Here is a 41,693-nt window from a genome sequence, read left to right on the forward strand (position 1 = left end):
TCCTACGACGCCGACGGCAGCGGCCTGGCCTCGGCCGCGGTGCAGTTCGCCACCATCGACACCAAGGCCGCCCTCACGCACCTCGACTTTTTCATCGTGTGACGGGCGGGGTCACCCGACCCTCCGCGCGCTCGCCCGAGCGCAAGGAGCGGATCGGGTGCGACCGCGTCGCGACCGGCACCGCCAGCCCGGGCATCCGGACGCTCCCAAGCGTCCGGATGCCCGTCTCGGCTGTCACCGCCCCGCGGAACCCGGCCGGTGACGGTTCGAGGAGCGCGTCCATCTCTCATGCGATGACAGAGCGCGATCTCGAGGCTTGGTTGCCGCCTGCCAATCCGGCGATACCGAATTTCAGAACTTCAGGACGGCTGCCGTTCTCATTGATCGATGCCGGTGGCGTCGGCCTGATACACTGGCTAGTCGTGCGAAACGTGACCGACACGCAGCGACGGTTCAGTCCGAATAGCGCCCCGCCGGCCCGTTATGGCGCGCACGAATGAGCTGGTCGAACACGATCTTCGCGCCGGATGGCTTGTATCGGACGCCCATGGCGCGCCGGCCGATGTTCAGGCTCTTGCCGGTGTCGATCAGGGCCTTGAAACCTGCCGGCGACACCGCGGCCGCGGTCAGGACCCACACGACCTCGGTGCCATTGGCGCGGTCGTTGGGCGGTGGCCGGCCGGTGCACGCGAACTGGCGCGCATCCTCGGCGCTGTAGACCGCCCAGCCGAGATAACCGACCATGCGCCCGTCGTCGATCGCGAACAACGCATGTCTGCGCCGGATTTGACCGTCGAGCGTATTGACGAAGTCGCCGAAGCGGAACCCGGAGAAGGGCGCCCGCCGCGCCAGGAAATGCGTCGCGATGCCGAGGGCGGGATACGGTGCCTCGATGGGTTGGATCGTCAGCGCCATGGAATCACGACTGCGTTGGGCCGCTTTCCTACCACGACCGAGCCGGTGCCGCATCTCCTCGGTCCTCAGACACTGCAATGCCTTGAAAGTGATCGCGCCGTTCGGTGATCCGTATGCGCGATCCTGCCGCGTGCCCCTGAATCACCAAATCGTCCGCGGTTGCATGAAATCGATCGACGCCCTTCCGGAGGCCGCGCAGAGACGACGACCCACGGCAATGGCAGGTGAAGGCCAGTTTTCATCGATCCATGGGTTTCGCGCTTGATTTCGGCGCCTGCAATTTACTGCATTCGGATATGATGCGACGCTTTCACATTGATTTTGAATCGTGTATCCAATCCTCGACCAAAAAAATCCCGCTTGAAGTGGGTGAGATCGCCGCGAGATGCGGTCGTGTCGTGCAATCTGCACGCGGCCACGCACCATCATGTGACCGAAAACCGTCAGGGATCACTCCCGAGGAGGTACCATGGCCGGACAAGTTGGCGATTCCGCCGTCACCGACGCCAGCGGCAATACGATCGTCGACGCCCTCCTTTGGGACCGGCACTGGGCAAATCGGAACCTCACCTTCCAGATCCCGACGACGGCGACCGGCTATGGCTACGGTGTCTCCGGGTTCGGCGCCCTGCTCGCGCAGCAAAACACCGCCGTCAGGGAGGTCCTCGCCAGCTACTCGGCCGTCTCGCTCCTGACCTTCCAGGAGGTCACGACGAACGACGCGAGACTCAAGTTCGCCCGCGCCGATGCCGTGGACCGGAACGTCAACGGCACCTACGAGTCTACGAGCGCTTATAATGAGACCGTCGGCACGGCCTACGGCATCCCGCCCGACCCGGACAGCTACGATCGTCGCGAATGGGGCGACATGTGGTTCAACGACAATCCCGCCGGCGGCACCAACGACATGACCGACCCCGTGAAGGGGACCTACGCCTATCACACGATCATCCACGAGATCGGCCACGTACTCGGAATGGACCATCCCCACGGGGATGCCGGTATCGGCGACAACTTCGGGAACCTGCCCTCCAACTGGGACTCGATGGAGTTCTCGGTGATGACGTACCGGTCCTTCGTCGGGGACACGGCGGGAGGGGGCTATGGCAATGAGGGCAACAGCTACGCCCAGAGCCTGATGGCCGTCGACATTGCGGCGATCCAGAACGTCTACGGCGCCAACTACGGTTCGAATGCCACCGACACGGTCTACAAATGGCGTCCCACGACGGGCAACATGGAGATCAACGGCGTCGCCCAGGACGCGGCGACGGCACCGGACGGCAACCGCATCTTCCGCACCATCTGGGACGGCGGCGGCGTCGATACCTACGATTTCTCGAGCTACGGTACGAACCTCGGCGTCGACCTGCGGCCGGGTACCTCCGACGACCCCAACGTCGGCTGGACCACCACCAGTACGGTGCAACTCGCCCGGCTGGGGACGGATGCCGCCGGCCAGGCCGTGTTTGCCCGGGGCAACATCGCCAATGCCTGGCTCGTCATCGACGACACAAGTTCGAGCAACTACCTGCGTCCCCTGATCGAGAACGCGGTCGGCGGCACGGGGAACGACACCATCCGGGGCAACAACGCCAACAACCGACTCGATGGCGGACAAGGCAACGACACCCTCTTCGGCGGCCTGGGCTTCGATACGCTCATCGGCGGCGGCGGCATCGACCGGCTTTTTGGCGAGCAGGACCGCGACTTCCTCGTCTCGGGCGCGGGCGCGACCTACCTCGACGGCGGCGACGGCCTCGATTTCGCCGACTACAGCGCCTCGACCACCGACGTCTATGTCGACTTCTCGATCGGGAAGGTGCTCGGAGGCTTCGCTCAGGACGACACGCTGGTCAGCATCGAAGGGCTGGTCGGCTCCCGGTTCGACGATTCCCTCGGCGGAAACGACAGCCAGAACGAACTGCGCGGCGGTGGCGGCGACGACACCCTGCAGGGCTACGGCGGCAGCGATACCCTGCAGGGCGACGACGGCTCCGATATCCTGATCGGCGGCGCCGGGTTCGATACCCTCGACGGCGGCATCGGCTTCGACACGGCGTCCTACGAGGGCTCGGTGGCGGTCACGATCGATGTCGACGCGCGCACCTACGGCGGCGCCGCGGCCAACGATACCCTGATCTCGATCGAACGGATCGCCGGGTCGTCTGTGGCGGACTCGATCGCGGGCTCTGCAGCCTCGGAGAGCTTCGCCGGACGGGCCGGGGCCGATGCGCTCTACGGACGCGGCGGTTCGGACACGCTGGAGGGCGGCGCCGGCGGCGATACCCTCGACGGCGGCGACGGCTCCGATTGGATCAGCTATGCCGGCTCGACGGCGGGCGTCTACGTCGATTTCTCGTTCCAGGGCGGCAAGGTCCTGTACGGCGACGCGCAGGGCGACACGCTGGTCTCGATCGAGAACATCGAGGGCTCCGGCTACGACGATACCCTCGTCGGCGGCACCGCCGCGGACCAGATCTGGGGCCAGGGCGGCGCCGATCAGGTATCGGGCAACGACGCCAACGATCAGCTGGCCGGGCATGGCGGCGACGATACCCTCGTCGGCGGCGCCGGGGCCGACTACATGGACGGCGGCGACGGGTCCGACTGGGCGTACTACTCGGATTCGAATGCCGGCGTGACGATCGACATCAGTGCGGGCAAGATCGCCGGCATCGGCGGAACCGCCGAAGGCGATGCACTCGTCGATTTCGAGAACATCCGCGGATCGATCTACAGCGACCGAATCACCGGCAGCGCGGCCTCGAACTGGCTGGTCGGGCTCGACGGCAACGACACGCTCTTCGGGCTCGGGGCGAGCGACACCCTCGACGGCGGTGCCGGCGAGGACAGCCTCGACGGTGGGGCCGGCGACGATCTCGTGCAACTCATCGCCAGTGCCGGCGATCGGGTGGCGGGCGGCGGCGGGGTCGATCGCCTCGTCCTGACCCGGGCCGCCGGCGCAGCGGCGTGGTCGTTCGACTACGCCACCGGCCGTGGATCGGACGGCTTTGCGGCGGACGGCTTCACGAAGATCGACGTCTATGGGGGAGATGCCAGCGAAACGATCACCGGCGGTGCCACGGCCGACGTCATGAGCGGTGGCGCCGGGATCGACCGGCTGCTCGGCGGCCTGCAGAACGATACCCTCGAAGGGGGCGCTGGCGCCGACACGATCGATGGCGGCGCCGGCATCGATTGGGCCGATTACGCGACGGCGCCAGCGGGCGTCACCGTCAACCTGTCGACCGGCGTCCATACCGGCGTCGCCGCGGGCGATACGCTCATCGCCATCGAGAACCTCGGCGGCTCGGCCTTCGGGGACGTGCTCACAGGAAACGCGGCCGGCAACGCCCTGTCCGGGCGGGGCGGCACCGACCGACTGGTCGGGCTGGGCGGAGCCGACACCCTCGACGGCGGCGACGGGAGCGACACCGCCGATTACTCCGGGTCGAATGCGGCCGTCGTCGTCGACCTGACGACCGGCCTCGGCACCGGAGGGACTGCGCAGGGCGATCGCCTGGTTTTCATCGAGCGCCTGATCGGCTCCGCCTTCGGCGACCGGCTGACCGGAAACGGGGACGCGAACGTCCTGACAGGCGGTCTCGGTCAGGACACGATGGCGGGCGGTGCCGGCATCGACTGGTACTACGTCGACAGTTCTGGAGATCAGGTCGTCGAAACCGCCGGAGGCGGCAGCGACAGGGTCTTCACGAGCGTGAACCATACCCTGGCGTCGGGCCAGGAGATCGAGCGGCTCGACACCACCGACGAAGCCGGCACCGGGTCGATCAACCTCTCGGGCAACGCCTTCGCCAACACGCTGGTCGGTAACGCCGGTATCAACATCCTCAACGGCGGTCTGGGCGCCGACCTGCTCTACGGCCGGGGCGGCAACGACGTCTATTACATCGACAGTTCGGGCGACCGGGTGTTCGAGGCAGTGGCCGGCGGCAGCGACCGGGTCCTGACGAGCATCAGCCACACCCTGGCGGCGGGCCAGGAGATCGAGCGGCTCGACACCACAAACGAATCCGGCACGGGATCGATCAACCTGTCCGGCAACGCCTTCGCCAACACGCTGGTCGGCAACGCCGGCGTCAACATCATCGACGGCGGGGCCGGCGCCGACCTGCTCTACGGCCGTGGTGGCAGCGATTTCTACTTCGTCGACAACGGCAACGACCGGGTCTTCGAGGCGGTGGGCGGCGGCAGCGACAAGGTCCTGACGAGCGTGAGCTTTACCCTGACGGCGGGCCAGGAGATCGAACGGCTGGACACCACCAGCGAAGCCGGCACGGGGTCGATCAACCTGTCCGGCAACGCCTTCGCCAACACGCTGGTCGGCAACGCCGGCGTCAACATCCTCAACGGCGGTGGCGGCGCCGACCTGCTCTACGGCCGCGGCGGCGGCGACTTCTATTTCGTCGACAATGCAGACGACCGGGTGTTCGAGGCGGCGGGCGGCGGCAGCGACAAGGTCCTGGCGAGCGTGAGCTATGTCTTGGCGGTGGGTCAGGAGATCGAGCGGCTGGACACCACCAGCGAGGCCGGAACGGGGTCGATCGATCTGACCGGCAACGCCTTCGCCAACACGCTGGTCGGAAACGCCGGCGCCAACATCCTCAATGGCGGTGGTGGGGCCGACGTCCTCTACGGTCGCGGCGGGGGCGATACCTTCGCCTTCAGCACCGGGCTGGGCGCCGGCAACGTCGACCGAATTTCGGATTTCTCGGTTCCCGACGACACCATCCAGCTCGCGCGCAGCGTCTTCGCGGCGCTCGGAGCCGGTCCCCTGGCCGCGACGGCATTCAAGGACCTCTCCACCGGCGCGACCGATGCGAACGACCGCGTCCTCTACGACAAGGCGACGGGAGGCTTGTCCTACGATGCCGACGGGAACGGCACCGCCTCGGCCGCGATGCAATTTGCCATTCTCGACAACAAAGCCTCCCTCACGCACGCCGACTTTTCGGTGGTTTGAGCCGAGCGACAGATCGCCGGCCTGCACGATTGCGCGGGGCACGGCTTCGGACCCGGTCGGTGCCGATTGGCGCCAGCCCATGCCGAAAGACGCCCGTGCCGGAGCGGCGGCTTAGGCTGTCGCCGGAGAAACCGACACCGCCGGGATCGGTCCCGACCCTTCTTCGCCATCCGGGGCTTGGATCCGGGAAGCCCCCGCTTCACGGACTGCGGATTTCGGATAGACACCTGCTTCGTCGGCACAGGGCCGGCGGTGGAGGACCGAGGACGTGTCGGCTTGGGCTTGGATCCGGCTCGCCCTGGTGGCGGCGCTTCTCGGCTCCGGCGGCGCCGGGGCCGCGCCGTTGCGATTGCTGCCGCCCGACCCCGTCTACGCCCGTGCCGCAGGCTGCCCGGCCGTCAGGATCGACGTGCCGGCCGCCACCCATGCCCTGCCCGGCGGCGTGAAACTGTCGCCGCGTCCCACCGATATCCCGGTGGGCCAGGGCGACAGCGCGATCTGCTATGCCTATGCCACCGCCGACATGATTTCGCAGCGTGTGGGGGTGGCGGTCTCGCCCCTCGACGTCGCCACCAAGTTCTATTTCGCCGATCCGGCCCGCCTCGCCGCGATTCCCGACCCGGCGCTACAGGCGCACCTGCGTGCCCATCCCGGCTACCTCGCCGACATCGCCTGGGCCCGGAACGCGGCGGAAGTCTCGAGGGATCGCAACCCGCGGGCCGAACCGTATTTCGACAAGCTCGAGGGTGGCGAGGAGGATGCCTCCGCGCTCCTCTACAACATCGACGGCCTGTGCGAGGAGCGGGACCTGCCGAGCCACGAGGGCTACGCGCATTTCACCGCGCGGTTCGCGGCGCTGCGTTTCAGCAGCGAGGTGCGCGCACCTCGGCAGTGCCTGCGTGCGGTCGGCGCCACCGTGGCGCAGTTGCGCAGCCGGCGTGCGGATGCCTTCAACGCCGGCTGGCTCGCGCTCGTCGGGCAACGTTGCCGCCGTCGCCCCCTGCCGGTGCCATTGCTGCCGGTCTCCTACCGGGTCGCCTCGAACCAGCTCGACTTCATGGAGCGGGTGGAAGCCGGCCGCGCCCCGCATCCGCGCCAGGTGACCCGCATGCTGGCGATGGTGGATTACGCCCTCGACCGCGGCCGCGCCCCGACCATCGGCTACAGCTGGTACGAACTCCAGGAGCGCGACCCCAAGGACCCGGATCTCGCCGCCGACCATTCGAGCACCGTCATCGCCCGCAGGCGCGAGGGCGGCCAGTGCCGCTACCTCGTGCAGGACAACACCGGCGAGTATTGCTCGCGGATGCGCGCAGGAGTCCGTGAACGCTGCGAGGACGGTCGCGTCTGGCTTCTCGAGAGCGAGCTGCGCCGTACCCTCTACAGCGTGATCTACCTGCGCTGAAGGCCGGTTCAGGCCGGCTGGTCGAACAGGAAGCCGTCGACGGCCGGGATCGTCACCGAGGGGCCGTCGCCCGTGGCATGGGACGCCTTCGAGACGCGCCAGGGCCGCTCGGTGCGGGCGCGGATCGCCTCCGACGGACGCAGCCGGCGAAAGGTGCCCGCGTCCGTCACCTCCTCGACCACGAGGAATCCGTAGACCTGGAGCCGCGAGGCGATCAGCTTGGTCTCGCGGTCGCCGGCCGCCACGGCCAGAGTGCCGGTGGCATAGACCGCATCCATCAAGGCGCGCTGGTCGCCGCGCCGGGCGGCCAGGGCCGAGGGCGCCGGCGTGGCGCCAGGAGGCGGTGACCCCAGCCGGCGGAACGGCACAACATTGTCGTCCCGCTGCAACGCAACGCTACCCATACGCCTCGACCCTCGTGAACCGTCCGGTGGCGCCCCGCCCTGCGTGCCGCGCGCCGTCCGGCTTTCGGTCAAGGTCTACGAGTCCGCTTAACGCTGGCTTAGCCGTGTCGCCCCCGGCCGGGAGCGGATCGTCCCGAAACGATCCCGCTGGCCTTCAGGTCAAGGCGACGGCGAAGCTCGCCTCCGTCTTGGCACGGACCTCGTCCTCGCTCACGCCCTCGGCGAGTTCGACCAGGGTCATGCCGCCGTCGCCCTTCTTGTCGATGGTGAAGACGCCCAGATCGGTGATCACCATGTCGACGACGGCGGTGCCGGTGAGCGGCAGGTCGCAAGCCTTGAGGAGCTTGGGCGATTCGGACCCGTCCTTGCCCTTGGCGGTGTGCTCCATCACCACCACCACCTTCTTGACGCCGGCCACGAGGTCCATGGCGCCGCCCATGCCCTTCACCATCTTGCCGGGGATCATCCAATTGGCGAGGTCGCCGTTCTGCGCCACCTGCATCGCGCCCAGGATCGACAGGTTGATGTGGCCGCCGCGGACCATCCCGAACGAATCGGACGACGAGAAGTAGCTCGTGGTCGGCAGCGCCGTGATGGTCTGCTTGCCGGCGTTGATGAGGTCGGGGTCCTCCTCGCCCTCGAAGGGGAACGGCCCCATGCCGAGCATGCCGTTCTCCGACTGCAGCTGCACCGACATGCCGTCGGGAATGTAGTTCGAGACGAGGGTCGGGATGCCGATGCCGAGGTTCACGTAGTAGCCGTCCTGCAGCTCCTTCGCGGCGCGCTCGGCCATCTGTTCGCGGGTCCAGGCCATGGTTTGGAAGCTCCCTCAGACGACGCCGGCGGCGGCGGCCGGATTGGCCGGCTCGCCGCGTTTGCGGGTGGTGCGCTGCTCGATGCGCTTTTCACGGATCGCCACGTGGACGATGCGCTTGACGAAGATGCCGGGGGTGATGATCGCGTCCGGGTCGAGCTCGCCCGGCTCGACGAGGTGCTCCACCTGCGCCACGGTCATCGTCGCGGCGGTGGCCATCATCGGGTTGAAGTTGCGCGCCGTCCTCCGGTAGACGAGGTTGCCCTCGGTATCGCCCTTCCAGGCGTGGACGATGGCGAGGTCGGCGAACAGGCCGCGTTCCATCACGTAGTCCTCGCCGTCGAAGGTGCGGACGTCCTTGCCCTCCGCGATCAGAGTGCCGACCCCGGTCTTGGTGAAGAAGGCCGGGATACCGGCGCCGCCGGCGCGGATGCGCTCGGCCAGCGTGCCCTGCGGATTGAACTCGATGGCGAGCTCACCGCCGAGGTACTGCCGGGCGAACTCCTTGTTCTCGCCGACGTAGGACGAGATCATCTTCGCGACCTGGCGGGTCTGCAGGAGCTTGCCGAGACCGACGTTGTCGATGCCGGCGTTGTTCGAGATCACGGTGAGATCCTTGACGCCCGAGGCCTGGATGGCGTCGATCAGCTCGTCCGGGATGCCGCACAGGCCGAACCCGCCGGCCATGATCGTCATGCCGTCCTTGAGGACACCGGCCAGCGCCGCCGTCGCATCCGGATAAACCTTCTTCATCGATGCCGTCCCTCTCCACCCGTTCTGCCGTCACGTCCCGCACGGGCGAGGGGGACGACCGTCCCCGATGCATGCGGAGGGCCAGGCCCCCCGCGCCATGCCCTGCCGGTCACCGTGCCGGTCCGGCTCGCCGCCTCGCTGCAAAGCCGCCGTTCAGCCGCCCGTGTTTGAGCCAGGCGACCGACGAGGACAAGCCTCGCCTCGGGGAGAAACTCTGTTCGGGCCCGCGATACCGCAAGAGGCCCGCTCGTGCCGGCGCCGACGCGGGCTTTCTTTCGCGTCGAAGGGCACCCATCGTCACGGGGCTGGTTCGTCGTCGCCAATCCGGTTAGCGTCGTCGCGACCTAAACTTCGCCGACCAGCGGCCTTTGAGCACGAGATACCGATTGCCATGACGTTGAGAATGAGCGCGCGCGAAGCGGAGTTGTTCAAGAATTTCGTGACGCAGTCGAAATGCTACTTCGAGTTCGGACTCGGCGGAAGTACACTTTTCGCGGCCGGCGTCGTGGACGGCCCGCTCGTCGCGATCGACTCGGACGTGGCCTGGATCGAAAAAATCTCCCAGCAAATCGCGCCGTCGGGTCACGAGCGTCGATTGATCCACGTCGACATCGGCCCCACGGGAAATTGGGGCGTTCCCATATCCAGCGACCACCGTCCGCAGTATCCGAAGTATCACGAGACCATTCTCAACGCGTCCGGCGACTTCGACCTCTGTCTGGTCGATGGACGCTTTCGCGTGGCGTGCTTTCTGCAGGCTCTGCGGCGATTGGATCGAAATGCCATCATCGGCGTGCACGACTATCGAAGCCGGTCATACTATCATGCCATCGAAGAATTCGCCCGGCCCATAGCAGAGGCGGAAGATCTGACGTTTTTCGTATCGAAGACCGGCGCGAAGTCTTGGGCGATCGAAAGCGCGCTGGAAGCCTATCGGTACGACCAACGGTAAGCCGGAAGGCTGGGTTGTGGCGGCATCGATCGCGCCTCGCGCGCGACCGATGCCGCGTTTTCGAACCGACGTCCCGCCTCATGGAGCGCACGCAGGCGTCCCGACCCTGAGAGCGCGACGGCGCGTTGCCCTGCGGCTCGCCTGCGCGACCGGCGTGAGCGAATCCCCGTCGTCTTCGCCGACATGCCCCTGCATGTCCTCCCCCTGCATGTCCTCCCCCTGCATGTCCTCGCGCCGCCGAAGCCGGCCAAGCGGCGGGCCTCTTCGAAAAATCGAAGCGAAATTCCGTCGACGGTGCTGTACACGATAGCCGGGTCGTGCGCTCGGCATGATCGGTACTGAATCGGCGATGGCGGTCATGCGGGGTCGCGAATCCGTTCCATCGGCTCGTTCGTTCGGTGGATGGACAGTCGATGACCTTGGGCGGCGGCGGGACCACCGAGATCGTATCCGCGTTCTTGACGTGGATATTGCAGTGCAATATATTTCTGCCGTGATGCAGCATGATTCGCTGTGTCGGATCGACAGGAGAACACCCATGAACGCCCCCACCTTCGAAATCCCGGCCGAGATGCGCGATTTCGCGGAAAAGAGCGTCGACCAGGCGCGCAACGCCGTGGGCACGCTGATCGGCACCGCCGTGAAGGCCAGCGAGCAGACGCAGACGCTCCAGAGTTCGATGCAGGGCGTCGTCGCGAAGGGTCTCGACCACGTTCAGACGAACGCCAATGCGACCTTCGATTTCGCCCAGAAGCTGGTCCGCACCCGTGACCTGCGCGAGGCCTTCACGCTCCAGGCCGAGTTCCTGAAGAGCCAGATGGCGGCACTGCAAGCCCAGGCAAAGGACCTTGGAGTGCTGGCCCAGACCGCCGTCAAACCGGCCGTCTGATACGGTTTCCGCTTAAATCAAGCGGGAACCGCACAACCGAGCCCGCGCGGCGCCTGAGCGAAGCCCATTTCCGCATCACGAAGTGATCAACCGGAAAATGGTATGAAGCGACGAAGGGCAGCGACCGGCCGACGGTGAGGTCGCCGCCGGTGACGTGAGGGACGGAGACGCGGCATCGTCTTCTTTGCCGGGTATCATCGGGACGGATCGCGCGAGACGATCCGTCCATCCCGTGACCGGCGCAAAGCCGGGTCGGGTCGCGGGTAGGGAGAATGGACCATGGTGAAGCGGATGCCCGTGCGGCCCTCGAAGCGCGGACCGCTTCCGCCCAAGTTGTCCACCGACACGATGCCCGTTCCCGTCGTCACGCTTCCGGGCGCGGCCACGGATACGGAGCCGGGCCCCATTCCCGACCTCGCCGAGGTCGTGCCCGAGACGCCGCCGACCGATTTCGTCATGGCGTTGCGGTCCGATCCGACACCGGAGAGTGACGGGGCATCGCGGGCTCCGGTCGACCTCGACACCACCCCTGCCGACGCACCGGCGAAGCCAGCGTCGTCCGCCGCCGATCCGGAATCGCTCGTTCCGCCGTTTCCCCTTCCCGCGGTCGGCCTCGCCCTGGTGGCACTCGAGCCGCCGGAAGAGCCACCCGAATCTCCTTTCGTGGTTCCGACCGAGGCGGTGACACGCCCGCACACCGTCCCGAGCGATCTCGTCTCGGCCGGCGCGACCCTGCAGGCGTTCCTGTTGAACGAAGGACTGGCAGCCGTCGCGCATTGGCAGTCCCTGGCGGCGGCGCGATCCCCCGCCGAAGCGGTCCGCCTCCACGTCACCGAGGTCCAGCGCGCCGCCGAGGCGTCCATCACCTGCATGGGCCGGATCGCGAACCACCTCGGGCGGGTCGTCACGACGCCCTCCCCCGACGCCGAGGCGGCATCGCCCGTCCGGCCGCGGAAGGCGAACGCTTAACCCCCTCGCGCCGGCCGGGCGACGGGGCTAGACATCCGCGAACGACGCGGGACCGCGTGCAGACCGTCAAGGCGGCGCATGCACGGTCCCCGATCGATTCCGGAGAGTCCGATGCCGCCTCGTACCGCCTTGCTCGCCTCGCTGCTCGTCGTCGGCCTCGGCGCGGGTCCCGCCGCCGCGCAGATCATGAAGACACCGGAGGTGGCGCCCGAGAAGGTGGCGCCGCAGGGCAAGGGGCAGGTGCAGTTGTCCTTCGCTCCGGTCGTGAAGCGGGCCGCACCGGCGGTGGTCAACGTTTACGCGTCCCATGTCGAGAAGCGCGGCACCAGTCGCAGCGCGATGGACGAGTTCATGCGCCGGTTCTTCGGCGAGGAGGGGTCCGGTCGGCGCGGGGCCCCGGGCGAGCGGGCGCAACGTTCCCTCGGCTCGGGCGTGATCGTCGACGAGAGCGGGCTCATCATCACCAACAACCACGTCATCGACAACATGAACGAGGTTCGCATCGCGCTGGCCGACCGGCGCGAGTTCGAGGCCACCGTGGTGCTGCGCGATCCGCGCACCGATCTCGCCGTCATCAAGATCAAGGCGCCGTCCGGCGGCCTCGTGCCGATGCCCTTCGGCGATTCCGATACGCTCGAGGTCGGCGACTTCGTGATGGCGATCGGCAACCCCTTCGGCGTCGGCCAGACGGTGACGCAGGGCATCGTCTCGGCGCTGGCGCGCAACCAGGTCGGCTCGTCCGACTACCAGTTCTTCATCCAGACCGATGCGGCGATCAACCCGGGCAATTCCGGAGGGGCGCTGGTCGACCTGCAGGGGCGCCTGGTGGGCATCAACACCGCGATCTACTCGCAGTCGGGCGGCAGCCACGGCATCGGTTTCGCCATCCCCGCCAGCATGGTCCACGCGGTGGTGGAGACCGCCAAGGCGGGCGCCTCCACCGTGCGCCGGCCCTGGCTCGGGGCGCGAGTGCAGAGCGTCACCCCCGACATCGCCGAGAGCATGGAGCTCGACCATCCCACCGGCGTGCTGGTGGCGAGCCTGCAGCCCAAGAGCCCGGCCGAGGAAGCCGGCCTGAAGCGCGGCGACCTCATCCTGACGGTGGACGGCAAGGCGGTCGACGACCCCGAGGCCTTCGGCTACCGCTTCGCCCTCAAGGGCCTGAGCGGCCACACCAAGTTCGGCATCCAGCGCGGCACCACCCGCTCCACCATCGCGATCAAGCTCGGCGCCGCGCCGGAGACGCGCCCGCGCGACCTCCTCAAGGTCAAGACCCGCTCGCCGTTCATGGGGGCCACCCTCGTGAACACCTCGCCGGCGATCGCCGAGGAACTGCAGGTGGATTTCTCGAGCGAGGGCGTCGCGGTTGCCAGCGTCGACGAGGGCTCCTTCGCCAACCGGGCCGGCTTGCAGAAGGGCGACGTCATCGTCGCGATCAACGGCACCCCGGTCTCGACCACCAAGGACCTGGAGCGCATGACCCGCACCGCCTTCAACGCCTGGGAGGTCTCGATCAACCGCGGCGGCACGGTGCTGACGTCGGTGTTCGGGGGGTGAGCGTCAGCCCCTGCCGGCCTCGACCACGATGTTGAGGTCGGCGACGTATCCGCTTCCCTCCGGCCTCATGGCGCAGAAGCCGAGACGCCGGGGATCTTCGGAGCGGGCGAAGACGTCGGTGGCGTTGAGGGTGTCGCGCGCCAGCCGCCGCCCACCATAGGCGGCGGTGCGGTAGATCGTTGCGTTGACCGCGTCGGGAAAGTACATCTGGCCGGTGACCAGGGTGCGCGGACCGACGAACACCTTGAAATGGACATGGGTCGCACGGCCCGGATACCACCCGGGATGGATGGTCTCGAAGGTGACCGCGCCGGCCTCGTCGCTGAACTGCGTGCCACGCAGGAACGTCTGTCCCACCGTCGAGAGGCGCCGCCCGTCGCCCTGGCCCTCGTAGCCCGAATACACCCCCTGCGCGTCCGCATGCCAGACGTCGACCCGCGCCCCCGAAAGCGGCGTGCAGCCTCCGGCCGCGATGACCCGCAGGTCCAGTCGCAGCGGCACACCCGGGCGACCCTCGGCCAGGACCGGCCGTACGAGACGCGGATCGAGATAGAACGGGCCCTCGATCGATCGCGGCGTGAGGAGGCAGGAACCCGGTGCAAGTCGCGCCGGTGCAGGCGCCGCCCGCGCCGGCCGGATCAGCGAGGGCACCGCCGTCAAGCCGATCAGCGCCGCGCGTCGGGAAAGGTCGAATGCGTTCGTCATCGACATAAGGACACCCTCGCCATCGATCGGGAGGCACATCCTACAGCCATGCGCGATCGAGCGTGACGCGACACATCCAGCGAGCCCCCCAGCGCGACGCTTTCCCGAAAGCTCAAGGGGACGTCGCCGTTTTCACGGTTGCGGTCCTGCGCCGCCCGCGTCTTCATGCGCGCCATGTCCGATCTCTTCGCCGCCGCCGGCCTTCAGTCCACCGCCCCCCGCCCGCTCGCGGATCGCCTTCGCCCGGCCAGCCTCGCCGAGGTGGTGGGCCAGGAGCATCTGACCGGGCCGGACGGGGCCCTGACCCGGCTGCTGGCCGGCAAGGCGTTCGGCTCGCTGGTGTTCTGGGGGCCGCCGGGCACCGGCAAGACCACGGTGGCGCGGCTGCTCGCGCACGAGACCGACATGGCCTTCGAGCAGATCTCGGCGATCTTCTCGGGCATCGCCGACCTCAAGAAGGTGTTCGAGGCCGCCCGCCGGCGTCGGACCACCGGCCAGGGGACGTTGCTGTTCGTCGACGAGATCCACCGTTTCAACCGCGCCCAGCTCGACGCCTTCCTGCCGGTGATGGAGGACGGCACCGTGACGCTGGTCGGTGCGACCACCGAGAACCCCTCGTTCGAGCTCAACGCGGCGCTTCTGTCGCGGGCCCGCGTGCTGCTGTTCCGTGCCCTCGACGAGGCGGCCATCGACAAGCTGCTGGTGCGGGCCGAAGCGATGACCGGCCGGCCCCTGCCGCTGGACGAGCAGGCCCGCGGCGTCCTCGTGCGCATGGCCGACGGCGACGGGCGCGCCTCGCTGACCCTGGCCGAGGAGCTCTGGCGTTCGGCCAAGGAGGGCGAGATCTTCGATGCCGAGGCGTTGCAGGCGATCGTCCAGCGCCGGGCGCCGATCTACGACAAGTCCCAGGAGGGGCACTACAACCTGATCAGCGCCCTGCATAAGACCGTGCGCGGCTCGGACCCGGACGCGGCGCTGTACTACCTGTGCCGGATGCTCGACGGGGGCGAGGACCGGCTGTTCATCGCCAGGCGCCTCGTGCGGATGGCGGTGGAGGACATCGGGCTGGCCGACCCGCAGGCCCTGGTGGTGGCGACTGCCGCCAAGGACGCCTTCGACTTCCTCGGCTCGCCGGAGGGCGAACTCGCCCTGGCGCAGGTGACCGTCTATCTCGCCTGCGCACCGAAATCGAACGCGGTCTATTCCGCCTACAAGGCGGCCACCAGGATCGCCAAGGAGCACGGCTCGCTTCCGCCGCCGCGCACCATCCTCAACGGCTCGACGAAGCTGATGCGCAAGATCGGCTACGGCGAGGGCTACCGTTACGACCACGACGAGCCGGACGCGTTCTCGGGACAGGACTACTGGCCGGAGGCGCTGGGGCGACAGCGGTTCTACGATCCGACAGACCGGGGCGTGGAGAGCCGTTACCGTGATCGCCTCGCCCATTGGGAGCGCCTGCGGACCGAGCGCCGCGACGAGGCCGAGCGCTGATGGACGTGCTGTGGAAAGGCGTCGTGGGCGGCCTCGTCACCATGGCGATCGTGCTGGCGTCGAGACGCGGCAACGTGCTTCCCGGCATCCTGCCGCTGGCCCCGACCTTCGCCATCATCGCGCTGCTGGCGGTGGGCGCCAAGGGCGACGCCGAGGGCTTCCGGCAGGCGTGCCTGGCCGGCGCCAAGACGATCCCCGCCTATCTGGTCTTCCTCGGCGTCGCCTACGCGCTCGGAGGATCGCTCGACCATCGTCTCGCCATCCTCGGAGGGCTCGCCGCCTGGCTGGTGGTGGCGTTCGCGATCTTCCTCGCGCCACGCTGGTTCTGAACGGTGCCCGATCGCTCTGAAGGAGATGGCTGATGCCGGTCCTGCTTTTCGTCCTCGTGATCGGCGGTATCGCCGTCTTCCTGTCGCTGCGCACGCAGCGCACGGCGCAGGACCCGCGTGCATCGAGCGAGGACGCCGGGCCGCTGCCGCAACGGGGCAAGCCCACTCTGCTGAGCGTCGCCGCAACGCCCCTGGAGGGCGTGCGCGACGTGAGGCTCGCCGCCGTGATCCTCATGATCCAACTCGTCCGCACCGGCGATTCCGTCTCCGCCGCCGAAACGGCGCGGATTCTCGCGCTGATGCGGGCACCCCTGGAGATCGAGGCCGTCGCCGACACCTACGAGCGGGCGTTCGGCTACACCGACCCCCACCGCCCGTTCTCGCTCGTCGCCGATCCGCTGCTGCCCCTGTTCCGAGAGGCGCTGACCGAGGCCGAGCGGCTGCAGTTCGTCGAGATGCTCGCATCCGTGGCCGAGGCCGAGGCACCGGCCAACGACTTGCAACGGGAGGCCCTGGTCCGCCTGAAGCGCCGCCTCCTCGCCTCGCTCGCCCTGATCGGGACGAACCGCGCCGGCGACGCCTGAAGGCGGTGGACCGGACGCGACCGAGCCTGTAGGCCGGCCGGCCCCCTTCACCGGAGACCCTCATGGCGGCTTGCGGCCTCGATTTCGGCACGTCCAACACGACCCTGGGCCTCGTCGCCGGGCCGCATCCGGCCCTGGTGCCGCTGGAGGGCGACCATCTCACGATTCCGAGCGCGATCTTCTTCGAGCCCGGACGCGATGCCCTCGTCGGCCGGGCCGCCATGGCGGCTTACGTCGAGGGGACGCCCGGTCGCCTGATGCGCAGCCTCAAGTCCGTGCTCGGCTCCTCTCTCCTGGAGGAGACCACGCCGGTGGGACGCGAGCGCATCCGCTTCCGCGACGTGATCGGGCGCTATCTCGCCGCCGTGAAGGCGCGGGCCGAGGCCGCCACCGGCCGGCCCCTCGACACCGTCGTCCACGGCCGCCCGGTGCACTTCGTCGACGGCGACCCGGAGGGCGACGCCCGCGCCGAGGACGCCCTGCGGGAGATCGCCAGAAGCATCGGCTTCGCGCACGTCTCGTTCCAGTTCGAGCCGATCGCCGCCGCCCTCGACTACGAACGCCAGGTCGCCCGCGAAGAGGTCGCGCTGATCGCCGACATCGGCGGGGGCACCTCGGACTTCTCCATCGTGCGGCTCTCGCCGGAGCGGCACGCCAAGGCGGACCGCGGCGGCGACATCCTGGCCAACGACGGCGTGCGCATCGGCGGCACCGATTTCGACCGCCGGCTCAGTCTCGGCACGGTGATGCCGCTGTTCGGCCTCGGCACACCGATGAAGCGCGGCGACCTCGACGTGCCGAGCTCATACTTCCACGATCTCGCCACCTGGTCGAGCATCAACCGGCTCTACAATGCCAAGACCCTGCGCGAGGTCGAGGAGGTCCGGCGCGACGCGCAGCGCCCCGAACTGCTGGACCGGCTCTACACCGTGATCGAGGCCGAGCGCGGCCATTCCCTGGCGATGGAGGTGGAGGGCGCCAAGATCGCCACCTCGGAAGCGGGTGCGGGCGGGGTCGACCTCGACTGGGTGGAGCGGGGCCTCTCGGCCGACCTCGACCGGGCCGGCCTCGTCACCCACACGGACGAACTCAGCCGCCGCATCGCCGAGCGGATCGACCGCTGCCTGTCGCAGGCCGGGCTGAGGGCGGACGCCATCGACGCCCTGTTCCTGACGGGCGGCTCCACCGGCCTGCCCCACGTCCGCGCCGCCCTGGTGGCCGGGGTGCCCAACGCCCGCGTGGTCGACGGCGACACCTTCGGCTCGGTGGGGACCGGGCTGACGATCGAGGCGGCACGGCGGGCCGCCTGAGCGGGCGGGGGGTCACGAACCCGGAGTGGGCGTCCGGCCCCGGCTCGTGATGTCCTGCGTCGGCAGCGTCACCTGCGCCCGCAGGCCGGCCCCGTCGCGGTCCAGGAGCCTGATGGTGCCGCCGTGCGCGCGGATGGCGGAACGCGCGATGGCGAGGCCCAGCCCGGTCCCTCCGGTCTCAGCGCTGCGCGAGTCCTCCAGCCGCGCGAAGGGCGCGAACATCTCCTCGATCCGGTCCGGCGAAATGCCGGGGCCGTCGTCGTCGATGGCGATCAGGATCGCCCCGTCCGAGCGGTCCAGGCCGATCCGGGCGCAGCCGCCGTAGCGCACCGCGTTCTCGACGAGGTTGTCGAGGGCGCGGCGCAGGGCGATCGACCGCCCGTGGAAGGGAAGCGGATCGGGCCCGGAGACGGTGACGTCGCGCCCGAGCACCGTGTGCTCGTCGACGAGGGATCGGATCAGGACGGCGAGGTCGAGGGGGCCGCTGTCCTGCGCCATCGCATCGTCGCGCGCGAAGGCCAGGGTCGCATCGACCATCCGCCCCATCCGCGCGATCGTCGTGACCATCGCCTCGCGCAAGGCCACGTCCTCGACCATCTCCGCCCGCAGCCACAGCGAGGCGATGGGGGTGCGCAGGTCGTGGCTGATGGCGGCCAGCATCCGGGTCCGGTCGGTGACGAAGGCCCGGGACCGGGTGTGCATCTCGTTGAACGCCGCCGTCATCGTGCGCAGTTCGTCCGGGCCGCGCTCTGGCAAGGGATCGACCGCGATGCCCCGCCCGGCCCGTTCGGCCGCCTGGGCGAGGGCCGTCACCGGCCCCACGACGCCACGCATGGCGATTGCCACGACGGCGAGCACGGCCACGACGCTCACGGCGGTCTGGAGCAGGCCGATGCGGATCCAGGGAGGCGGATGCAGCGCCAGCGGCGCCTCGCCGTTCAGCCAGCGTCCGTCGTCGAGGCGGACGGAGACGCGCAGGGCCTGCGGCCTGGCCGACGCGCGATCCGCCGACGCGTCCGCATCGCGGTCCACCAGCAGCAGCCGGGCCTGGCTCGCACCGTCCCGCACCCGGCGGTCGAGGCGGCGGGCGAACCGGGCCTCGTCCGCATCCATCTCCTCCTCGGCGACGCGGCTGGCGGCGTCGATGGTGAAGCGGTGCCGGGAAGAGCCATAGGCCTCGATGACGCCCGGTACGGCGTCCGCAGGCACCGTATCGAGCAGGCGCACCAGCGTGGCGACGCGGTCGACGACCTGGGTCCGGGCCGCGGCACGGCCGACCAGGGACGATTCCCGCGCGAACAGGGCGAAGGCGACCGCCTGCGCGCCCACCACCGCGATCACCAAGAGAAGCGCCAGCCGCCCGCCGAGGGAGCGCGGCACCAGCGCCATGGCCGCTCGCTTCACGACACGGTCCTCACGTCAGACGCCAGCACGTAGCCGCCGCCCCAGACCGTCTTGAGGAGTTCGGGATTGGCCGGGTCGCGTTCCAGCTTGCGCCGCAGGCGGCTGACCTGGTTGTCGATGCTGCGGTCGAACCCGTCGGCGGCGCGGCCACGGGTCAGGTCGAGGAGCTGGTCGCGCGAGAGCACGATCCGGGGGTGGCGCGTCAGGGCGGCAAGCAACCGGAACTCCCCGGTGCTGAGGGCCACCGTAGCCCCGGCCTCGTCGACGAGCTGGCGCCGGTCCGTGTCCAACGTCCAGCGGTCGAAGGCGAGCCGGCGCCCGTGGGCCTCGTCGCGGGAGCGGGGGAGCGACCGGGCACGGCGGAGCAGGTTCTTCACGCGCGCCAGCAGCTCGCGTGGGTCGAACGGCTTCGTGACGTAGTCGTCCGCTCCGATCTCGAGGCCGACGATCCGGTCGGTCTGCTCGCCGAGGGCGGTCAGCAGAATTACCGGCGTGTCATGGACCTCTCGGATGTGGCGGCAGAGGGAGAGCCCGTCCTCGCCCGGCATCATCACGTCGAGGATGACGAGGTCGATGGCCGCCCCCGACAGCACGGCGCGCGCGGCGCCGGCGTCCGAGGCGACGCTCACGCGCAGGGCGTGCCGCTTCAGATAGGCCGCCAGCGGGTCGCGGATTTCGCGGTGGTCGTCGACCACCAGGACGTGTGCACTGTCCATGTCTCGGGTTTCCATCACGCGGTCCTAGACCACCGCGCGCATCCTTCGGCGGTGAAGTCGTCGCGATTCGTTTCGGCGCGCTCGGGTCTGCGACAGACCGCGACACAATCGCGGCTTCTCGACAAATCTCCGCGACGGCCCCGGAGCATGATCCCCCCATCGGCAAACACCGATCGGAAAAGGGAATGACGATGACAGTCTCGTTCGCATCTTCGACACTGAAACGGCTGCTGCCGGCGGCGGTGCTGGCGGCCGGCCTCGCGGCTCCGCTGGCCATGTCCGCCCCGGCCGAGGCCCGGGACGGCTGCGGCCCCGGCTTCCACCGCGGCGTCTACGGTTGGTGCCGCCCCAACCTCCGGCCGAGGGCCGTGTTTGTCCCCTACGCCTATCGCCCGGCGTTCTACGGCCCTCGCCGGTTCTATGGGGGCGGGCCGCGCTGGCGCCGCTGGGGTGTGGTCCATCGCCCCGTCGGCTGGCACCGCGGGTGGCATCGCCGCTGGTGACGTGAGGCGATGACACCGGGATCGCGGCAAAGGCCGCGATCCCGCCCGATCCTCCGGCAACCCGATCCTCCGGCAAGGAGCGTTCCTCCATGACAAGACGCCGTTCCATGGCCGACCTCGCCTCGACGGCGAGACTGACGGCCTGCCTGTCCCTCGCGGCGCTCGTCGCGGCCTCCCCCGCTTCGGCCGCGCCTCCCACGGCGACATCGCCCGCGCCGGGCACGCACGTCGGCGTCGATCTCGCGACGTTTCTCGCACGACACCGGACGCGCCTGATGAAGGCCGATGCCGATGGCGACGGTCGCATCTCGCAGGCCGAATGGTCCGCCTGGTGGGCGGCACACCCCGGCAAAGGTCCGTCCGATCCCGAACGGCGCTTCCGCCGCATCGACGCGAACGGGGACGGCGCGCTGACGGTCGAGGAGATCGATGCGGTCTTCGCGAAGCGTTTCGCGCGTCTCGACGTCGACCGCGACGGGCGGGTCACCCGCGCCGAACGGCCGTGCCGCGTCGAGTGATCGGGAGGGCAAGGCCTCGGCACTTGCAAGGCCTCGGCATCGGAATGACGGCGGCTTCCGGGGTCACGACGAACGTGCGCTCGGAAGATCTGTCTGCCCGGGTCGGTACCGGAAAACGGTGCCGACCCGGGGTCGTTCACGCGGGCTTACTTCGGTTGCTGAGCCGCTGCGGGCTGGTTCGGCGGGGTCGCTCCACCGGCCGGCTGGTTCGACAGCTGCTGACGGATGTCGGCCAGCTTGGCCTGTGTGGCACTGAGGTCCTGCCGGGCCGTGGCGAGTTGCTCGTCGACGGTAGCCGCCTCCTTGTTGCGCGTCGCCAGGGTCTCGGTGAGCGTCGCCAGCTCGGCCTGGGCGTCGGCCTGGCGCTTCTTGAGGGCCTCCAGGGCCGCGGTTCCGGCGTCCCGGTCGGTGGACAGTTTCTGGAGCGTCTGCTCGAGCTGGTTGCGCTCGGACGTCACTCTGTCCCGCTCGGCCTGGGCCTGGGCGAGGTCCTTGCGGGTGGTGGTGAGCGTGTCGCGCGCCTGCTGCGCCTCCCGGTTGGCCTGCTCGATCTCCGCCGCCAGCTTCTCGCGCTGAACGGTCAGCGTGGCAACGGCCTGCTCCATGTCCGTGCGCTGCTTGGTGGCCTGCTCGGCGGCGGCGCGGGCCTCGGCGAGTTCCTTCTGTGCCACGGCCGCACCTTCGCGGGCGTTCTGCTGGCGCTCCTCGGCCTTGGCGAGGTCGTTCGTCTTGTTGGACGCTTCCTGTGTCATCGCCGCCAGATCGGTGCGCAGCTTGACCTCCTGCACCCGCACTTCCTCCAGCCTGCGACCGACGTCGGCGAGTTCCTGAGTCCGCTCGACGGCGGAGGCCTCGGCGGCGGTGGCGGCCTCGCGCAGCGGCGCGAGCTTCTGCTCGGCCTGCGCGACCTGCGCCTTCAGGTCGTCCAGGCGCTTCGTCTCGGCATCCGCCGTCTTCTTGGCCTCGGCCGCCTTGGCCTCGGCCGCCTGTTGCTCCTGGCTCAGCGTCGCGAGGCGGGACTTCGCCTGTTCGGCGGCCTGCGTCGCCTGGCGGTCCTGCTGCTCGGCCGTGCCGATCTTCGCCTGCAGCGACGCCAGGGTGCCGGCGGTGGCGATCTGCCGGTCGAGGTCGGATTGAAGGGCGGTCTGCTTGGTCTCGACCTCGCGGATGCGGTTGTCGCGGGCGCTGCGCTGCTTCCCGGCGGCGATGGAGGCGACCACGAGCCAGATCAGCAGCACCGTGGCCACCACGGCGAGACTGAACGGAACGGGTCTGCGAAGTTCGGAGCGATAATCGATGGCCATGGTGCTCTCGCGATGTCGGTCAGGGGGTCGATCGAACTTCGGCGGGTGCCGTCGGGGTCGCTGCGGCCGGGCGTCGGAGCGGCCGCAGCGACGGTCTAGCGCAATTCGACCCGGCTGGCGCCCGTCGGCGTCAGGCCGGGTGGCGCCCGTCGGCGGCGTAGCGGTCGATGGCCGAGGGAAGTTCGCGCGAGAGGCGCGACAGGAGGGCGGCGCGGCTCAGGCCGGTCTGCTGCGTCAGGTGATCGAGGGTCTCGGGACCGATCGCCCGCTCCAACTCGGCCTCCGCGATGCTGCGGCCGGGGCCCTGGTTGACCCAGGATTTCGCCGTCTCGGCGTGACCGCTCTTGGTGAAATGATCGACGAGTTCGCTCAGCCCGCTGGCGATCAGCCCACCGACGCCCGCCGTACCGACACCGCCGAGCAGGCCCGCCAATCCGGGAAGCCCGCCTCCCGTGGCGGTAGGCCCGGTGTTCGGAATCGGCTGGACGGGGATCCGTGGCGGCTCGGCGCCGCCATGGCCCTTCAGAAGTTCGGCTATCTTGTCGCGGTTCTGGTAGCCCGCCACGGCCAGAAGGCCGAGAAGCGCGGTCATCGAGGGATAGCCCTTGCTCATGGTCGATCCTGATTGGTGGTGTGGAAAGGCCGGACAGTCACCTGCCCGGTGTGGAGACGTCGACCGGCGGCGGGCTCGGGCCACGCCGCCGGAGCTGGACGAACGCGAAGCAGGCTCGCGTTGGCAGGCCAATGCTTCATCCTGCCTCGGTTTCTGGTGTGGCGCAGATTTTCGACTGAGAACCGGCGACCGTTTTTACGAAACCTGCTTACGGGCAGGCGTGGCGGGCGCCGTCGTTGCCGAGGTAGGTCCCGCTCGCTGCGTCATAGGAGCGGAAGCGGCGGGCACAGGCGGCCACGGCCTCGGGATCGGCCCCACCCCGGACGATCACCGGGGCCGCCTGGGCCTGGGAGTTGGCGATGGCCCCACCGATGATGGCGCCGGCGGCCAGACCGGCGACGCCCGCACCGACGGCGGCACCCACGCCGGGGCCGCGGCGATAGCCGTAACCGCGACCGTAGCCGCGGTGGCCGAACCGGCGGGGGCCGTAACCGCGAGATCCGAAGCGGCGATACTGCACGTACTCGGTGGGAAGGGCGCCCTCGGTGAGGGCCTGGATCGGGCCGGGGCCGATCGGGGAAGCCTGGGCCGGCAGCCCGATGAGGGTGGCGGCGACGGTGGCGGCGAGGGCGAGGGTCAACTTCATCGTGTGTGGGTTCCCATTCTGGAGATGCGAGATCGGGATATTCGAGAGTGATCGGCTGACCGACAGACCGAGCCGGGTCAGGTGACGCCGGCCCGACGTGGCCGCGGCAGGACCGCGAGCGGCGCCCGGTCGGCGGAACGTCAGCAAACGGGAAGACCGTCCGACGCTCACGCTAGCGTTTCCACCGGTGGCCGACCCGTCGTGGTTCACGATCAGGGCGGCGGGCCGTCTCGTCCCGGCTGATAGTCCGGGACCGGGGGGATGGCCGCGATCCCTTCAGATCCTGAAGCGAAGCGAGCGCCTGGAATTCAGGGCTTGGGACGGACGAACCAGCCGACCGCGAAGGCGACGGCGGCGAGACCGAACAGGGCGGAGGCCCGGTTGTCGTCGGCGTAGCGCACGGCGCGCTGTCCGTAGGCCGCTCCGCGCTCGCGGGCGTCGTGGGCCAGATGGCGGCCGCCTTCGATCAGGTTGCCGGCACGGTCCCGCACCTCGTGCGCGAGATGACGGCCGTCCTCGGCGAGATCCCCGGCGCGTTCGCGCACACGGCCGTAGGCGTATTGCGCGCCGCCGGCCACCTGGTTGACGGCGCCGCGGACCTGCCGGGCGGGATCGCCGGTGATACCGCCGAGCGCCGTCTGGGCACGGCCCTTCAGGTGGCGCGAGGCGCCATGGAATTGGTCGCGATTCATGCAACTCTCCTCGTGTTCGTTCTCGCTCGCGGCGGGTGGCGGGGGCGCGATCCGCGCTCCCGCCGCCGCGGCGCGGTCAGTGTTTGCCGGTCACCTTGTCGACGACCGATTTCATGCCGTCCTTGGCTTCGCCGACGGTGCGTTGGGCCTCGCCCTTGAGTTCCTGGGCCTTGCCCTCGACGACGAGCTTGTCGTTTCCGGTGACCTTGCCGGCCACCTGCTTGACGTTGCCGGCGGCCTCGTTGGCGAGGCCCTTCAGCTTGTCCGTGGTGCTGCTCATGGCTGTGCTCCTGTGTGAGGGATCAGGGAAAGTCGGCCGGTCTGGACGACCGGCCGAAGCGGTCTGTCAGACGCGGCGGGCGTCGTAGCCGGCGACCAGGGTGGCGGGCTTGGGGGCGCCGAGGCGACCGCCGAAGAAGCCGGCGAGGGCGCCGAGGATGAGCGCGAGCGCGCCGTAGAAGGCACCCTGGCTGGCCGCGCTCCGGGTTGCCTCGGCGGCGGCGACGGCCTTCTGCTTGGCGTCGGCGACGGCGGTTTCGTACTGCTTCTGGTAGGACTGGATCTGCGTCTTGGCCTGATCGACCGGGATACCCTGCGCCTTGGCGAGGGCATCGGCGGCGCGGTTCTCGGCTTCCTGCTTCTTGGCCGGATCACCCGACAGAAGAGCCCGCACCGCGGCGGCGGCGGCGTCACGCAGGGCCTCGGGGTCCTGGCCGGACGCCTGCTGGCGGACCGACTTCTCGATGCCGTCGAGCGGGTTCGAGATCTGGGCGAGGGAGGGGGCAGCGGCCTGGGCTGCGGTCTTCACGGTGCCGCCGACGAGGGAGCCGGCCCCGCCCAGCGTGCTGGTCACCCCCGAGAACGCGCCGCCGATGAGGCCGCCCGCCGCGGAGGTGAGCAGGTACAGCACGACGAGGGTGGTGACCGCCCAGGACACGAGGCCGTGCAGACCGGCCGCAGCGGTGACGGGCTTGCCCGAGAGCCGGCCGGCGATGAACCCGCCGGCGAGCGCGGCGACGATGCCCGAGACGATGAACCAGACGCCGGCGCCCATCGACAGGGTCGAGGCGGCCGGGTTGTCGGCGGCGTTGGTTCCGACGCTGGACAGGCCGATGCCGACGCCGACCATGTTGAGGACGACCTGGGACACCAGGGCGGTGACGGCACCGGCGAAGATGGCACCCCAGGACACTTCGTTCAGCAGGACGGTGCGGGTGTCGTTCGCCGCGGCGATGGACGTCGATGGCACGATGGGGGATGTGGACACGTGGTGAAACTCCGGGTCGTTGACCGTCCGGGACGGTCGGTCGGGAAGGCGGCTCGCGAGACCTTCGCGCGAGACGCCGACGTGGGGTTGCGGTCGAGACCTCAGTCGCGGCCGTGGATGAGCAGGCCGAGGCCGTAACCGAGGAGGCCAGCCACGAGCAGCGCGGCGATCGGATGTTCGGCGACCTGATGCGTCACCTCGCGACCACCCTGGCGCACGGCGCGGCTGCCGTTCTCGTAGGCGTCCTCGGCGTAGTCGTAGGCCTCGCGGGCACCATGGCGCACGGCGCGCTCGGCCCGGTCGTAGTCGGCTTCGGCCTTGCCCTGGACCCGGCGGCCGCGATCCTCGACGTCGTGCGACCCGACGAGGTTGCCGACCGCATCGCGGACCTTGCCGCCGATGTCGCGGGCGGTGTCGGCGACCGTGTCCGCGGCGTCGCGGACGGTGTCCTTGGCCTGACCGTAGAGGTTCTCGGCGGCGCCCTGCGCCTCGCGGGCACGGCCCTCGACCGAGTCGCGCTTCGAACCGGTCAGGTCGCCGACGGCGCCCTGAACCTTGCCGCCGATCTCCTTGGCAGCACCCGTGATACGATCCGTATCGACCATGATGACTCTCCGTTTTGAATGTCGCGTGACATGGGGGTTGTGTTTCGACGGACGGGCGAAGCTACGGCTTCGACGTCGTCTTCGGCTTTGCATCGGCCTTGGCCGAGATCTGCTCGGCCTTGCCTTCGGCTTCGATCTTTCCGTCGCCGATCAGCTTGCCGATCGCTTCCTTCACCGAGCCCTTGAGCTGTTCGGCCGAGTCGGTCGTCTTCGGCTTGCTCACGATCGTCTCCAAACTGCTCGAACGGCTGGCGTCGGTCAGTCAGGTGGCCCGTCGGAGCCATGGATCAATGATGCAGATGTACCGGTAGACCGGTTTTTTCAGCTCGAACTCACGGCCGGAAAACCGTTGTTGCGTCCCCAGACGATCGCTTCGGAACGCTTGTGGACATCGAGCTTCCGGTAGAGCGCCGCGGAATGGTTGCGGACGGTGTTCCGGGAGAGGGACAGGCGTCGGGCGATAGCCTCGTCGTTCTGCCCCTGGCAGATGAGGTCGAGGATCTGGCGTTCCCGCACGGTGAGGTTGGGAGCGATCCCGTCCTTCCGCTCGTTGCCGGGCTGGCGCAGGTTGGCGAGCTTTTCGATGAGGCCGCGGCTGAACCAGGAGGTGTCGGCCATCACGGCTTCGATCGCCTCGAACAGATCCCGCTCGGTGCGTTTCCGTTCGGTGATGTCCTGCAGGACCATGAGGGCGAAGATCTCGTCTCCGATCTCGACCCTCTCCGCGGACACGAGACAATCGAGGTCTGTGCCGTCCTCGTGGCGCAGGCAGACCTCGAGGCCGAGCACGTAGCCGGTGCGGGTGAGCGCGCTCTCGAAGGTGGATCTCGCCGGCTCGGAGACCCACAGCCCGATCTCGGCGGGGGCGCGCCCGGTGATCCTGTCGGCGCCGTAGCCGAACACCCGGCTGAAGGCGTCGTTGACGCCGGTGATGGTGAAGCTGTCGGCGCGGGCCAGCACGGTCGGCACCGGCGTTAGGCGGAACGCCTTGGCGAACCGCTCCTCGCTCTGGCGCAGGGCGGTCTCGGCTTTGCGCCGCAGTTCGAGGTCGGCGAAGGTAAAGAGCATGCAGGGCTCGTCGCCCAGGTCCATCGGCTGACCGGCCACGATGACGAAGCGGGTGTCGCCGTTGGGCAGGTCGAGGCAGGCCTCCATCTGCGGGATGGTCCCGCCCTCGTTGAGCCGGGAGATCGCCAGATCGCGGCTGCGGGCGCCCGCCAGCACGTCGACCTCGTAGACGCTGCGACCGATGACGGCGTCGCGGGTGTAGCCGGTCATCTCCAGGAAACCGAGATTGACCTTGACGTGGCGCAGGTCCGAAAGCCGACAGATCACCGCCGGGGCGGGGTTGGCGTTGAAGGTGGTCTCGAACCGCTCCTCGGCCTCGAACTGGTCTGACACGTCCTTGAGGATGAGGGCGAGGCAGCTCGGATTGCCGTCGCGGTCGGTGGCCACCAGGCTGCGCAGGCAATGGACGAACTCGATGTCCGGCCTGTCGGTGCGGGTGACCTCGACGATGACGTCCTGGAAGCTTTCCCCGGAGACGACACGTTCGATCGGGTACTGGTTGGGGGTGCGGTTGTTGCGGTAGCGCAGCGAGAACCGCGCCCGATACGCATCCACGGTCTGCCCGAGTTCGTCGATGGTCTCGACCCCGTGCATCGCGAGGGCGGCCGCATTGGCGTAGGCGATGGTCTGGTCGGGCTCCACCAGGATCACGCCTTCGCTGAGACCCGCGATGATCTGCCGGAGTTCATGCCTGTCGACGCCCGTCGTCACCGCGCACCACCCTCCGAGGTCGCCCGTCGCGACCGGGGTTGCAACAGGTGCGTGCGTCCCCGGGTTCCAGAGGCGTTGCGGAAAGGTTGGTACAGCCACACCATCGATGTGACCGTGATCGATCAGAATACGTGAGGGATCCCGCCGTGTCCCGCGTGCAGACGATCACCGAAAGTGAGAATGGAAACGATGGGTTTCGATCGTTTCTGTTTCGGGTCTGCCGGGCCTGCTGCACAGTGTCGTCGTCGCAGGCACGCTGCGCCTCATGGACCGGAGATCACGATGACCAAGCCCTACACGCGCCTCGACCTGGACCAGGCGGTGGTCCTCCTGGTGGACCACCAGGCCGGGCTGCTCTCCCTGGTGCGGGATATCGATCCGGACCGCTTCAAGAACAACGTCCTCGCCGTGGCGGACCTCGCCGCCTACTTCGGGCTGCCCACCATCCTGACCACGAGTTTCGAGGACGGACCGAACGGCCCGATCATGCCCGAGCTGAAGGCGAAGTTCCCGAACGCACCGTTCATCGCGAGGCCCGGCCAGATCAACGCCTGGGACAATCCGGACTTCGTCGCGGCGATCCGAGCGACCGGCCGTAGGCAGCTCGTCATCGCGGGCGTGGTCACGGAGGTCTGCGTCGCCTTCCCGGCCCTGTCGGCCATCGCGGAGGGGTTCGAGGTCTTCGCCGTCACCGACGCCTCGGGCACCTTCAACGACGTGGTGCGCGACGCCGCCTGGAACCGGATGTCGGCGGCCGGCGTGCAGCTGATGACCTGGTTCGGCGTCGCCTGCGAACTGCATCGCGACTGGCGGCGAGACGTCGAAGGGCTCGCGACCCTGCTGTCGGACCACATTCCCGACTACCGCAACCTGATGACCAGCCACAGCGCGCTGAAGGGCGCGACACCGCAGGCAGCGACGGCGTCTTGAACCGAGGGCGCCCGGCCCCGGCCATCAGGACGTCGGCAGGCCGACGTCGGCCACGGGGCGGATGCGCGGGGCCACGCGCCAGCGGTCGAGTTCGCGGTCGATGGCGTCCTGCGTGGCGCTCATGAAGCCGGCCGAGGATAGGCCGGGCGCCAGGGCATCGAGGTAGCGCACGATGACCTTGCCCGGCCGCTTGGCGCCCCCGCTCGGCCAGTACAGGCCCGAGTTCACCGCAACCGGCAGAACCGGCAGGCCGAGCCTCGCGTAGAGCAGTTCGACGCCGCGCTTGAACTGGACCGGCTCACCGATCTCGCCGCGGGTTCCTTCGGGGAACATCAGCACCGAGCGGCCCTGCGCGATCGCCTCGCGGCTCTGGTCGATCATGGTGCGCAGGGCCTGCGAACCGTTCGCCCGGTCGATGATGATCATCGGCGAGCGCTTCAGGAACCAGCCGACCACCGGGATCGCCACGAGTTCGCGCTTGGCGACGATGGCCACGTCCGGGATCAGCACGAGGAACGCCAGCGTCTCCCAGGCCGATTGGTGGTTGGCGACGATCAGGCAGGGTTCGGACGGGATGTGCTCGCGCCCCTCCTCGACATAGGTCAGCCCGACGATGCGGCGCAGGCCGTACAGGATGCCGCGGGCCCACAGCCGCGTGGCGGCCCGGATCGGCCGCTCGGGTGACCCGCACAGGGCGAGCACCACGAGGGGCACCAGGAAGAGCGCCGTCCAGGCGGCCCAGTACAAGTTGAACGTCACGGAGCGAAGGCGCGGCACGGCAGGAGCGTCCTCTGGGGTTGCGAAGGGCTGAGGCTGGGACCGAGGGCGCAATCAGGCCGTTGGCGAAGCCGCTTTCACAGCGACGATCGACGCGATCCGGTCTATCGGTGACATCCGCCTCATCGATACCGCATACCACGAGCCAGAGCCGTTGCGCCTCACCGTCTCAACCTGGAACATCAATTCCGTTCGCCTGCGTATCGATCAGGTGCTGCGCTTCCTAGCCGAGACGCAGCCGGATGTCCTCTGCTTGCAGGAAACCAAGTGCCCCGACGACGCCTTTCCGCTGAAGGCTCTGCGCGGCTCGGGCTACGAGCACGTCGTCTTCGCGGGCCAGAAGGGCTACAACGGCGTCGCCATCCTCTCGCGGTTTCCGCTGCTGTCCCGTGACGTGATGGGCTTTTGCGAACGGGCCGATGCCCGCCACCTCTCGGCCGTGCTCGGACCGGAAGCGGGACGCGCGGCGGGGCTCGCGATCCACGACTTCTACGTCCCGGCCGGCGGCGACATCCCCGACGCGGGCCTCAATCCGAAGTTCGCGCACAAGCTCGCCTTCCTCGACGACCTGCGCGCCTGGGGGGCCCGGCGACCGACCGGCCCGGCGATCCTGGTGGGCGATCTCAACGTGGCGCCGCTGGAACACGACGTCTGGTCGCACAAGCGGCTCCTCGACGTCGTCAGCCACACCCCCATCGAGACCGAGCGCCTGGAAACCCTGCGCGGCGAGGCCGGGTGGATCGACACCGCCCGGTTGCTGAGGCCCGAGCCCGAGAAGATCTACACGTGGTGGAGCTACCGCTCGCCCGATTGGGCGGCGGCCGACAAGGGACGGCGCCTCGACCACGCCTGGGTCTCGCCCGACCTCGCCGGGTGCGTGCGCGCGGTGACCGTGACGCGTGAAACACGCGGTTGGGACCGGCCGTCCGATCACGTACCGGTGACCCTGACCCTCGACCTCTGACGCGGTTTCCGTTCGATTCGAGGTGGAACCGTATCACGAAGCCCGCGCGGCCCCTGAGCGAAGCGGCAGACCGCGTCGTGAAGCCTTCGAATGGCGTTCGCATCGGCGGTCCGTGCACCGTTCGTCGCATCCCTGCGGCGATTGTCCCTTGCCAAATCCACGCACGGATCGGTAATGATACGGTCCCCTTCCCGGTGCCGTGCGGTTCGATCCGCGGCCCGCGGGCGCGTCCTGGTCTTTTTGGCCTCGTCGCCTTCGCAGTCGGTCCACCGCGTTCGTTCCCTCGGCGTCTTCAAGACCGGGCAGGTGTCGGTAGAGGTGGCGATCCTTTCGCGGTCGCCGCACCGTTCTTGAAATCACCGGCCGGCGGCTAGCCCGGTCGCATGTCTTCGCGAGGTCAGGGAGAGGATGGTCGGACGCACAGCACCGGTTGCCGTTGCTCGTGTTTCAAGCGCCCGCATCGTGCGTGGCGCCGGTTCGCCGTCTGCCCTGGCCAGGATCAACCCCACGCGCGCCGCCCACAGGCGCCCAGCGGCGGTTGGCGACAATCCCTCATCCCTGGCCCCCACCACCCGATCGATCGGGTCGGCGCGAGCGTTCCCCGTCGAGGCTTTCCGCTTCGGACCGGTCGGCGCTCCACCGGGACCGCCCGGTCACAGGAGAACGGCGTCGGCCGCCATGTCGAAAGATCGTCATGGCCAACAACAAGATGCTCATCGATGCGATGCACCCGGAGGAGACCCGGGTCGTCACGGTCCACGGCTCTAGGGTCGAGGAATTCGATTTCGAAGCCGCCAACCGGCGCCAGCTGCGCGGCAACATCTACCTCGCCAAGGTGACGCGGGTCGAACCCTCGCTGCAGGCCGCCTTCATCGAGTACGGCGGCAATCGCCACGGCTTCCTCGCGTTCAGCGAGATCCACCCCGACTACTACCAGATCCCCCTGGCCGACAGGCAGGCGCTGCTCGAGGACGAGGCTCGCGACGCCGAGGAGCACCGCGAGCGCGAGGAACGCAAGCCGCGCCGCCGCACCCGCGGCCGCCGCTCGGAGGCCAAGTCGGCCAAGACCGCAGAGACGGTGACCGCCGAGGACGAGGCCGGCTCCGTCGACGTCGGCTCGCCGTCGTTCGAGACCGCCATCGCCGCCGAAGCCGACGGCGTCGAGGTCCAGGCGGTCGATGCGGCGGATTCCGCGATTCCGCCGCTGGCCGACGAGCAGGCCGCGCAGGCGGGTGACACCGGGGCCGACGAAGCCGACGTCGTCGCGGCGCCGCCCCCCGCGAGCGCGTCGGACGCCGCCGACGAAGGGACCCAGCCGGCAGGCGAGACCTCCGACGAGCCCGTTGCCGCCGCCGGCCCGATGCTCGCCGCTGAGGGCGAGACCGCGTCCGTCAAGAGCGACGATCGCGCCGAGCCGGAGACCGACGATAATTCCGACGAAGATTCCGACGAGGACGATGACGACGACTCCGAGGACGACGAGGAGGATGGCGACGAAGACGAAGACGGCGACGACGAGGAGGATGGCGAAGAGGACGGCGAAGACGCCGAGCCGAAGATCGCCCAGGTCGGCGGCGACGCGCTCGCCGAGATTCCCGAGCGTCCCCGCACTTATCGCCGTCACTACAAGATCCAGGAGGTGATCAAGCGCCGTCAGATCATCCTGGTGCAGGTCGTCAAGGAAGAGCGCGGCACCAAGGGCGCGGCGCTCACCACCTACCTGTCGCTGGCCGGCCGCTACTCCGTTCTGATGCCCAACACCGGCCGCGGTGGCGGAATCTCGCGCAAGATCACATCGGCCGCCGACCGCAAGCGCCTCAAGGAGGTCGCGCAGGACCTGGAGGTGCCGGACGGCATGGGCGTGATCCTGCGCACCGCCGGCGCATCGCGCACCAAGCCCGAGATCAAGCGCGACTTCGAATACCTGATGCGCCTGTGGGAGAGCGTGCGCGAGCTGACGCTGTCGTCCTCGGCCCCGGCCCTGGTCTACGAGGAGGGTTCGCTGATCAAGCGCGCCATCCGCGACCTCTACAACAAGGACCTCGACGAGGTACTGGTGGCGGGCGACGAGGCCTACCGCGAGGCCCGCGACTTCATGCGGATGCTGATGCCAGGCCAGTCCAAGGTCGTGCAGCCCTACCGCGACGCAACGCCGATCTTCGCCCGCTACGGCGTCGAGCAGCAGCTCGACGCGATGTTCTCGACCCACGTGACCCTGAAGTCCGGCGGCTACCTCGTCATCAACCCGACGGAGGCCCTGGTCTCCATCGACGTGAACTCGGGCCGCTCCACCCGCGAGCACGACATCGAGGACACGGCGCTGCGCACCAACCTGGAGGCGGCCGAGGAGGTCGCCCGCCAGCTGCGCCTGCGCGATCTCGCCGGGCTCGTCGTCATCGACTTCATCGACATGGAGGAGAAGCGCAACAACCGCGCCGTCGAGAAGAAGCTCAACGAGTGCCTGAAAGACGACCGCGCCCGTATCCAGGTCGGCCGCATCTCGCCGTTCGGGCTCCTGGAGATGAGTCGCCAGCGCATCCGCACCGGCATGCTGGAAAGCTCGTCGCTTCCCTGCATCCATTGCGGAGGCTCGGGTTACGTGCGCGCCACCGCGTCGGTGGCCCTGCAGATCCTGCGCTCCATCGAGGAATCGCTCCTCAAGAGCACCAGCCACAACCTCGTGCTGCGCACCCGCACCGAAGTCGCGCTGTACATCCTCAACCAGAAGCGGGCTCACCTGCGTGAGCTCGAGGTCCGCTTCGGCGTCTCCGTGACCATCGCCGCCGACGAGCGCCTGGCCGCCACCTCGGCGTTCCAGCTCGACCGCGGCGAGCCGGCGGTGAGGACGGAAGGACCGGTGACCGGCATCCGCGCCACTGCCGTGATGCCGGAGCTCGAAGAGGACGAGGAGGAGTTCGAGCCCGAGGCCGAAGAGGCCGAGGGCATCGAGGCCGCCTCGGAATCGGCCGATGCGCCCGCACCGCGCGGCGACGGCGAGGAGACCGCCGAAGGTCGCAGCCGCCGTCGCCGGCGGCGGCGTCGGCGCGGCGGTCGTCACGAGACCGGCGAGCAGGACGCCGGCGACCAGGACGCCGGCGAGAACGAGACGGCCGGCGACGACGAGCATCAGGCCGGTTCGGAGTCCGATGAGGATGCCGAAGGCGCCGACGCGGCCGTCGCAGAGCCCAGGGCCGAATCGGTCGCGGCGGGCGAGACCAGCGAAGACGAGGGTGCGGGTCGCCGCCGGCGCCGCGGACGTCGCGGCGGTCGTGGTCGCGAGCGCGGTGAAGGTCGCGAGCGCGGGGCTTCGGTCGGCGAGGCCGATGGTGCGGGGTCGGAGGGCGCCGGATCGGATGAGGACGCCCACCCGTCCGAGGAGATCGCGACGGTCCTGCAGGCCGAGCAGCCCGTGTCCGCCGATCTCGTGGAAGCGGTGAGCGCACCCGGCGAGGGCCCGGACACCGGCGAGACGACGCCTCCTCCGGTGGAGACGGTGGCGATCGACCTGCCGATCTCCGTCGTGCCTGAACCGGTCTCGCCGACCGAGGCCCCTGCCCCATCGGCGAAGATCGGAGACACCGTGCAGGAGCCGGCGAAGTTCGAGCCGCGGCCGGAGCCGGTCGCCGTCGTGCTGACGCCTGTGGATCCCGATCGTCCCAAGCGGGCCGGCTGGTGGTCCCGCACCAAGGCCGCGCTCACGGGCGAATAGGCCCCACGGACATTCGTCGAACGAAGAACGGCGGAGGCGCGACAAGCGCCTCCGCCGTTCTGTTTTCCAGGGGTGAGCGTCGTGATCCGCCGGCCGTCGCCCCACCCGCGGTCAGTAGCCCAGCGCGCTGCCGTCCTTGCGCGGGTCCGAACCGGCCACCAGGGTCCCGTCCTCGCCGATCCAGATGATCTGCCCGCCGCCGATGGCCTGGGGCGCACGGACCGCCCTGTGGCCGCGGGCCTCCAGGGCGGCCGGGAGATCGGGCGAGAACCCCGCTTCCAACTCGAGCTCGCCGCCGTAGGCGAAGCTGCGCGGGGCATCGAGGGCCTCCTGCACGTCGAGGCCGCGGTCGATGATGCCGGTGAGCAACTGGACGTGGCCCATGGCCTGGTAGTGGCCGCCCATGACCCCGAACGGCGCCACCGTGCGCCCCTCCTTCATCAGCATGCCGGGGATGATGGTGTGCATCGGCCGCTTGTTCGGGGCGATCGTATTGGGGTGGCCCGGCTCGACCCGGAAGGAGAGTCCGCGGTTGTGCAGGAGCACGCCGCTCTCCGGCCCCATGATGCCGGTGCCGAAGCCCTGGAACAGCGAGTTGATGAAGGAAATCGCGTTGCCGTCCTTGTCGACGATGCAGAGGTAGATCGTGTCCTTGTGCTGCCGCTCAGCCTCCACCTCCGGCCAGATCACCGGTGGCGTGGCACGGGTCATATCCACGGCGCCCCTGGCGCTCGCGAGCCAGGCGTCCGAGAGCAGGTGCTCGACCGGCACCGCGTTCAGCACCGGGTCCGAGAACAGCGCGTCGCGATGGTGATAGGCCTGTTTGCAGGCCTCAGCGTAAAGGTGGACCCGGTCGAGTTCGCCCATGCCACCGATGTCGTAGTGCGTGAGCACGTTCAGCATCATCAAGGCAGCCAGTCCCTGGCCGTTGGGCGGGCATTCGTAGACGTCGTAGCCGCGATAGCGGGTGGTGATCGGCGTCACGTACTCGGGAGCGGCGGCCGCGAAATCCTCCAGCGTGTGCAGGCCGCCGAGGCTCTGGAGCTTGGCGACCAGATCCTGCGCCACCGGCCCCTCGTAGAATCCCTTGGCACCGTGCTCGGCGATGCGCCGCAGGGTGGCGGCGAGCTTGGGGAGCTTGACGATCGTCCCCGCCTCGGGCGCCTGGCCGCCGACGAGGTAGCTCGCCGCCGCATCCACATCCTGCGCCACCCGCGTCGCCGACCGCTCCCAATCCCAGGCAACGCGGGGCTGGACCGGAAAACCGCCCTCGGCATAGGCGATGGCCGGCTGGAGCACATAGCCGAGGCTACGCGTACCGTGGTCGCGCAGCAGCGTCTCCCAGGCAGCGATGGCGCCGGGCACTGTGACCGCGTGCGGCGAGGTCGGCTCGATGGTGATGCCCCGTTCGAGGTACCAGGCGTCCCTGGCGGCAGCGGGCGACCGGCCCGACCCGTTGAGGGCGACCGGCTTTCCGGCGCCCTTGGGCGTGTAGAGCGCGAAGCAATCCCCGCCGATGCCCGACATCAGCGGATCGACCACGCATTGCACGGCGCAGGCCGTGATGGCCGCATCGACCGCGTTGCCACCGCTGCGCAGGGCCTCGATCGCCGCCAGGGTCGCGAGGGGATGCGACGTCGCCACCGCCGCATTGGCGGCATAGACGGGCGAGCGGCCGGGCAGGGAGAAGTCTCTCACGGGATGGCTCCTGGATTCTTTCAACGGTTGGGCTCGGCGGAGCCGGGCATCGTCGGGCAGAGGTTGTCGGGTCGGCGCAGGACCCGTGAGGGATGTCCCTTCGGGCGCTTCCGTGGGGATCACCGTCGGCGGCAGCATAGGGATACCCCCGGTGTCGTCCACCGGCCGCGTCGCCCGCAAATCTCCGGCCACGACGGACCGTACGTCCGCTTAATTGCGGATCGGCCCGCGTCCCGCGCCGGCGTGGCAGTCCGACCCGCCAGCGCGTGAAAAGAACGGGCAATTTGGGCTCAGGGACGCCCGAGCAGGCGATCGAACAGCTTCCTCACTTCGCTGCGCTCCGCGGCGAGCTGTGCCGTCAGGCTGCGGGCGTCCGGCGCGCCCATCGCCTTGGCGAGCCGCGCCAGGGTCACCGTCGAGGTACTGGTCGGATCGCCCTGCACCATCAGGCGCTGCCACTGATGCACGGCCTCGAACAGGCGGTGGGCGGCGGACAGTCTCGCGGCGGATTCTTCCGGCACCAGCCCCACCTCGGCGGCATGCGCGAAGAGATCCGGTCCGTGGAGCCCGGTCAGGCCGGGATGTGCCCGGGCGTGGCCCAACACAAGGGCCTGGCCGAGGAAATCGAGGTCGAGAAGCCCACCCGGACTCAGCTTGAGGTCGAGGGCGCCGCGCGACGGCTTCTCCTTCTCCACCAGCGCGCGCATGGCGCGGACGGCGGCATTCACGGCCGCCGGCTCGCGCGGACGCAGGAGCGTCGCGCGGATCGCGGCCTCGATCTCGGCTCCGAGCCCGGCGTCGCCGGCGATGAGACGGGCGCGGGTCAGCGCCATGTGCTCCCATAGCTCGGCTTCGTCGGCCTGATAGGCGAGGAAGCTGCGCCATTGCGTGGCGATGGCACCCTGGCCGCCGCCGGGCCTCAGGCGCAGGTCGACCTCGTAGAGGCCGCCGCGCCGGGTCGGAACGGTGAGGCTCGCCACCAGTCGCTGGGTCAGCCGGTTGTAGGCGACCGCGGCATCCAGCGGCCGTGGACCGGAGCTACGCCGGTCGTCCGGGTCGAAGTCGTAGACGACCATCAGGTCGAGATCGGATTCCGCCGTGAGCTGGTGCGAACCGAGCCGCCCGAGGCCGATCACCGCGACGCGACCACCGGGAACCGGTCCGTGCTCCGCCTCGAACAGGGCCGAGACGGCGGCCAGACTCCGGCCGACCACGACATCGGCGATTGCCGCATAGGAGCGTCCGGCCATCTCGGGCGACAGGATCCCGCAGATCAGCCGTGCGCCTGTGGCGAAGCGCATCTGCCGGGCCGCGTCGCGGCTGCGGTCGAGGAAATCCTCGTGGTCGGCCGGCCGGCCGAGAAGGTCGCGGAACTGCCGGTCGATGTCGGCGGGATCGTCGCTGGGCGCCACGAAAGCCGGATCGATCACGCCATCGAGCACATGCGGACTGAAGGCGACGGTCTCGGCCAGTCGCGGCGCCGATCCGAGCAGGTCGGCGAAGAGTTGGCGCAGGCGATCGTTGGAACGCAGGATGGTGAGGAGTTCGAGGGCCGCCGGCATCCGGGCGAAGGCCCTGTCGAGGGTATCGAGGGCGGCATCGGGCTGAGCGGTGCTGCCGATCGCCTGCATCAGGGCCGGCACGAGTTCGGTCAGCACCTCGCGGGCCCGGGCCGTGCGGACTGCGGGCCGACGCCCGAAATGCCAGCCGCGCACGGTCTCGGTCGCACGCTCGGGCTCGCGGAACCCGAGCTTCCTCAGGGTGGCGAGGGTGGCGGGGTCGTCGTCCGTCCCGCTGAACACGAGGCTGCCGCCCGCCGCCGAAAGATCCGGTTCGGCCTCGAACAACAGCGCGTAATGCGCCTGGACGCGGCGGGCGTGATGGAGCAGCGCCGCCTCGAACGCGCGCTTGGTGGGAAAGCCGGCGAATTTCGCGAAGGCCGTGAGTTCCTTCGGATCGGTCGGCAGGCGCTGGGTCTGCTCGTCGCGCAGCATCTGCAGGCGATGCTCGATGGTGCGCAAGAAGACGTAGGCCGCCGTCAATTCGTCCCGCGCCGTGGCGTCGATCCAGCCCTCCTCGGTGAGGCCGGCCAGCATCCCGACGGTGGTGCGGCCGCGCAAGGTCGCCCTACGGCCGCCGAACACGAGCTGCTGCGTCTGCACGAAGAACTCGATTTCCCGGATGCCGCCGCGCCCGAGCTTGATGTCGTGGCCGGCCACCGCGATGGTGTCGTGGCCGCGCACCGCGTGGATCTGGCGCTTCATCGCATGGACGTCGGCGATGGACGCGAAATCGAAGTACTTGCGCCAGACGAACGGCGTCAGGCCCGCCAGGAACCGTTCGCCTGCAGCGATGTCCCCGGCGATGGCGCGGGCCTTGATGAAGGCAGCCCTTTCCCAGTTCTGGCCGACGGTCTCGTAATAGACATAGGCCGAGTCCAGCGAGAGCGCGGTCGGCGTCGAGCCGGGATCGGGCCTGAGCCGGTAATCGACCCGGTGCACGTAGCCGTCTCCGGTGCGCTCCTGCAGCAGCTTGGCGATCCCCTGCGCCAGCTTGATGAAGAAGGGTGCGGGTTCGATCCCGGCCTTGAGGGGCGCCGTCTCGGGATCGAAGAACACGATCAGGTCGATATCGCTCGAATAGTTGAGTTCCCGCGCCCCGTGCTTACCCAGGCCGAGGATGACGAGGCCGGACCCGGCCTGCGGATCGGTGGGATCCCGCGGCAGGAACCGGCCGGCCGCCGTGGCCTCGAAAAACAGCGCCTCGGCGGCGGCGGCCACCGAGGCATCGGCGAAATCCGACAGCGCCGCGGTGACCGTCTCCAGCGTCCAGAGGCCACCGATATCGGCGAGCGCCACGAGGAGGGCGTGCTCGATGCGGGTTCTGCGCAAGCGGCGCGCGACCTCGTCGAGGGAGACATTCCCGCCTCCGGCAGCCCGCCGCTGCCTCTCGCAGAGTTCGCGTCCAACGACGTCCGGCGACCGGTCGCAGAGGGCCACGAGACGGGCGGGGTCCCGCAGGACCGCCTGCCACAGGAACGGCGAATGATCGGCGAGCCCAAGGAGCAGGGCACGCAGGGGCGGCGTCAACAGATCGGGCGGCAGGCCGGGCTCGATCTCGGCCAAGCGCGCTGCCGCCGCTCGCGCATCGCTCAACGGCGGCGCGGCCACGATCCCGTCACGCAACGTCCCCTCGCCCGTCATGCCCCCTCCCCGTCCTGCGCCAGGGGAAGGGTTATCACGACGCGAAGGCCGGGCGCATTGTCCTGCAGTGCGACGGCGCCCTCGTGCAGGCGAACCACCGCCCCGACGAGGCTGAGGCCGAGGCCGAACCCTGGGCGCGACCGCGCGTCCTCCAGGCGCACGAACCGGTCGAACACACGCTCGCGCGCCTCCTCCGGGATACCCGGCCCCGTGTCGGCCACGACGAGGCGGATGGCCCCGGTGTCCCGGGTCACGGCGATGCGTATCGTACCCGGAACATCGTTGGGAGCATATTTCAGGGCGTTGTCGAGGAGGTTGGCCAACGCCTGCCCGATGAGCTCTCGGTTGCCCCGCAGCATCAGGTCCGGTTCGGCCTCGACCTGGAGGTCGAGGCCCCGGTCGGCGGCGACGGCCTCGTAGAGATCGGCCAGTTCGCGAACCGCGGCAGACAGGTCGAAGGCGGTCATCGCCTTGCGGATGCTGCCGGCTTCCAGGCGGGCGATCATCAGCAGTGCGTCGAAGACCCGAATGAGGCCGTCGCTCTCCTCGATCACCCCCTCCATCGCCTCCCGCAACGCCTCGGGTGTCCGCGCGGTGCGCAGCGCATCGTCGGCCCGGTTGCGCAGGCGTGTCAGGGGTGTCTTGAGGTCGTGGGCGATGTTGTCGGATACCTCGCGCAGGCCCTGCATCAGCGCGCCCATGCGCGCCAACATGGCGTTGAGGTTCTCGGCGAGGCGGTCGAGTTCGTCCCCGTTGCCGGCGACGCCGAGCCGGCCGTCGAGATCGCCGGCCATGATCCGGCGGGCGTTCTCGGTCATGTCGTCGACGCGCTTGAGAACCCGGCTCGCCACGAACCAGCCGCCGGCCACGCCCAGCACCACCACGAGGGCGAGGGAGGAGGCGAAGGTCCGGCCGATCACCCCGCGCAGGCGGTCGCGCTCGACCACGTCACGCCCGACGAGAAGGCGAAAACCGCCCGGCAGCGTGAAGACGCGCATGATCGCCTCGTGGTCGAGGCTGTCCGATTCACCACGGCGGGAATAGGAGCCCTCCGTCTGGCCGGGCTGGGACAGAAGCCCCGGCGACAGGGAGCCGACGTTTCCCACGATGTGCTCGCCGGCCGGCGTGGTCACGAGGTAGAGCGAGGCCCCCGGCTCGCCCGCCCGTCGTTCCACCGTGGCGATGAGACGGCGCAAGCCACCGGCGCCGTATTGCTCGGCCAACCCGTTGATCTCGGCATCGAGGGTGGACACGATCTGGTCGTCGAGGACGCGGGCCGCGTTCCAGGCGACGTAGCCGAGGGCCAAAAAGGCGACGGTGGCGAAGATCGCCAGGTACGCGAAGGACAGCTTGAACGCGGTCGTCCGAAACAGCTTGCCGAGGCCGCGGGGAAACCTCAACCGCGGCAGCCTCATGATGCCCCCGCCGCATCCGTGCCCGCGTCACGCATGACATAACCGGTGCCGCGGATGGTATGGAGGAGCGGTCGCTCGAAATCCTTGTCGATCTTGGCACGCAGGCGCGAGATATGGACGTCGATCACGTTGGTCTGCGGATCGAAGTGATAGTCCCAGACGTGTTCGAGCAGCATGGTGCGGGTCACCACCTGCCCGGCATGCTGCATCATGTACTCCAACAACCGGAACTCGCGAGGCTGCAGGGCGATGTCGCGCCCGGCGCGAGCGACGCGGTGCGACAGCCGGTCGAGTTCGAGATCGCCGATCCGGTAAGCCGTGGCGACGGCCGCGCCAGGGCCGGACGTCCGCCGCCGCGCCAGGACTTCGACCCGGGCGAGCAGTTCTGAGAAGGCATAGGGCTTGGGCAGGTAGTCGTCGCCACCCGCGCGCAGCCCCTTCACCCGGTCGTCGACCTGCCCGAGGGCTGAGAGGATCAGGATCGGCGTGGTGACGGCCTGCTCCCGGAGAGCGCGGATGAGGGACAGCCCATCGAGCTTGGGCAGCATCCGGTCGACGACGAGGACGTCGTAGTCCCCGCCCTGCGCCAGCGCATAGCCGTCGAGACCGTCCGTGGCGCCATCGGCGACATGGCCGGCCTCGCGAAACGCTTTGGCGAGATAGGCCAGTGCCTCGGGGTCGTCTTCGATCAGGAGAAGGCGCATCGCGTGCCTATAGCGTCGGCACGCCAACGCAGAAAGGGCCAACTCCGTGAGGAGATGGCCCTTTCTGCGTGTGATCGTTTTGTATGAGGGCGTGTTTTGTTCTGTGCAGGTCTGGCGGCGACCGACTCTCCCGTGTCTTGAGACACAGTACCATGGGCGCTGGTGCGTTTAACGGCCGA

The 41,693-nt window shown here is 69.2% G+C and carries 36 protein-coding genes; 15 read left to right on the top strand and 21 right to left on the bottom strand.

The annotated features are described in order from the left end of the window. Positions 1 to 453: 453 nt before the first annotated feature. Entirely contained in the window at positions 454 to 915 is a 462-nt protein-coding gene (locus ASG40_RS10295; protein ID WP_055884787.1) for a hypothetical protein, read from the bottom strand. 469 nt (positions 916 to 1,384) lie between these two features. Between ASG40_RS10295 and ASG40_RS22380 the strand changes: the two genes are divergently transcribed. Both ASG40_RS22380 and ASG40_RS10305 read left to right on the top strand, forming a co-directional pair. Continuing rightward, positions 1,385 to 5,902 (top strand): M10 family metallopeptidase, encoded by a 4,518-nt coding sequence (locus ASG40_RS22380; protein WP_055884791.1) that lies wholly within the window; start codon positions 1,385 to 1,387, stop codon positions 5,900 to 5,902. Between the two features lie 268 nt (positions 5,903 to 6,170). Next, positions 6,171 to 7,307, top strand: coding sequence for a hypothetical protein (locus ASG40_RS10305; RefSeq protein WP_055884794.1), 1,137 nt, complete (start codon positions 6,171 to 6,173; stop codon positions 7,305 to 7,307). A gap of 8 nt (positions 7,308 to 7,315) precedes the next feature. Here ASG40_RS10305 and ASG40_RS10310 read toward each other — a convergent pair whose 3' ends face one another. The 3 genes from ASG40_RS10310 to ASG40_RS10320 form a co-directional block, all read right to left on the bottom strand. Further along, complete coding sequence (locus tag ASG40_RS10310; protein WP_055884797.1) at positions 7,316 to 7,711, bottom strand: hypothetical protein; 396 nt, start codon at positions 7,709 to 7,711, stop codon at positions 7,316 to 7,318. 154 nt (positions 7,712 to 7,865) lie between these two features. Beyond that, the gene (locus tag ASG40_RS10315) at positions 7,866 to 8,525 is read right to left on the bottom strand and encodes a 3-oxoacid CoA-transferase subunit B (RefSeq protein WP_055884800.1); all 660 of its coding nucleotides are present in this window, start codon (positions 8,523 to 8,525) and stop codon (positions 7,866 to 7,868) included. Positions 8,526 to 8,540: 15 nt separating this feature from the next. Further along, positions 8,541 to 9,278, bottom strand: a complete 738-nt coding sequence (locus tag ASG40_RS10320; protein WP_055884803.1) for a CoA transferase subunit A — start codon at positions 9,276 to 9,278, stop codon at positions 8,541 to 8,543. Positions 9,279 to 9,681: 403 nt separating this feature from the next. Here ASG40_RS10320 and ASG40_RS10325 point away from each other — a divergent pair, with 403 nt between their 5' ends. The 4 genes from ASG40_RS10325 to ASG40_RS10340 all read left to right on the top strand — a co-directional run bounded on the left by ASG40_RS10325 (position 9,682) and on the right by ASG40_RS10340 (position 13,645). Beyond that, positions 9,682 to 10,230, top strand: a complete 549-nt coding sequence (locus tag ASG40_RS10325; protein ID WP_156387660.1) for a hypothetical protein — start codon at positions 9,682 to 9,684, stop codon at positions 10,228 to 10,230. Between the two features lie 538 nt (positions 10,231 to 10,768). Next, positions 10,769 to 11,119 (top strand): phasin, encoded by a 351-nt coding sequence (locus ASG40_RS10330; protein WP_055884809.1) that lies wholly within the window; start codon positions 10,769 to 10,771, stop codon positions 11,117 to 11,119. Positions 11,120 to 11,545: 426 nt separating this feature from the next. Continuing rightward, a complete protein-coding gene (locus tag ASG40_RS10335; RefSeq protein WP_156387661.1) occupies positions 11,546 to 12,088 on the top strand; it encodes a hypothetical protein in 543 nt (180 codons plus the stop codon). A 111-nt stretch (positions 12,089 to 12,199) separates the two neighbouring features. Further along, positions 12,200 to 13,645, top strand: a complete 1,446-nt coding sequence (locus ASG40_RS10340; protein ID WP_055884815.1) for a DegQ family serine endoprotease — start codon at positions 12,200 to 12,202, stop codon at positions 13,643 to 13,645. Between the two features lie 3 nt (positions 13,646 to 13,648). Here ASG40_RS10340 and ASG40_RS10345 read toward each other — a convergent pair whose 3' ends face one another. Beyond that, a complete protein-coding gene (locus ASG40_RS10345; protein WP_082523998.1) occupies positions 13,649 to 14,350 on the bottom strand; it encodes an intradiol ring-cleavage dioxygenase in 702 nt (233 codons plus the stop codon). 174 nt (positions 14,351 to 14,524) lie between these two features. Between ASG40_RS10345 and ASG40_RS10350 the strand changes: the two genes are divergently transcribed. The 4 genes from ASG40_RS10350 (at position 14,525) to ASG40_RS10365 (ending at position 18,067) form a co-directional block, all read left to right on the top strand. Next, positions 14,525 to 15,844 carry a replication-associated recombination protein A gene (locus tag ASG40_RS10350; protein ID WP_055884884.1) on the top strand — a complete coding sequence of 440 codons (1,320 nt, stop codon included), beginning with the start codon at positions 14,525 to 14,527 and terminating at the stop codon, positions 15,842 to 15,844. Beyond that, a complete protein-coding gene (locus tag ASG40_RS10355) occupies positions 15,844 to 16,173 on the top strand; it encodes a GlpM family protein (RefSeq protein ID WP_055884822.1) in 330 nt (109 codons plus the stop codon). The genes ASG40_RS10350 and ASG40_RS10355 overlap by 1 nt, the downstream gene beginning before the upstream one ends. A gap of 32 nt (positions 16,174 to 16,205) precedes the next feature. Next, positions 16,206 to 16,757 carry a hypothetical protein gene (locus tag ASG40_RS10360; protein WP_055884824.1) on the top strand — a complete coding sequence of 184 codons (552 nt, stop codon included), beginning with the start codon at positions 16,206 to 16,208 and terminating at the stop codon, positions 16,755 to 16,757. A gap of 62 nt (positions 16,758 to 16,819) precedes the next feature. Next, positions 16,820 to 18,067 carry an Hsp70 family protein gene (locus ASG40_RS10365; protein WP_055884827.1) on the top strand — a complete coding sequence of 416 codons (1,248 nt, stop codon included), beginning with the start codon at positions 16,820 to 16,822 and terminating at the stop codon, positions 18,065 to 18,067. A 12-nt stretch (positions 18,068 to 18,079) separates the two neighbouring features. Here the strand turns inward: ASG40_RS10365 and ASG40_RS10370 are convergent, their stop codons facing one another. Beyond that, the gene (locus tag ASG40_RS10370) at positions 18,080 to 19,471 is read right to left on the bottom strand and encodes an ATP-binding protein (protein ID WP_156387662.1); all 1,392 of its coding nucleotides are present in this window, start codon (positions 19,469 to 19,471) and stop codon (positions 18,080 to 18,082) included. Further along, positions 19,468 to 20,202 (bottom strand): response regulator, encoded by a 735-nt coding sequence (locus tag ASG40_RS10375; protein ID WP_274533826.1) that lies wholly within the window; start codon positions 20,200 to 20,202, stop codon positions 19,468 to 19,470. Before ASG40_RS10375 ends, ASG40_RS10370 begins: the two co-directional genes overlap by 4 nt. 176 nt (positions 20,203 to 20,378) lie before the next feature. Here ASG40_RS10375 and ASG40_RS10380 point away from each other — a divergent pair, with 176 nt between their 5' ends. Together ASG40_RS10380 and ASG40_RS10385 are read left to right on the top strand one after the other, a co-directional pair. Next, entirely contained in the window at positions 20,379 to 20,690 is a 312-nt protein-coding gene (locus tag ASG40_RS10380; RefSeq protein WP_055884888.1) for a GCG_CRPN prefix-to-repeats domain-containing protein, read from the top strand. Positions 20,691 to 20,779: 89 nt separating this feature from the next. After that, complete coding sequence (locus tag ASG40_RS10385; RefSeq protein ID WP_082523997.1) at positions 20,780 to 21,208, top strand: EF-hand domain-containing protein; 429 nt, start codon at positions 20,780 to 20,782, stop codon at positions 21,206 to 21,208. 146 nt (positions 21,209 to 21,354) lie between these two features. Here ASG40_RS10385 and ASG40_RS10390 read toward each other — a convergent pair whose 3' ends face one another. The 9 genes from ASG40_RS10390 to ASG40_RS10425 form a co-directional block, all read right to left on the bottom strand. Next, on the bottom strand, positions 21,355 to 22,512 hold the full coding sequence (locus ASG40_RS10390) for a hypothetical protein (protein ID WP_055884839.1): 1,158 nt from the start codon (positions 22,510 to 22,512) through the stop codon (positions 21,355 to 21,357). A 130-nt stretch (positions 22,513 to 22,642) separates the two neighbouring features. Next, positions 22,643 to 23,125: a YidB family protein gene (locus tag ASG40_RS10395; protein ID WP_055884842.1), complete on the bottom strand. Its 483-nt coding sequence runs from the start codon at positions 23,123 to 23,125 to the stop codon at positions 22,643 to 22,645. A 208-nt stretch (positions 23,126 to 23,333) separates the two neighbouring features. Continuing rightward, positions 23,334 to 23,771: a BA14K family protein gene (locus tag ASG40_RS10400; RefSeq protein WP_055884845.1), complete on the bottom strand. Its 438-nt coding sequence runs from the start codon at positions 23,769 to 23,771 to the stop codon at positions 23,334 to 23,336. A 308-nt stretch (positions 23,772 to 24,079) separates the two neighbouring features. Next, positions 24,080 to 24,463 (bottom strand): CsbD family protein, encoded by a 384-nt coding sequence (locus ASG40_RS10405; RefSeq protein WP_055884847.1) that lies wholly within the window; start codon positions 24,461 to 24,463, stop codon positions 24,080 to 24,082. A gap of 76 nt (positions 24,464 to 24,539) precedes the next feature. Then, positions 24,540 to 24,743 carry a CsbD family protein gene (locus ASG40_RS10410; RefSeq protein ID WP_055884850.1) on the bottom strand — a complete coding sequence of 68 codons (204 nt, stop codon included), beginning with the start codon at positions 24,741 to 24,743 and terminating at the stop codon, positions 24,540 to 24,542. A gap of 66 nt (positions 24,744 to 24,809) precedes the next feature. Then, positions 24,810 to 25,730, bottom strand: coding sequence for a hypothetical protein (locus tag ASG40_RS10415; protein ID WP_055884853.1), 921 nt, complete (start codon positions 25,728 to 25,730; stop codon positions 24,810 to 24,812). Positions 25,731 to 25,831: 101 nt separating this feature from the next. Continuing rightward, the gene (locus ASG40_RS10420) at positions 25,832 to 26,335 is read right to left on the bottom strand and encodes a CsbD family protein (RefSeq protein WP_055884857.1); all 504 of its coding nucleotides are present in this window, start codon (positions 26,333 to 26,335) and stop codon (positions 25,832 to 25,834) included. A 61-nt stretch (positions 26,336 to 26,396) separates the two neighbouring features. Then, positions 26,397 to 26,570 (bottom strand): CsbD family protein, encoded by a 174-nt coding sequence (locus ASG40_RS20440; RefSeq protein WP_443136603.1) that lies wholly within the window; start codon positions 26,568 to 26,570, stop codon positions 26,397 to 26,399. Between the two features lie 86 nt (positions 26,571 to 26,656). After that, complete coding sequence (locus ASG40_RS10425) at positions 26,657 to 28,114, bottom strand: helix-turn-helix transcriptional regulator (protein WP_055884860.1); 1,458 nt, start codon at positions 28,112 to 28,114, stop codon at positions 26,657 to 26,659. Between the two features lie 282 nt (positions 28,115 to 28,396). Between ASG40_RS10425 and ycaC the strand changes: the two genes are divergently transcribed. After that, entirely contained in the window at positions 28,397 to 29,044 is a 648-nt protein-coding gene (gene ycaC, locus ASG40_RS10430) for an isochorismate family cysteine hydrolase YcaC (protein ID WP_055884863.1), read from the top strand. A gap of 24 nt (positions 29,045 to 29,068) precedes the next feature. Here ycaC and ASG40_RS10435 read toward each other — a convergent pair whose 3' ends face one another. Further along, positions 29,069 to 29,821, bottom strand: coding sequence for a lysophospholipid acyltransferase family protein (locus tag ASG40_RS10435; protein ID WP_055884865.1), 753 nt, complete (start codon positions 29,819 to 29,821; stop codon positions 29,069 to 29,071). Positions 29,822 to 29,975: 154 nt separating this feature from the next. On the opposite strand from ASG40_RS10435, the gene ASG40_RS10440 reads away from it, so the two are divergent. Beyond that, the gene (locus tag ASG40_RS10440) at positions 29,976 to 30,785 is read left to right on the top strand and encodes an exodeoxyribonuclease III (protein ID WP_055884868.1); all 810 of its coding nucleotides are present in this window, start codon (positions 29,976 to 29,978) and stop codon (positions 30,783 to 30,785) included. 694 nt (positions 30,786 to 31,479) lie between these two features. Further along, positions 31,480 to 34,494 (top strand): Rne/Rng family ribonuclease, encoded by a 3,015-nt coding sequence (locus ASG40_RS10445; protein ID WP_055884871.1) that lies wholly within the window; start codon positions 31,480 to 31,482, stop codon positions 34,492 to 34,494. A gap of 111 nt (positions 34,495 to 34,605) precedes the next feature. Here the strand turns inward: ASG40_RS10445 and ggt are convergent, their stop codons facing one another. The 4 genes from ggt to ASG40_RS10465 all read right to left on the bottom strand — a co-directional run bounded on the left by ggt (position 34,606) and on the right by ASG40_RS10465 (position 41,514). Beyond that, positions 34,606 to 36,192 carry a gamma-glutamyltransferase gene (gene ggt, locus ASG40_RS10450; protein WP_055884874.1) on the bottom strand — a complete coding sequence of 529 codons (1,587 nt, stop codon included), beginning with the start codon at positions 36,190 to 36,192 and terminating at the stop codon, positions 34,606 to 34,608. Between the two features lie 290 nt (positions 36,193 to 36,482). After that, positions 36,483 to 39,395 carry a bifunctional [glutamine synthetase] adenylyltransferase/[glutamine synthetase]-adenylyl-L-tyrosine phosphorylase gene (locus ASG40_RS10455; RefSeq protein ID WP_055884876.1) on the bottom strand — a complete coding sequence of 971 codons (2,913 nt, stop codon included), beginning with the start codon at positions 39,393 to 39,395 and terminating at the stop codon, positions 36,483 to 36,485. Continuing rightward, positions 39,392 to 40,795, bottom strand: a complete 1,404-nt coding sequence (locus ASG40_RS10460) for a HAMP domain-containing sensor histidine kinase (RefSeq protein WP_244480588.1) — start codon at positions 40,793 to 40,795, stop codon at positions 39,392 to 39,394. Before ASG40_RS10460 ends, ASG40_RS10455 begins: the two co-directional genes overlap by 4 nt. 11 nt (positions 40,796 to 40,806) lie before the next feature. Continuing rightward, a complete protein-coding gene (locus ASG40_RS10465) occupies positions 40,807 to 41,514 on the bottom strand; it encodes a response regulator transcription factor (RefSeq protein WP_055884882.1) in 708 nt (235 codons plus the stop codon). Positions 41,515 to 41,693: the final 179 nt, after the last annotated feature.

This window comes from Methylobacterium sp. Leaf399, from assembly GCF_001424525.1.
In the GTDB taxonomy this organism is placed as follows: domain Bacteria; phylum Pseudomonadota; class Alphaproteobacteria; order Rhizobiales; family Beijerinckiaceae; genus Methylobacterium.

Bases quoted from the DNA above. Each gene is read 5' to 3' on its own strand.
- ASG40_RS10315 (WP_055884800.1), bottom strand. From the start codon at position 8,525: ATGGCCTGGACCCGCGAACAGATGGCCGAGCGCGCCGCGAAGGAGCTG.
- ASG40_RS10465 (WP_055884882.1), bottom strand. From the start codon at position 41,514: ATGCGCCTTCTCCTGATCGAAGACGACCCCGAGGCACTGGCCTATCTC.
- ASG40_RS10390 (WP_055884839.1), bottom strand. From the start codon at position 22,512: ATGGCCATCGATTATCGCTCCGAACTTCGCAGACCCGTTCCGTTCAGT.
- ASG40_RS10360 (WP_055884824.1), top strand. From the start codon at position 16,206: ATGCCGGTCCTGCTTTTCGTCCTCGTGATCGGCGGTATCGCCGTCTTC.
- ASG40_RS10340 (WP_055884815.1), top strand. From the start codon at position 12,200: ATGCCGCCTCGTACCGCCTTGCTCGCCTCGCTGCTCGTCGTCGGCCTC.
- ASG40_RS10325 (WP_156387660.1), top strand. From the start codon at position 9,682: ATGAGCGCGCGCGAAGCGGAGTTGTTCAAGAATTTCGTGACGCAGTCG.
- ASG40_RS10385 (WP_082523997.1), top strand. From the start codon at position 20,780: ATGACAAGACGCCGTTCCATGGCCGACCTCGCCTCGACGGCGAGACTG.
- ASG40_RS22380 (WP_055884791.1), top strand. From the start codon at position 1,385: ATGGCCGGACAAGTTGGCGATTCCGCCGTCACCGACGCCAGCGGCAAT.
- ASG40_RS10395 (WP_055884842.1), bottom strand. From the start codon at position 23,125: ATGAGCAAGGGCTATCCCTCGATGACCGCGCTTCTCGGCCTTCTGGCC.
- ASG40_RS10455 (WP_055884876.1), bottom strand. From the start codon at position 39,395: ATGACGGGCGAGGGGACGTTGCGTGACGGGATCGTGGCCGCGCCGCCG.
- ASG40_RS10295 (WP_055884787.1), bottom strand. From the start codon at position 915: ATGGCGCTGACGATCCAACCCATCGAGGCACCGTATCCCGCCCTCGGC.
- ASG40_RS10320 (WP_055884803.1), bottom strand. From the start codon at position 9,278: ATGAAGAAGGTTTATCCGGATGCGACGGCGGCGCTGGCCGGTGTCCTC.
- ASG40_RS10350 (WP_055884884.1), top strand. From the start codon at position 14,525: ATGTCCGATCTCTTCGCCGCCGCCGGCCTTCAGTCCACCGCCCCCCGC.
- ASG40_RS10405 (WP_055884847.1), bottom strand. From the start codon at position 24,463: ATGAATCGCGACCAATTCCATGGCGCCTCGCGCCACCTGAAGGGCCGT.
- ASG40_RS10410 (WP_055884850.1), bottom strand. From the start codon at position 24,743: ATGAGCAGCACCACGGACAAGCTGAAGGGCCTCGCCAACGAGGCCGCC.
- ASG40_RS10310 (WP_055884797.1), bottom strand. From the start codon at position 7,711: ATGGGTAGCGTTGCGTTGCAGCGGGACGACAATGTTGTGCCGTTCCGC.
- ASG40_RS10365 (WP_055884827.1), top strand. From the start codon at position 16,820: ATGGCGGCTTGCGGCCTCGATTTCGGCACGTCCAACACGACCCTGGGC.
- ASG40_RS10355 (WP_055884822.1), top strand. From the start codon at position 15,844: ATGGACGTGCTGTGGAAAGGCGTCGTGGGCGGCCTCGTCACCATGGCG.
- ASG40_RS10375 (WP_274533826.1), bottom strand. From the start codon at position 20,202: ATGGAAACCCGAGACATGGACAGTGCACACGTCCTGGTGGTCGACGAC.
- ASG40_RS10445 (WP_055884871.1), top strand. From the start codon at position 31,480: ATGGCCAACAACAAGATGCTCATCGATGCGATGCACCCGGAGGAGACC.
- ASG40_RS10400 (WP_055884845.1), bottom strand. From the start codon at position 23,771: ATGAAGTTGACCCTCGCCCTCGCCGCCACCGTCGCCGCCACCCTCATC.
- ASG40_RS10345 (WP_082523998.1), bottom strand. From the start codon at position 14,350: ATGACGAACGCATTCGACCTTTCCCGACGCGCGGCGCTGATCGGCTTG.
- ycaC (WP_055884863.1), top strand. From the start codon at position 28,397: ATGACCAAGCCCTACACGCGCCTCGACCTGGACCAGGCGGTGGTCCTC.
- ASG40_RS10330 (WP_055884809.1), top strand. From the start codon at position 10,769: ATGAACGCCCCCACCTTCGAAATCCCGGCCGAGATGCGCGATTTCGCG.
- ASG40_RS10420 (WP_055884857.1), bottom strand. From the start codon at position 26,335: ATGGTCGATACGGATCGTATCACGGGTGCTGCCAAGGAGATCGGCGGC.
- ASG40_RS10380 (WP_055884888.1), top strand. From the start codon at position 20,379: ATGACAGTCTCGTTCGCATCTTCGACACTGAAACGGCTGCTGCCGGCG.